The 54,430-nt window shown below is 70.6% G+C and carries 58 protein-coding genes (2 of these 58 only partly in view); 23 read left to right on the plus strand and 35 right to left on the minus strand.

The features are described from left to right. The 6 genes from AC07RM_RS37390 to AC07RM_RS37415 all read left to right on the plus strand — a co-directional run. Window positions 1-958: the 3' portion of a TonB-dependent receptor gene (locus tag AC07RM_RS37390; protein ID WP_495337696.1), read on the plus strand. 1,232 nt of this gene lie to the left of the window's left edge; the window shows 958 of its 2,190 coding nt (coding positions 1,233-2,190); the start codon falls outside the window, past its left edge; its stop codon occupies window positions 956-958. Continuing rightward, window positions 958-1,368, plus strand: coding sequence for a hypothetical protein (locus tag AC07RM_RS37395; protein WP_495337697.1), 411 nt, complete (start codon window positions 958-960; stop codon window positions 1,366-1,368). The genes AC07RM_RS37390 and AC07RM_RS37395 overlap by 1 nt, the downstream gene beginning before the upstream one ends. Window positions 1,369-1,446: 78 nt before the next feature. Then, on the plus strand, window positions 1,447-3,546 hold the full coding sequence (locus AC07RM_RS37400; RefSeq protein ID WP_495337698.1) for a TonB-dependent receptor: 2,100 nt from the start codon (window positions 1,447-1,449) through the stop codon (window positions 3,544-3,546). Between the two features lie 67 nt (window positions 3,547-3,613). Next, window positions 3,614-4,564: an AEC family transporter gene (locus AC07RM_RS37405; RefSeq protein ID WP_093340103.1), complete on the plus strand. Its 951-nt coding sequence runs from the start codon at window positions 3,614-3,616 to the stop codon at window positions 4,562-4,564. 151 nt (window positions 4,565-4,715) lie between these two features. Continuing rightward, window positions 4,716-5,102 carry a hypothetical protein gene (locus AC07RM_RS37410; RefSeq protein WP_495337699.1) on the plus strand — a complete coding sequence of 129 codons (387 nt, stop codon included), beginning with the start codon at window positions 4,716-4,718 and terminating at the stop codon, window positions 5,100-5,102. Next, a complete protein-coding gene (locus tag AC07RM_RS37415) occupies window positions 5,102-6,310 on the plus strand; it encodes an OmpA family protein (protein ID WP_093341213.1) in 1,209 nt (402 codons plus the stop codon). Before AC07RM_RS37410 ends, AC07RM_RS37415 begins: the two co-directional genes overlap by 1 nt. 4 nt (window positions 6,311-6,314) lie before the next feature. Here the strand turns inward: AC07RM_RS37415 and pdxH are convergent, their stop codons facing one another. Next, complete coding sequence (gene pdxH, locus AC07RM_RS37420; protein ID WP_495322481.1) at window positions 6,315-6,968, minus strand: pyridoxamine 5'-phosphate oxidase; 654 nt, start codon at window positions 6,966-6,968, stop codon at window positions 6,315-6,317. 32 nt (window positions 6,969-7,000) lie between these two features. On the opposite strand from pdxH, the gene AC07RM_RS37425 reads away from it, so the two are divergent. After that, on the plus strand, window positions 7,001-7,585 hold the full coding sequence (locus AC07RM_RS37425) for a nucleotidyltransferase family protein (RefSeq protein ID WP_495337700.1): 585 nt from the start codon (window positions 7,001-7,003) through the stop codon (window positions 7,583-7,585). A 9-nt stretch (window positions 7,586-7,594) separates the two neighbouring features. Here the strand turns inward: AC07RM_RS37425 and AC07RM_RS37430 are convergent, their stop codons facing one another. Together AC07RM_RS37430 and AC07RM_RS37435 are read right to left on the minus strand one after the other, a co-directional pair. Next, window positions 7,595-8,137 carry a superoxide dismutase family protein gene (locus AC07RM_RS37430; RefSeq protein ID WP_057597176.1) on the minus strand — a complete coding sequence of 181 codons (543 nt, stop codon included), beginning with the start codon at window positions 8,135-8,137 and terminating at the stop codon, window positions 7,595-7,597. Continuing rightward, complete coding sequence (locus tag AC07RM_RS37435) at window positions 8,134-8,955, minus strand: gamma-glutamylcyclotransferase (protein WP_495337701.1); 822 nt, start codon at window positions 8,953-8,955, stop codon at window positions 8,134-8,136. Before AC07RM_RS37435 ends, AC07RM_RS37430 begins: the two co-directional genes overlap by 4 nt. 69 nt (window positions 8,956-9,024) lie before the next feature. Here AC07RM_RS37435 and AC07RM_RS37440 point away from each other — a divergent pair, with 69 nt between their 5' ends. From AC07RM_RS37440 to AC07RM_RS37455, 4 genes are all read left to right on the plus strand, one after another. After that, complete coding sequence (locus tag AC07RM_RS37440; protein ID WP_495337702.1) at window positions 9,025-9,579, plus strand: OmpA family protein; 555 nt, start codon at window positions 9,025-9,027, stop codon at window positions 9,577-9,579. 222 nt (window positions 9,580-9,801) lie between these two features. Then, a complete protein-coding gene (edd, locus tag AC07RM_RS37445) occupies window positions 9,802-11,640 on the plus strand; it encodes a phosphogluconate dehydratase (RefSeq protein ID WP_495337703.1) in 1,839 nt (612 codons plus the stop codon). Continuing rightward, a complete protein-coding gene (gene eda, locus AC07RM_RS37450; RefSeq protein ID WP_093340093.1) occupies window positions 11,631-12,278 on the plus strand; it encodes a bifunctional 4-hydroxy-2-oxoglutarate aldolase/2-dehydro-3-deoxy-phosphogluconate aldolase in 648 nt (215 codons plus the stop codon). Before edd ends, eda begins: the two co-directional genes overlap by 10 nt. A gap of 7 nt (window positions 12,279-12,285) precedes the next feature. Then, window positions 12,286-13,017 carry a haloacid dehalogenase type II gene (locus AC07RM_RS37455; RefSeq protein ID WP_208512993.1) on the plus strand — a complete coding sequence of 244 codons (732 nt, stop codon included), beginning with the start codon at window positions 12,286-12,288 and terminating at the stop codon, window positions 13,015-13,017. 12 nt (window positions 13,018-13,029) lie between these two features. Here the strand turns inward: AC07RM_RS37455 and AC07RM_RS37460 are convergent, their stop codons facing one another. From AC07RM_RS37460 to AC07RM_RS37490, 7 genes are all read right to left on the minus strand, one after another. After that, window positions 13,030-13,638, minus strand: coding sequence for a DUF1697 domain-containing protein (locus tag AC07RM_RS37460; RefSeq protein WP_495337704.1), 609 nt, complete (start codon window positions 13,636-13,638; stop codon window positions 13,030-13,032). Between the two features lie 6 nt (window positions 13,639-13,644). Then, window positions 13,645-14,058 (minus strand): lactoylglutathione lyase, encoded by a 414-nt coding sequence (gene gloA, locus AC07RM_RS37465; RefSeq protein ID WP_093340085.1) that lies wholly within the window; start codon window positions 14,056-14,058, stop codon window positions 13,645-13,647. Window positions 14,059-14,119: 61 nt separating this feature from the next. Then, complete coding sequence (locus tag AC07RM_RS37470; protein ID WP_495337705.1) at window positions 14,120-14,815, minus strand: glutathione S-transferase family protein; 696 nt, start codon at window positions 14,813-14,815, stop codon at window positions 14,120-14,122. Between the two features lie 101 nt (window positions 14,816-14,916). After that, window positions 14,917-15,603: an ABC transporter ATP-binding protein gene (locus AC07RM_RS37475; RefSeq protein ID WP_495337706.1), complete on the minus strand. Its 687-nt coding sequence runs from the start codon at window positions 15,601-15,603 to the stop codon at window positions 14,917-14,919. Beyond that, window positions 15,600-17,312, minus strand: a complete 1,713-nt coding sequence (locus AC07RM_RS37480; protein WP_495337707.1) for an ABC transporter permease — start codon at window positions 17,310-17,312, stop codon at window positions 15,600-15,602. Before AC07RM_RS37480 ends, AC07RM_RS37475 begins: the two co-directional genes overlap by 4 nt. A 37-nt stretch (window positions 17,313-17,349) precedes the next feature. After that, window positions 17,350-18,396, minus strand: coding sequence for a Fe(3+) ABC transporter substrate-binding protein (locus AC07RM_RS37485; RefSeq protein WP_057595618.1), 1,047 nt, complete (start codon window positions 18,394-18,396; stop codon window positions 17,350-17,352). A 124-nt stretch (window positions 18,397-18,520) separates the two neighbouring features. Next, window positions 18,521-19,420 carry a LysR family transcriptional regulator gene (locus tag AC07RM_RS37490; protein ID WP_495337708.1) on the minus strand — a complete coding sequence of 300 codons (900 nt, stop codon included), beginning with the start codon at window positions 19,418-19,420 and terminating at the stop codon, window positions 18,521-18,523. 82 nt (window positions 19,421-19,502) lie between these two features. Between AC07RM_RS37490 and argC the strand changes: the two genes are divergently transcribed. Then, entirely contained in the window at window positions 19,503-20,432 is a 930-nt protein-coding gene (gene argC / locus AC07RM_RS37495; RefSeq protein ID WP_495337709.1) for an N-acetyl-gamma-glutamyl-phosphate reductase, read from the plus strand. Window positions 20,433-20,459: 27 nt separating this feature from the next. Here the strand turns inward: argC and AC07RM_RS37500 are convergent, their stop codons facing one another. Further along, the gene (locus tag AC07RM_RS37500) at window positions 20,460-21,008 is read right to left on the minus strand and encodes a PaaI family thioesterase (RefSeq protein WP_495337710.1); all 549 of its coding nucleotides are present in this window, start codon (window positions 21,006-21,008) and stop codon (window positions 20,460-20,462) included. Between the two features lie 56 nt (window positions 21,009-21,064). On the opposite strand from AC07RM_RS37500, the gene AC07RM_RS37505 reads away from it, so the two are divergent. The 4 genes from AC07RM_RS37505 (at window position 21,065) to AC07RM_RS37520 (ending at window position 25,159) form a co-directional block, all read left to right on the plus strand. Then, on the plus strand, window positions 21,065-21,520 hold the full coding sequence (locus AC07RM_RS37505) for a MarR family winged helix-turn-helix transcriptional regulator (RefSeq protein WP_431509730.1): 456 nt from the start codon (window positions 21,065-21,067) through the stop codon (window positions 21,518-21,520). Between the two features lie 118 nt (window positions 21,521-21,638). Then, complete coding sequence (locus AC07RM_RS37510) at window positions 21,639-22,973, plus strand: MFS transporter (protein ID WP_495337711.1); 1,335 nt, start codon at window positions 21,639-21,641, stop codon at window positions 22,971-22,973. Between the two features lie 28 nt (window positions 22,974-23,001). Beyond that, window positions 23,002-24,417: an MATE family efflux transporter gene (locus AC07RM_RS37515; RefSeq protein ID WP_208513011.1), complete on the plus strand. Its 1,416-nt coding sequence runs from the start codon at window positions 23,002-23,004 to the stop codon at window positions 24,415-24,417. Between the two features lie 34 nt (window positions 24,418-24,451). Continuing rightward, window positions 24,452-25,159, plus strand: a complete 708-nt coding sequence (locus AC07RM_RS37520) for an SDR family oxidoreductase (protein WP_495337712.1) — start codon at window positions 24,452-24,454, stop codon at window positions 25,157-25,159. A gap of 63 nt (window positions 25,160-25,222) precedes the next feature. On the opposite strand, the gene AC07RM_RS37525 is transcribed toward AC07RM_RS37520, so the two are convergent. From AC07RM_RS37525 to AC07RM_RS37545, 5 genes are all read right to left on the minus strand, one after another. Continuing rightward, window positions 25,223-25,537, minus strand: a complete 315-nt coding sequence (locus AC07RM_RS37525; protein WP_495337713.1) for a hypothetical protein — start codon at window positions 25,535-25,537, stop codon at window positions 25,223-25,225. A gap of 279 nt (window positions 25,538-25,816) precedes the next feature. Next, complete coding sequence (locus AC07RM_RS37530; protein ID WP_495337714.1) at window positions 25,817-26,554, minus strand: aldolase; 738 nt, start codon at window positions 26,552-26,554, stop codon at window positions 25,817-25,819. 35 nt (window positions 26,555-26,589) lie between these two features. Beyond that, window positions 26,590-27,231 (minus strand): 2-dehydro-3-deoxy-6-phosphogalactonate aldolase, encoded by a 642-nt coding sequence (locus AC07RM_RS37535; RefSeq protein ID WP_495337715.1) that lies wholly within the window; start codon window positions 27,229-27,231, stop codon window positions 26,590-26,592. Beyond that, window positions 27,228-28,139 carry a 2-dehydro-3-deoxygalactonokinase gene (locus AC07RM_RS37540; RefSeq protein ID WP_495337716.1) on the minus strand — a complete coding sequence of 304 codons (912 nt, stop codon included), beginning with the start codon at window positions 28,137-28,139 and terminating at the stop codon, window positions 27,228-27,230. The genes AC07RM_RS37535 and AC07RM_RS37540 overlap by 4 nt, the downstream gene beginning before the upstream one ends. Before the next feature lie 8 nt (window positions 28,140-28,147). Continuing rightward, complete coding sequence (locus AC07RM_RS37545; protein WP_093340055.1) at window positions 28,148-29,887, minus strand: IlvD/Edd family dehydratase; 1,740 nt, start codon at window positions 29,885-29,887, stop codon at window positions 28,148-28,150. Between the two features lie 171 nt (window positions 29,888-30,058). Here AC07RM_RS37545 and AC07RM_RS37550 point away from each other — a divergent pair, with 171 nt between their 5' ends. The 5 genes from AC07RM_RS37550 to AC07RM_RS37570 all read left to right on the plus strand — a co-directional run bounded on the left by AC07RM_RS37550 (window position 30,059) and on the right by AC07RM_RS37570 (window position 35,106). After that, window positions 30,059-30,808 (plus strand): FadR/GntR family transcriptional regulator, encoded by a 750-nt coding sequence (locus AC07RM_RS37550; RefSeq protein WP_203202117.1) that lies wholly within the window; start codon window positions 30,059-30,061, stop codon window positions 30,806-30,808. Window positions 30,809-30,902: 94 nt separating this feature from the next. After that, window positions 30,903-31,469 (plus strand): TRAP transporter small permease, encoded by a 567-nt coding sequence (locus AC07RM_RS37555; RefSeq protein WP_495337717.1) that lies wholly within the window; start codon window positions 30,903-30,905, stop codon window positions 31,467-31,469. Further along, entirely contained in the window at window positions 31,466-32,767 is a 1,302-nt protein-coding gene (locus tag AC07RM_RS37560) for a TRAP transporter large permease (RefSeq protein ID WP_208513005.1), read from the plus strand. The genes AC07RM_RS37555 and AC07RM_RS37560 overlap by 4 nt, the downstream gene beginning before the upstream one ends. A 61-nt stretch (window positions 32,768-32,828) precedes the next feature. Continuing rightward, on the plus strand, window positions 32,829-33,836 hold the full coding sequence (locus AC07RM_RS37565; protein WP_495337718.1) for a TRAP transporter substrate-binding protein: 1,008 nt from the start codon (window positions 32,829-32,831) through the stop codon (window positions 33,834-33,836). Window positions 33,837-33,909: 73 nt separating this feature from the next. Next, complete coding sequence (locus tag AC07RM_RS37570) at window positions 33,910-35,106, plus strand: mandelate racemase/muconate lactonizing enzyme family protein (RefSeq protein WP_495337719.1); 1,197 nt, start codon at window positions 33,910-33,912, stop codon at window positions 35,104-35,106. Between the two features lie 12 nt (window positions 35,107-35,118). Here the strand turns inward: AC07RM_RS37570 and AC07RM_RS37575 are convergent, their stop codons facing one another. Both AC07RM_RS37575 and AC07RM_RS37580 read right to left on the minus strand, forming a co-directional pair. Next, complete coding sequence (locus tag AC07RM_RS37575; protein ID WP_495337720.1) at window positions 35,119-36,150, minus strand: endonuclease/exonuclease/phosphatase family protein; 1,032 nt, start codon at window positions 36,148-36,150, stop codon at window positions 35,119-35,121. An 89-nt stretch (window positions 36,151-36,239) separates the two neighbouring features. After that, the gene (locus tag AC07RM_RS37580; protein WP_495322498.1) at window positions 36,240-38,033 is read right to left on the minus strand and encodes a DEAD/DEAH box helicase; all 1,794 of its coding nucleotides are present in this window, start codon (window positions 38,031-38,033) and stop codon (window positions 36,240-36,242) included. Between the two features lie 343 nt (window positions 38,034-38,376). Between AC07RM_RS37580 and ettA the strand changes: the two genes are divergently transcribed. Further along, window positions 38,377-40,038, plus strand: a complete 1,662-nt coding sequence (ettA, locus tag AC07RM_RS37585) for an energy-dependent translational throttle protein EttA (RefSeq protein ID WP_093340042.1) — start codon at window positions 38,377-38,379, stop codon at window positions 40,036-40,038. Between the two features lie 18 nt (window positions 40,039-40,056). Here ettA and AC07RM_RS37590 read toward each other — a convergent pair whose 3' ends face one another. From AC07RM_RS37590 to AC07RM_RS37610, 5 genes are all read right to left on the minus strand, one after another. Further along, complete coding sequence (locus AC07RM_RS37590; RefSeq protein WP_495337721.1) at window positions 40,057-40,518, minus strand: carboxymuconolactone decarboxylase family protein; 462 nt, start codon at window positions 40,516-40,518, stop codon at window positions 40,057-40,059. After that, window positions 40,427-40,933, minus strand: a complete 507-nt coding sequence (locus AC07RM_RS37595) for a MerR family transcriptional regulator (protein WP_495337722.1) — start codon at window positions 40,931-40,933, stop codon at window positions 40,427-40,429. The genes AC07RM_RS37590 and AC07RM_RS37595 overlap by 92 nt, the downstream gene beginning before the upstream one ends. Window positions 40,934-41,002: 69 nt before the next feature. Further along, the gene (pabB, locus tag AC07RM_RS37600; protein WP_495337723.1) at window positions 41,003-42,757 is read right to left on the minus strand and encodes an aminodeoxychorismate synthase component I; all 1,755 of its coding nucleotides are present in this window, start codon (window positions 42,755-42,757) and stop codon (window positions 41,003-41,005) included. Between the two features lie 48 nt (window positions 42,758-42,805). Continuing rightward, window positions 42,806-44,320, minus strand: a complete 1,515-nt coding sequence (locus tag AC07RM_RS37605) for a TAXI family TRAP transporter solute-binding subunit (protein WP_495337724.1) — start codon at window positions 44,318-44,320, stop codon at window positions 42,806-42,808. Between the two features lie 18 nt (window positions 44,321-44,338). Beyond that, the gene (locus AC07RM_RS37610; protein ID WP_495337725.1) at window positions 44,339-45,373 is read right to left on the minus strand and encodes a P1 family peptidase; all 1,035 of its coding nucleotides are present in this window, start codon (window positions 45,371-45,373) and stop codon (window positions 44,339-44,341) included. 47 nt (window positions 45,374-45,420) lie between these two features. On the opposite strand from AC07RM_RS37610, the gene AC07RM_RS37615 reads away from it, so the two are divergent. Further along, window positions 45,421-46,722: an NAD(P)/FAD-dependent oxidoreductase gene (locus AC07RM_RS37615; protein ID WP_495337726.1), complete on the plus strand. Its 1,302-nt coding sequence runs from the start codon at window positions 45,421-45,423 to the stop codon at window positions 46,720-46,722. 12 nt (window positions 46,723-46,734) lie between these two features. Here AC07RM_RS37615 and AC07RM_RS37620 read toward each other — a convergent pair whose 3' ends face one another. The 12 genes from AC07RM_RS37620 to AC07RM_RS37675 all read right to left on the minus strand — a co-directional run. Further along, on the minus strand, window positions 46,735-47,031 hold the full coding sequence (locus AC07RM_RS37620) for a type II toxin-antitoxin system RelE/ParE family toxin (protein WP_495337727.1): 297 nt from the start codon (window positions 47,029-47,031) through the stop codon (window positions 46,735-46,737). Between the two features lie 2 nt (window positions 47,032-47,033). Continuing rightward, window positions 47,034-47,252 carry an addiction module protein gene (locus AC07RM_RS37625; protein WP_412179907.1) on the minus strand — a complete coding sequence of 73 codons (219 nt, stop codon included), beginning with the start codon at window positions 47,250-47,252 and terminating at the stop codon, window positions 47,034-47,036. A 64-nt stretch (window positions 47,253-47,316) separates the two neighbouring features. Continuing rightward, window positions 47,317-47,607 (minus strand): copper-binding protein, encoded by a 291-nt coding sequence (locus AC07RM_RS37630; protein WP_093340032.1) that lies wholly within the window; start codon window positions 47,605-47,607, stop codon window positions 47,317-47,319. A gap of 35 nt (window positions 47,608-47,642) precedes the next feature. After that, window positions 47,643-48,101 (minus strand): DUF411 domain-containing protein, encoded by a 459-nt coding sequence (locus tag AC07RM_RS37635; RefSeq protein WP_495337728.1) that lies wholly within the window; start codon window positions 48,099-48,101, stop codon window positions 47,643-47,645. A 19-nt stretch (window positions 48,102-48,120) separates the two neighbouring features. Continuing rightward, window positions 48,121-48,633 (minus strand): cupredoxin domain-containing protein, encoded by a 513-nt coding sequence (locus tag AC07RM_RS37640; RefSeq protein ID WP_495337729.1) that lies wholly within the window; start codon window positions 48,631-48,633, stop codon window positions 48,121-48,123. Window positions 48,634-48,670: 37 nt separating this feature from the next. After that, window positions 48,671-50,056: a multicopper oxidase family protein gene (locus AC07RM_RS37645; protein ID WP_495337730.1), complete on the minus strand. Its 1,386-nt coding sequence runs from the start codon at window positions 50,054-50,056 to the stop codon at window positions 48,671-48,673. Window position 50,057: 1 nt separating this feature from the next. Beyond that, window positions 50,058-51,539, minus strand: coding sequence for a TolC family protein (locus AC07RM_RS37650; protein WP_495337731.1), 1,482 nt, complete (start codon window positions 51,537-51,539; stop codon window positions 50,058-50,060). A 77-nt stretch (window positions 51,540-51,616) separates the two neighbouring features. Then, entirely contained in the window at window positions 51,617-52,042 is a 426-nt protein-coding gene (locus AC07RM_RS37655; RefSeq protein ID WP_398498254.1) for a hypothetical protein, read from the minus strand. A gap of 26 nt (window positions 52,043-52,068) precedes the next feature. Next, window positions 52,069-52,320, minus strand: a complete 252-nt coding sequence (locus AC07RM_RS37660; protein WP_371268778.1) for a hypothetical protein — start codon at window positions 52,318-52,320, stop codon at window positions 52,069-52,071. Between the two features lie 26 nt (window positions 52,321-52,346). After that, window positions 52,347-53,369: a glycerophosphodiester phosphodiesterase gene (locus AC07RM_RS37665; RefSeq protein ID WP_495337732.1), complete on the minus strand. Its 1,023-nt coding sequence runs from the start codon at window positions 53,367-53,369 to the stop codon at window positions 52,347-52,349. Then, window positions 53,366-53,953: a DUF1439 domain-containing protein gene (locus AC07RM_RS37670; protein WP_093340021.1), complete on the minus strand. Its 588-nt coding sequence runs from the start codon at window positions 53,951-53,953 to the stop codon at window positions 53,366-53,368. The genes AC07RM_RS37665 and AC07RM_RS37670 overlap by 4 nt, the downstream gene beginning before the upstream one ends. Window positions 53,954-54,057: 104 nt before the next feature. Beyond that, a protein-coding gene (locus AC07RM_RS37675) for a GntR family transcriptional regulator (protein ID WP_093340019.1) crosses the window boundary here: on the minus strand, window positions 54,058-54,430 show its 3' portion. 314 nt of this gene lie beyond the right edge of the window; 373 of the gene's 687 nt are visible here — the last part of the coding sequence; its start codon lies beyond the right edge, outside the window; it ends in the stop codon at window positions 54,058-54,060.

The raw sequence follows: 54,430 nt of genomic DNA on the forward strand, positions 1-54,430 counted from the left end.
CAACGACAACTCCGGCAAGGTCGGCCAGCTCGCCAGCCTCTATCTGCAGGACGAGTGGCGCATCGACCCGAAGCTCACGCTCAACTACGGCCTGCGCTACGACAGCGTCGATGCCTTCACCAAGGAGCACCAGTGGAGCCCGCGGCTGAACCTCGCGTACAAGCTGTCGGACGACACGGCGCTGCACGCGGGTTACGCGCGCTACTTCACGCCACCGCCGCAGGAGCTGGCATCGCAGCAGAGCATCAACCTCTACGCGGGCACCACCAACCAGCCGGAGATCGCGGTCTCCGATCCAGTGAAGGCCGAGCGCACCCACTACTTCGACCTGGGCGTGGACCACAAGCTGAGCCCGAACCTGTCGCTGTCGGCCGACGTCTACTACAAGAACATCACGAACCTGGTCGACGAAGGCCAGTTCGGCCAGGCGCTGATCCTGTCGCCGTTCAACTACGCCGACGGCTTCGCGCGCGGCGTGGAGCTGTCGGCGCGCTACAACGACGAGCACTGGTCGGCCTACGCGAACCTGGCCCACCAGAAGGCGATGGGCAGGAACATCGTGTCGAGCCAGTCGCTGTTCGGCGCCGACGAGCTGGGCTACATCGCCAACCACGACGTGTACCTGGACCATGACCAGACCTGGACGGCCTCGGCCGGCGCCAGCTACCGCTTCGGCGACGACCAGATCAGCGGCGACGTGATCTTCGGCAGCGGCCTGCGCCGCACGCCCGACGGCGGCGCGCCCAACAGCGCCGCGCTGCCGAACTACACGGTGGTCAACGCCGCCTACGCCCACACCTGGAAGTACGCCTCGGGCGGCGACGTGGTCGGCCGCATCGCGATCCTGAACCTGTTCGACAAGAGCTACCTGTTGCGCGATGGCACCGGCGTTGGCGTGGGCGCGCCGCAATACGGCACGCGGCGCAGCGTCTACATGAGCATGACCACGCACTTCTGATGAAGCATTCGAGGCTGTCGCGCGCCGTCGTTCTCACGCTGCTGCTCGCGGTGTGGGCGGCGTCGACCCTCGGGCTCGTGCATGCCACGCTGCACGTGCCGGGCGACTGGACCCGCACCGTGGAGGCCCGGCGCACGGCCATGGCCGCCGGCGCGACGCAGGGCGTGCATGAAGCGCGGGCGCATGCTTCCGCCGCACGGCACGGCTGGCTGCATGCGCTGTTCGGCGATCGCACCGACGCCGAGTGCCGGCTGTACGACCGGCTCGCGCACGGCTCCGGCGCCCTGGGCGTGCCGCTGGTGCTGCTGCCGATGCAGCTGCCAGCGGCGAGCTTCGCCTACCTGCAGGGCGAGGCCGTCGTGCGCTGGCTCGCGCCGTTCGAGGCGCGCGGCCCGCCTTCGGCTCGCTGAATTTCCTGTTTCCGATTCGCCGCCACCCGTCGCGCACGGGTGGCTGGCGGTCGCTCATCGATTCAACGAGTTTTCATCATGACCCCCCAATTCCGTCGCAACGCCATCGGCGCTGCCGTCCTCTCGCTCGCCTCGGCCGCAGGCCTGGCCCAGACCGCACCCGCCGATCCCTCGCCGAACCCGCAACCCACCACCAGCCTGCGCGAGATCACCGTCACCGGCAACCCGCTGGGCGCCAGCGACCTGATCGCGCCCACCACCACGCTCTCGGGCGACGAACTGCTGCTGCGCTCGCAGTCCACGCTGGGCCAGACGCTGGACAACATCCCCGGCGTCAGCAGCACCTACTTCGGCCCCAATGCCAGCCGGCCGATCATCCGCGGCCAGGACGGCGACCGCATCCGCATCCTGCAGAACGGCGGCGGCGCGCCCGACGCCTCGGCGCTGAGCTACGACCACGCGGTGCCGGTCGACGCGCTGGTCACCGAGCGCGTCGAGGTGCTGCGCGGCCCGTCGGCGCTGCAGTACGGCGGCAGCGCGGTTGGCGGCGTGGTGAACCTGATCGACAACCGCATCCCGAGCGAGCCGATCGAGGGCTTCGGCGGCCGCGCCGACCTCGGCTATGCCACCGGCAACCGCGAGAAGAACGGCGCCGTGATGCTCGAGGGCGGCAACGGCCGCTTCGCGCTGCATGCCGATGCCTTCAAGCGCGATTCGAGCGACGTCTCGGCGCCGATCGACCTGAACTGCGAGAAGCCCGGCTCGCCCTGGCGCGCGCGCAAGATCTGCAACTCCGCCAACGAGGCGCACGGCGGCGCGATCGGCGGCACGCTGTTCTTCGACCGGGGCTGGATCGGCGCCTCGGCGAGCACCTACCGCAGCAACTACGGCACCGTGGCCGAGGACGACGTGACCATCGCGATGAAGTCCGATCGCTACGCGATCGAGGGCGAATGGCGCCCGGGCGGCATCATCCGCAGCGTCCACGCCAAGCTCAGCCACACCAACTACCGCCACACCGAGTTCGAGGGCGCCGAGGCCGGCACCACCTTCTCGAACATGAGCAACGACCTGCGCGTCGAGGTGCGGCACGAGAAGATCGGGCCGCTGGAAGGCCTGATGGGCTTCAGCGCCGAGACCAACCGCTTCGCCGCCGACGGCGAGGAAGCCTTCGCGCCGCACAGCCGCACGCGTTCGCGCGCGCTGTTCCTCTACGAGGAGATGGGCACTTCGTGGGGCAAGCTGAGCTTCGGCGCGCGCACCGAGCGCGTCACCGTGCGCTCGCTCGGCTATCCCGACGATCCGAGCATCAACCGCTTCGCGATCGGCGAGCGCACCTTCAACCCGAACAGCGCCGCCTTCGGCGCCCTGGTCAACCTCGCGCCGCAGTGGCAGCTGACCTCGAACATCGCCTACACCGAGCGCGCGCCCAAGGACTACGAGCTGCTGGCCAACGGCCCGCACGTGGCCACGGCCGCGTGGGAGGTTGGCAACCCGAACCTCAGCAAGGAGCAGTCGACCGGCTTCGACCTCGGCGCGCAATGGAAGTCGGGACCGAACACGGCGCGCGTCAACGCCTACGTCACGCGCTTTCGCAACTACATCGGCCTGACCGCCTCGGGCCGCACGCTCGACGAGGAAGGCCAGGTCGTGACCGACCCCGAGGTCACCGACACGCTGGCCGAGTACCTCTACAACGGCGTGCGCGCGCGCTTCACCGGCATCGAGGCCAGCGGCAACCTGCGCCTGCTGGGCAGCGACGGCTTCGCGCGCATGGCCGATGCCGGCACGCTCGACCTCGAGTGGCGCGGCGACCTGGTGCGCGCGAAGAACACCGACACCGGCGAGCCGCTGCCGCGCATCGCGCCGGTGCGCGTGGGCGCCACGCTGGTCTACGGCAACGGCCCGTGGAGCGGCCGCGTCGGCTTCGACTACAACGCCGCGCAGCACCGCGTGCCGGGCGTCGGCGCGCGCGAGACCGATGCCTACACGCTGTGGAACGCCTCGATCGCCTACCGCATGAAGGTGCAGCGCGCCAACCTCACCTGGTATGCGCGCGTCGACAACATCGGCAACAAGCTGGCCTACAGCGCGACCTCGATCCTGACGACGACGGTGTACCCGGCCGCGCCGCTGCCGGGGCGGTCGCTGAAGGTGGGCGTGCGCGTGACCTTCTGACCGGACGGGGCCTCCTTCCCCCGGCGGGGGAGGGAGGCGGGCGCGAACGCTCGGCTATCCTCGACCGGTGAATTCGTTCGTCATCTCCTCCCTCCTGCCCGTCGTGCTGCTGATCGCGGCGGGCTACCTGGCCGGGAGGCGCCGCTGGATCGGCGGCCCCGCGGTCAAGGACCTCTCCAACCTGATCTTCCTGCTGCTCGCGCCGGCGCTGCTGTTCCGCGCGATGAGCGGCGTGCACGTCGAGGAACTGCGCTTCAAGCCGGTGGCCGCCTACTTCATCGCCTCGGGGCTGCTGTTCGCGGCCACCTTGGCGCTGCGCGGCTTCAACCGCACGGGCGCGGTGCTCGCGCTCGCCAACACCTACAGCAACACCGTGATGATCGGCATCGTGCTGGTCGGCCTGGCCTATGGCGAGGCCGGCATGGTGGTGCTGCTGACCTTGATCTCGCTGCATTCGCTGGTGCTCATGACCAGCGCCACCGTGGTGCTCGAGCTCGCGGTGGCGCGCGAGCACGCGGTGGTCGGCGGCGCCGAGAAGCGCTCGATGCTGCGCACCGTGCTGCGGGCGCTGCGCAACGCCATCATCCATCCGGTGCCGCTGCCGATCATCGCGGGCCTGCTGTTCGCGCAGAGCGGCTGGGTCATGCCGCAGCCGGTCGACCGCACCATCGAGCTGCTGGGCCAAGCCTTCGGCCCGGTGGCGCTGGTGATGGTGGGCATCACGCTGGCGCTCACGCCGGTGGGGCGCCACTGGCGCAGCGCCATGGTGCAGGCCGGCGTCAAGAACCTGCTGCATCCGCTGCTGGTGGCGATCATCGGCTGGGCGCTCGGCGTGCGCGGCATTCCGCTCACGGTGATGGTGGTCGCGGCCGCGCTGCCGATCGGCGCCAACGTGTTCCTGTTCTCGCAGCGCTACCGCAGCGCCGAGGACCTGGTGACCGCCAGCGTCGCGGTCTCCACGCTGCTGGCGCTGGTCACGCTCACGCTGGTGATGCTCTGGGTGCAGTGGTTGCCCTGACACCGGCCGCGGGCCACGCGAAACCGTAGCCTTTCGATCTCCTCCGCGTCCCACGCCCCCTATGCCGTTCGGCAGGGTGGCCGTTTGGCGAGATGTGGAGCGCCGCCGGCCGCTCTACATTTCCCCGCTGATGATTTGCCAGACGCGATCCATGCCCGTTGCTGCGATGGTGCTGATCGCGACGGCGATCGCGCCATGGCTGCTGCTGGGCGCCGCCACGCCGGCGGCGGCGCAGGCCAAGCCGTGCCGCACGCCCTGTCTGGCCGTGCCCAAGCCGGAAGAAAAACCGGCGCCCGAACCGGCGAAGCCGCCGGCCGCCGTCGACCGGCCGAGCGAGAAGGCGGTCGCGCGGCCGCCGCCCAAGCCGCGCGCGCCGGCCGAGGCGCCGCCGGCCCGCGTGGCGGAGCACGAGGCCGACCGGCCCGCGCCCGCGCGCCGGCCGGCGCCGACGAAGCGCTGCACCGAGATCAACATGCGCGCCGCCGTGGGCGAGCCGCTGTCGGACCAGGACATGACGTACTTGAGGAGCCAATGCTGATGATGAAGATCCCCTCCAGCCTGCGCAGCGCGCTGCGCGCGATGGCGCTCGGCGCCGCCGCCGTGCTGCTCGCGGCCTGCGCGGCACAGCGTCCGCAGCCGGGCAACGCGATGCCCTTCGAACAGGCCGTCGACCAGGCGGTGGACGACTTGATGGTGCAGACCAAGAAGCTGCCGGGCTTCCTCGCCAAGGTCGAGTCCTCGATGAAGCAGAGCCGCATCGTCATCGACCCGCTGCTCGAGAGCGCCAGCGGCCAGCAGACCGAGGTCACGCGCGTGGCCGAGCAGCGCATCGTCCAGCGCATGCAGGCGCAGTTCAAGCAGTTCACCGTGACGCCGTTCAACAGCACCGAGATCGCCACCGCGCAGTACGTGCTCAACGGCACGCTGGTGCGCGACAAGGAAGCGGGCGGCTCGCCCTACCGGCTGAATCTGGCGCTGACCGAGATCAAGAGCGGCGTGGTGATCGCACAATCGGTGGCGCGCATCAGCGATGCCTCGCTCGACACCCGGCCCACCGCCTTCTTCCGCGACAGCCCGGTCAACGGCAAGGACCGCGGCGTCGAGGGCTACATCCGCACCGCCGAGACCCAGCCGGGCCAGGCCGCCGACGCGCTCTACCTCGAGCGCCTGCCGACCGCGACCGTGATGCAGGAAGCCACCGCCGCCTACGAGGCCGGCCGGCTGCAGGAGGCGCTGGCGCGCTACGACGCCGCCTCGCGCCGCCCCGACGGGCAGCAGCTGCGCGTCTACAGCGGCCTGTACCTCACGCAGTCGCAGCTCGGGCGCACCGCCGATGCCGAGAAGACCTTCGGCACGCTCGCGCGGCTGGGGCTCGAAACCAACAACCTCAGCGTGAAGTTCCTGTTCAAGCCGGGCTCGACCGACTTCCTGGCCGACCCGAAGATCAGCGCCGCCTACCCGATGTGGCTGCGCCAGATCGCGCGCCAGGCCGCGCAGATCGATTCCTGCGTGGTCGTGACCGGCCACACCAGCCGCACGGGCTCGGAGGCCGTCAACGAGCGGCTGTCGCTGCAGCGCGCGGTGACCGTCAAGACCCGGCTGGTGGGCGAGGCCCCGCCGCTGGCGAAGAAGCTGCGCGAAGCCGGCGCGGGCTTCCGCGAGAACATCGTGGGCACGGGCGCCGACGATGCGAGCGACGCGCTCGATCGCCGCGTCGAATTCAAGGTGACGGCCTGCGAGGCCTGACCACTTAGGGAGCGAGCCGCTCGCGTACCCACTGACCGGCCTCGAGCCGGTAGCGCAGCCGGTCGTGCAGCCGGCTCTTGCGGCCCTGCCAGAACTCCCAGCGGTCGGGCACCAGCCGGTAGCCGCCCCAGTGCGGCGGGCGCGGCGGCGAGAGCAGGTACTTCGCGGCGGCGACGGCCGCATTCTTCACCAGCACCTCGCGCCCGCCGATCACCTCGCTCTGCGGGCTGGCCCAGGCGCCCAGGCGCGAATCGAGCGGGCGGCTCGCGTAATAGGCGTCGCTCTCGTCGGCGCCGGCCTTCTCGACCCGGCCTTCGATGCGCACCACGCGCTCGAGCTCGACCCAGTGGAACTGCAGCGAGGCGTAGGGGTTGCCCGCGAGTTCGCGGCCCTTGCGGCTCTCGTAGTTGGTGTACCAGACCAGGCCGCGCGCGTCGTAGCCCTTGATCAGCACGATGCGGCTCGAGGGCCGCAGGTCGCTGCCGACGGTGCACAAGGTCATCGCGTTGGGCTCGGGCACCTGGGCGTCGATGGCCTCGTCGAGCCAGCGTTCGAACTGGCGCAGCGGATCGTCGGCGCTGTGCGCCTCGCCGAGTTCGGCGCGCTCGTAGCTCTTGCGCAGCGCGGCCAGCGATTCTTTGGAAGTCGGGGAAGTCATGGCGGCATTGTTGCCCAAGCGATACTCGCGCCGTGACCCCCCTTGCGAATCCCCCGACCGTGATCGTGCTGGCCTCGGGCCGCGGCGAACGCTTCGTGGCCGCCGGCGGCAGCGGCTCGAAGCTGCGCGCGTTGCTGGCCGGCAGGCCGGTGCTCGAGCGCACGCTCGACGCGGTGCGCGCGAGCGGCCTGCCCTGGCATGTGGAGGACGCGGGCCATCCGGGCATGGGCGATTCGATCGCGGCCGCGGTGCGCGCCACGGCGGGCGCGGCCGGCTGGCTGATCCTGCCGGGCGACCTGCCGCTGGTGTTGCCCCAGACGATGCGCGCCGTGGCAGCGGCGCTCGCGGGCGGCGTGCAGGCGGCGCAGCCGAGCTACCAGGGGGAGCGCGGGCATCCGGTCGGTTTTGCCGCGAGTTGCCATGCGGCGCTTGCCGCGCTCGAAGGCAATTTCGGCGCAGCGCCCGTCCTGCGGGCATTGCGTGCTATGGATTCGGTAGCTGACCTGACGCTCGACGATGCCGGCATCGTGACCGACATCGACACCCCCGAGGCCCTGGCGCGCGCCGAGGCGCTGTGGCGCGCGCGCGAGGCAGCCGGCGCACAGCGCGCCGGCTGAACGAAGCCCTTACTTGCCGATCACCGCGCAGGCGATGCGCGGGCCCGAGTTACCGGCCGGCTGGGTCGTGAAGTCGTCCTTGTCGCGGTGCACCACCAGCGCACGGCCGATCACGCTGTTGGCGGCGCCCGGCGTCAGCGAGATCGCATGGTTCTCGACGCTGAAACGTGCCTCGCCCGCGCCGTTGGCCACCAGGCTCGGCAGCTCGCCCGCATGGCTGCCCGGCGCGGCGAACTTGCCGTGCGTGCCGCCGCTGGGGTTGAAGTGGCCGCCCGAGGCATTGCCGTTGTCGCCGCAGTCGCCCTTCTCGTGGATGTGGAAGCCGTGCTCGGTGTTCGGCGGCAGGCCGCGCACGATGCCGGCCACGCGCACGCCATGCTCGAGCGCGGTGAAGGTGACGGTGCCCGTGGTCGGGTTCGGCGTGATCGCGCCGGTGGGCACCAGCTCGACGGTGGTGGCGGGCTTGCCGCCCAGCGTGCCGCAGGCGGCCAGCAGCGAGGCCGCGAGCACGGCGGTGGCGGCGCCGGCGAGGCGGCGGGAGGAGTTCTTCATTGTTGGTCCTTGTCGGGAGATCCGGAGGGTCCGGAAGGTTGAGAGGATTTCTTGTCGGAAGACCCTGCGACGTATACCGGAGGCGGCACCACATCGCAATCGGTCGGGGCCGGCGATGCAGTGTGCGCCGCCGATGTGTCGGACGGGACGGCAGGCGTGACGGCCAGCGCCACCAGCCGCGCGAGCGCCACGTCGTGGATCGCATGGCGGCGCAGCTCCTCGAGCGTCTGCTGCGCATAGTCGAGCGAGCTGCCGTAGCGGCCCACGGCATTCGCGAAGATGTGGCGGTAGCGCTCGTCGCTGAGCTCGCCCGTGAAGTTGGGGCTGCGCCGCGACAGCGTGAAGGCCAGCGCGCTCACCGGCCCCGAGGCGGTGGTGCAGCGCAGCCACTTGGGGTCGTAGACGCCGGTGGGCATCTCGCGCAGCCAGAGCCGGCGCAGGGTGTCCAGGCCCTGCGCGGCCGGCACGCGGAACACCATGCCGCGCACGCTGCCGCCCGAGAGCAGGCCGAACACCAGGCCCGGCGTCTGCACGCTGCCGCGGTTGACGCGGCTCCACATCTTCAGCGCGCGGTGCCAGCCGCGCACCCAGGCCGGGCGGCGCTCGATGAAATCGAACTCGGGCCGCCAGATCAGCGAGCCGTAGCCGAACAGCCAGAGGTCCTCGTGGCCGCCCCATTCGGCGATGGTGCGCTCGAGCATCGGTTGGGGATCGCGCAGCGGCTTGGGCATCGGATCCAGACCCGGCGGCCCGGGATTGGGCGCCGGGTCCGAGCCCGAGGTGGGGCCAGCGCCTACAGTGTCGGGAGAAGGACCCATGCCTACAATTTCCTGATCATGGTTGACCACCCCATTATTTACCGGCCGCTTTCATCCTATGGAGCACGCGTGACGAACAACACCGACGACAGCCAGCAGAATTTCGCCCTCGGACTGATCGCGATCCTGCTGCTGCTGATCGTCGGTGGGGTGATCGCCTTCGCGGCATGGCACAAGACGCCCGCCAGGGCCTCCGCGACGGCACGGACCGCCATCACGGTGCCGGCCGCGGCGCCAGCCACCCAGACCACCGTGGCCGAGGTGACCGAGACGGTCACCGTCACGATCCCCGACGGCGCCAGCATCCGCGTCGCCAACGGCGTGGTGAACTTCTACTTCGCCACCGGCAGTGCCGACCTCGCGCCCGGTGCCGCGGAAGCGCTGGCCGCGGTCATCAAGGGCGTCGAGGCCGGCCGCAAGGCGGTGGTCTCGGGCTTCCACGACACCACCGGCGATGCGGCGGTCAACGAACAGCTCGCGAAGAAGCGTGCCGAGACGGTGCGCGACGTGCTCGTCGGCCTCGGCGTGCCGGCCGACAAGATCGACCTGCTGCGCCCGCCCGTCACGGCCGGCAGCGGCAACGACGCGCAGGCGCGCCGGGTCGAGGTCAAGCTGCTCGACTGAGGCCGGGCAAGCCGCCGCGGCGCGCGGAATGCGCCGCCACGCAGGCTCGCGCGAGCCTGCGTCCGGGTGTTTTGCAAGCATCCGTATCCGGGCGTGGATTCGTATTGGCACGATGCCCGATTTCCATCGAGGCCTGGCGTCGTCCTTGCTACGATGAACCCATCTCGAGGTCGCCCACGCGACAGTGGCGACCCCATCGGCAGAGCCACCGACAACATCCCCATGAGCAGCACACACCCCACCGTCCTCGACGTCACCGATCGCATCCGCGATCGCAGCAAGGCGCAGCGCGGCGCCTACCTCGCGCGCCTCGCCGAACTGCGGCAGCGCGACCGCGGCTCCGACCGCATGGGCTGCGCCAACGTGGCGCATGCCGTGGCCGGCATCCCGGCCAACGACAAGTTCCGCGTGGTCGCCGAGCGCGCGCCCAACATCGGCATCGTCACCGCCTACAACGACATGCTCTCGGCCCATGCGCCGTACCAGGGCTACCCCGACATCATCAAGCACGAGGCGCGCCGCCTCGGCGCCACCGCGCAGGTGGCCGGCGGCGTGCCCGCCATGTGCGACGGCGTGACGCAGGGCACGCCCGGCATGGAACTGAGCCTGTTCAGCCGCGACCTGATCGCGATGAGCACCGCGGTCGCGCTCACGCACGACATGTTCGATGCCGCGCTGATGCTCGGCGTGTGCGACAAGATCGTGCCGGGCCTCTTGATCGGCGCGCTGCACTTCGGCCACCTGCCGACCGTGTTCGTGCCCGCGGGGCCGATGCCCTCGGGCCTGTCGAACAACGCGAAGTCGAAGGTGCGCGAGCAGGCCGCGCAGGGGCTCGTGGGCCGCCAGGGCCTCCTCGAGGCCGAGATGGCGGCCTATCACACGCTCGGCACCTGCACCTTCTACGGCACCGCCAACAGCAACCAGATGCTGCTCGAGGCCATGGGCCTGCACGTGCCCGGCACGGCCTTCGTGCAGCCCGGCGACGCGATGCGCGAGACGCTCACGCGCGAGGCGGTGCGCACGGTGCTGGGCAAGGCGGGTGAAGCCGCCTTCCAGTGCCCACCCATTGGCGAGATGGTCGACGAGCGCTGCATCGTCAACGCCATGGCCGCGCTGCTCGCGACCGGCGGTTCCACCAACCACCTGATCCACTGGGTGGCCGTGGCGCGTGCCGCGGGCATCGTGATCGACTGGGACGATTTCTCGAAGCTGTCGGACGTGGTCCCGCTGCTCACGCGCGTGTACCCCAACGGCAGCGCCGACGTGAACGAGTTCCAGGCCTCGGGCGGCCCCGGCTTCGTGATCGGCGAGCTGGTCGAGGCCGGCCTGATGCATGCCGACGTGCTGACGGTGCGTTCGGGCGGCATCCGCGAATTCGCCGACGTGCCGTCGCTCGAGGGCGAGGCCGATGCCAAGCGCCTGCGCTGGACGCCGGCCGCCGCGCTGCAGAACGACGCCGTCACGCGGCCCGTCGCCGCGCCCTTCAGCGCCACCGGCGGCCTGAAGCTGCTCGGCGGCAACCTGGGCCGCAGCGTCATCAAGGTCTCGTCGGTGCCCGACGACCGCCACGTGGTCGAGGCGCCCGCGCGGGTGTTCGATTCGCAGGCCGCGCTGCAGAAGGCCTTCACGGCCGGCGAACTCGAGCGCGACGTGGTCTGCGTGGTGCGCTGGCAGGGCCCGCAGGCCAACGGCATGCCCGAGCTGCACAAGCTCACGCCGCCGCTGTCGGTGCTGCAGGGCAAGGGATTCCGCGTGGCGCTGGTCACCGACGGCCGCATGAGCGGCGCCTCGGGCAAGATACCGGCCGCCATCCACGTGTCGCCCGAGGCGGCCGCGGGCGGGCCGCTGGCCAAGGTGCGCGACGGCGACGTCATACGCCTGGACGCGGTCGCGGGTACGCTCGAGGTCCTGCTGCCCGCCGATGAGTGGGCCGAGCGCGAGGCCGCCACGCTGTCGGAGGCCCAGCGCATCGCCGACGGCCACGGCCTGGGGCGCGAACTGTTCGCCGGCATGCGGCGCAATGCATTGACTGCTGAAGAAGGAGCCTGCTCATGGCTGTAAACGACAAGAACGCACTGACTTCCCTCGACGTGATGCGCGACGCGCCGGTGATCCCGGTGATCGTGCTCAACGACGTGAAGCACGCCGTGCCGCTCGCGCGCGCGCTGGTCGCCGGCGGCATCCGCATGCTCGAGGTGACGCTGCGCACGCCGCAGGCGCTCGAATGCATCGAGATCATCGCCAAGGAAGTGCCCGAGGCCGTGGCCGGCGCGGGCACCATCCGCAGCGCGGCCGATGCCCAGGCCTCGGCGCTGGCCGGCGCGAAGTTCGGCGTGAGCCCGGGCTACACGCGCGCGGTCGGCAAGGCCTGCCACGACCTCGGCCTGCCGCTGTTGCCCGGCGTGGCCACCGGCAGCGAGATCATGTCGGCGCAGGAGGACGGCTACACCCAGCTCAAGTTCTTCCCCGCGCTGCAGGCCGGCGGCCTGCCGATGCTCAAGGCCTGGCAGGGCCCGTTCGGCGACGTCGTCTTCTGCCCCACGGGCGGCATCCATGCGGGCAACGCGGCCGAGTTCCTCGCGCTGTCGAACGTGGCCTGCGTGGGCGGCTCGTGGATCGTGCCGACCGACGCCATCCGCGACGGCGACTGGGCGCGCATCGAACAGCTGGCGCGCGCCGCGAGCCAGCTCGCGCGCTGAGGCCGCCATGGGCAACGCGGATTTCGACGCCAGCGACCTCAAGGTCGTGGCCTTCGACGTCTTCGGCACCGTGGTCGACTGGCACAGCGGCATCGCCGCCGAGGCCGAGCAGGCCCTGCCGGGTGTGGACGGCGCGACCTTCGCGCTGGCCTGGCGCGCCGGCTACCAGCCCGCGATGAAGCAGGTGATGGAGCGCATCGCCGCGGGCGAGGGCGGCTTCACCCTGCTCGACGAGCTGCACCTGAGCATGCTCGAGCAGGTGCTGCGCGACTTCGGCCTCAGCGACCGTCTCGATGCCGCCGCGCGGCGCGAACTCAGCCGCGCCTGGCACCGGCTGCCGGCGTGGCCTGATGCAGTGGAAGGGCTCACGCGCCTGAAGCGCAAGTTCACCATCTGCTCGCTGTCGAACGGCAACATCGGCCTGCTGACCGAGATGGCCAAGCGCGCGGGCCTGCCCTGGGACTGCGTCCTGTCGGCCGAGGTCTTCAAGGCCTACAAGCCCGACCCGCGCACCTACCTCGGCGTGGCCGGCGTGTTCGACGCCACGCCCGGCCAGGTGATGCTGGCGGCCGCGCACCACGACGACCTCGCGGCCGCGCGTGCCTGCGGCCTCAAGACCGGCTACATCGAGCGTCCCTTCGAGTTCGGCCGTGCGCAGCCGAAGGACGTGACGCCGGTGGCGGCCAACAACCTGCATGCGCGCGACATCCTCGAGCTGGCCGAGTTGCTCGGCTGCTGAGGCCGCGCCGGTTCAACTGGCCAGCAGCTTCTCGACCGTGCGCAGGTTGCGCGTGGTGGTGCTCGACTTGTAGCGCGTCTTCGCGAGCAGCTTCGCCACCGGCGTGTCGGTGCTCTCGCCGCGCGGCAGCTCCCAATAGAGCACGCCGTCGCCGCGCTGCAGCCGGTCGGTGTACGTCTCGAGTTCTTCGGCCTTGGCCATCACCTCATCGAGCATCGCGGGATCGGAGCCGAACACGATGTACGGATGGCGCTCCTCGTCGACGCGCTCGAAGGGATAGCCCGCGGCCATGCGCGCCACCGTGGCCTGCGCGAGCAGCACGATCCAGGCCTCGTAGCCGAAGCGCTCGCGCAGCGCCTGCTCGATGCGCTGGCGCAGCGCGGCGATGTCGGTCTCGTCGGTGTCGAACAGCACGTTGCCGCTCGCGAGCACGGTGCGCACCGCGCCGAAGCCGAGCTCGACGAACAGCGCCTGCAGGTCGGCGCTGCGGATGGTGATGCCGTTGACGTTGACGCCGCGCAGCAGTGCGACATGACGCACGGCCTTGTTGCCGGCCTTCTTGCTGGCCTTGGCACCGGCCTTTTTCGCGGCCGGTTTCTTCTTCGCGGCGCCGGTGGCCATCGCCGATCAGCGCAATCCGCCGCCGGCCGCCTGCTCGGCGCGCTGGATCAATTCGATCTTGTAGCCGTCGGGGTCGGTCACGAACGCGATTACCGTGGTGCCGCCCTTCACGGGGCCGGCTTCGCGCGTGACGTTGCCGCCCGCGGCCTTGATCTTCTCGCAGGCCGCGTAGGCATCGGGCACGCCGAGCGCGATGTGGCCGTAGGCGGTGCCGAGCTCGTAGCTCTCGGTGCCCCAGTTGTAGGTGAGCTCGATCTCGGCCTGGCCGGGGTTGCCCTCGTCGTAGCCGACGAAGGCCAGGCTGTACTTGTACTCGGGGTTCTCGGAGGTGCGCAGCAGGTTCATGCCGAGCACCTTGGTGTAGAAGTCGATCGAGCGCTGCAGGTTGCCGACGCGCAGCATGGTGTGGAGGAGTCTCATCGCGTGGAGTCCGTGGGTGTTGTCGTGGGAGCCCGCTATTGTCGGTCTCCCGCCGCGCCGATCAAGCCGCTCGGACTTCCTCGGCGCGCGTGAGCAGCAGCGACTCGTGCTTGCGCAGGAAGTCCATCAGGTGCTCGGGGTACTCGGGCACCACCGCCGCGCGCACGCTGGGCCGCGCGGCCAGCGCCTGGCGCCAGGCATCGACGCGCGGCAGGGCGTCGAAGAGCTTCGAGTCGACGAGGCGGTCGAACACCTCGAAGTAGCGGAACACCGGCGCGAACACCGCGTCGACCAGGCTGAAGCGTTCGCCCGCGAAGAAGGGGCCGGCGCCGAGCGCGGCTTCGACGCGCGCGAACTTGTCGGCCAGGGCCTGGCGCTTCTGCGCGAACACCTCGGCGTCCTTGGTGGTCTCGTAGCCCCACAGGTCGGCCAGGATCGCCGAGCCGAACTCCATCCAGGCGCGGTGTTCGGCGCGCGCGAGCGGGTCTTCGGGATGCAGCCGCGCGCCGGGCTGGGTCTCCTCGAGGTATTCGCAGATCACGTTGCTCTCGAACAGCACGGTCTCGCCGCCGTCGGGCCGTTGCACGCGCAGCAGCGGCACCTTGCCCAGCGGCGAGATCGCGAGAAACCAGTCGGGCTTGGCCGAGAGGTCGATCACGACGCGCTCGAAGGCGACGCCCTTTTCGTGCAGCGCGATCGCGGCGCGTTGCACGTAGGGGCACAGCAGGTGGCTGACGAGGGTGAGGGGCTGGGACATGGACGGGCGCTCCGGATGAATCGGTGGGGCCGGATTCTTCCGGGGGCGAACAACCTTTTCCCGAAAAGCCCATTCGGCAAAAGAGCGTCTTGTGCTAGGCCTCAGCGGCTCGAGGTCTCGATCCAGCGCGTGATGCGCCCCCCGTGCATCACGCCGATGCGGTCGGCCATGGCCTGCGCCTCGGCCTCGTTGTGGGTCACGAGGATCGCGGTCTGGCCGGCCTGGCGCAGGATCGCGCGCACCTCCACCGTGAGCCGTTCGCGCGTGGCGCCGTCGAGGTTGGAGAAGGGCTCGTCGAGCAGCAGCAGCGCCGGCGCGGGCGCCAGCGCGCGGGCCAGCGCGATGCGCTGCTGCTGGCCGCCCGAGAGCTCGTGCGGATAGCGCTCGCCGGCCTCGGCCAGCCCGACCAGCGCGAGCATCTCGGCCACGCGTGCCTGCTGCCGGGCGCGCGGCAGCCGGCGCAGCCCGAAGGCGATGTTGCGCGCCGCGTCGAGGTGCGGGAACAGCGCGTACTCCTGGAACATCATGCCCACGCGCCGCGCCTCGGGCGGCAGATGCTGCTGCAGCGAGGACAGCGTGCGCTCGCCGAGTCGGATCTCGCCCGCGCGCAGCGGCTCGAAACCCGCGATGGCGCGCAGCACCGTGGTCTTGCCGCAGCCCGAGGGGCCGAACAGGCAGGCGATCTCGCCGGCCGCGAGCGCGAGCGAGAAGCCGTCGACCACGACGTGCGGGCCGCGCGGCGTGTCGTAGGCGAGGCGGAGGGCGTCGATGTGCAGGTTGGCGCTCATGGCGTGGCGGAGGATACGGGCAGGGGATCGGCCGCGTGCGCGGCCGCGAGCTGGCTGCGCGCCAGCAGCATCACGGGCAGGAGTCCGGCCGCCACGATCAGCAGCGCCGCGATCGCGCCTTCCTCGTAGGTGCCGCGCGCGGCCTCGGCATAGAGCCAGGTCGCGAGGGTGTCGAAGTTGGCGGGCCGCAGCAGTAGGGTGGCGGGCAGTTCCTTCATCGCGTCGACGAAGACCAGCAGCGCGCCGGCGGCGATCGAGGGCTGCAGCAGCGGCAGGTGCACGCGCCGCAGCGCGCCGAGGGCGGTCTCGCCGAGCAGCCGCGCGGCCTGCTCGATGGCCGGCGGAATGCGCGCCAGGCCGGCCTCGATGCTGCCGACCGGCATCGCGAGGAAGCGGATGGTGCAGGCCACCACCAGCACCACGCCCGCGCCCATCAGCGGCAGGCCCTGCCAGCCGAACGCGGTGGCGAGCGCGGCATCGAAGGCCAGCGCCGGCGTGAGCAGGCCGATGGCCAGCACCGTGCCCGGCACCGCATAGCCCAGCGTGGCCACGCGCGCGGGCCAGCGGCCACGCCGCGCGGCGCCGCCCTGGCCGCCCGGGTTGCGCGCGGCCCAGGCCACCAGCAGCCCGGCCGCCACCGCGGCCGCCGTGACGCCGGCCGCCAGCGCGATGGTGTTGGCCAGGCTGGCGAGCAGCCCGTGCGAGATGCCGCCGCCCTGGCGCAGCCGCTTGGCGCTTTCCCAGACCAGGTAGAGCGCCGGCGCGACGAAGCCGATCAGCACCGGCAGCGAGGCCGCCGCCGTGGCGGCCCAGGCCATGGCGCCGCGCAGCGGCCGCGGCTGCAGCGCGCGCATGCGCTGCGCCGAGCCGTAGCGCTGGTGGCGCCGGCCGTTGCGTTCGAGCCAGACCAGCGCGATCACCATGGCGAGCATGGCGCAGGCGATCTGCGCCGCGCCCGCGAGGTCGGAGCGCGTGATCCAGGTCGTGTAGACGGCCACGGTGAGCGTCTGCACGCCGAGGAATTCGGACGCGCCGATGTCGTTGAGCGTCTCGAGCAGCGCCAGGCTCAGGCCCACGGCCAGCGCCGGGCGCGCCAGCGGCAGCGCGACGCGGAAGAAGGCGCCGCGCCGGTTCTCGCCGAGCATGCGCGCGGCCTCCATCAGGTGCGCGGGCTGGCTCATGAACATCGCGCGCGCCGTCATGTAGACGTAGGGATAGAGCACGAAGCCGAGCACGAAGACCGCGCCGCCCATCGAGCGCAGGTCGGGCAGGCGGAACTGGCGCGGGCTGTCGTAGCCCAGCAGCCAGCGGATCGCGCCCTGCACCGGGCCGATGGGATGCAGCAGGTCGAGGTAGGCGAAGGCGACGATGTAGGTCGGCATCGCCAGCGGCAGCAGCAGCGCCCAGTGCAGCACGCGCCGGCCGGGAAAGTCGCAGGCCGTGACCAGCCAGGCGCAGCCGGTGCCCACGATCAGCACCAGCAGGCCGACGCCGCCCAGCAGCATGGCCGTGTTGAGCGTGGCCTGCGGCAGCACATGGGCGAACAGCGATTGCCAGTGCGCGAAGCCCTGGGCGCCGGGCCCGAGCGCGAGCCACAGCAGGGCGAGCACCGGCGCGAGCACGCCGGCCGCCACGAGGAAAGCGGCCCCGCGCCACAGCGGGCCCACCGCCTGTAGCGTGCGGGGGCCGCGCGAGGCCCTCATCAGCATGCGGATGCCCTGGAGTCAGGGCACCCGACGGTGCCCCTCACTGGTCGAAGCCGACCTTGTCGACCAGCGCGCTGGCCTGCTTGCGGTACTTCGCGATCTCGGTCAGCGGCAGCGGATCGACCTTCAGCTCGCCGATGGTCTGGCCGATGATCGGGTCGAGCGCGACGCCCTTGCGCACCGGGTATTCGTAGTTGGCGTCGGCATACAGCGACTGGGCCGGCTCGGACACCAGGAACTCGAGCAGCTTGACCGCGTTGGCGCGCTGCGGCGCGTTCTTCGCCACCGCCGCGCCGCTGATGTTGACGTGGGTGCCGCCGCTCTTGGCGAAGGTCGGGCGCACCACCTTGATGGCATCGCCCCACTTGCGCGCGTCGGTGCCTTCCTTGGCGCTCTTCATCTGGCCCACGTAGTAGGAGTTGGCCAGGCCCACGTCGCAGATGCCGCCGAGGATGTCGCGCGCCACGTCGCGGTCGCCGCCGGTGGCCTTGCGCGCCAGGTTGGCCTTCACGCCGCGCAGCCACTGCTCGGCCTTGGCTTCGCCGTCGTGCGCGATCAGCGAGGCCACCAGCGCGGTGTTGTAGGGATGCTGGCCGGCGCGGATGCAGACCTTGCCCTTCCACTTGGGATTGGCCAGGTCCTCGTAGCGGAAATTGGTGAGCGGCTGCGCCTTGTCTGCATAGAGCACGCGCGCGCGCATCGAGAGCGCGAACCACTGGCCGTCGGCGCCGCGCAGGTTGGCGGGAATTGCCGATTCGAGCGCGGCCGACTTCACGGGCTGCGTGACGCCGCCGTCGACCAGGTCGACCAGGTTGCCGATGTCCACCGTCATCAGCACGTCGGCCGGCGAGCGCGCGCCCTCGGCCTTCACGCGCTCGAGCAGGCCGTCCTTCACGAACACCGTGTTGACCTTGATGTTGCTCTGCGCGCTGAAGGCCGCGATCAACGGCTGGATCAGCGCCGGCTCGCGCGTGGTGTAGAGCGTGAGCTCTTCCGCCGCATGCGCGGGCAGGGCGGCGAGGGCGAGCCAGGCGCCGGTGGCGCCGATCAGGGCGTGTGCTGCGCGCGCGCCGATGCGTTGGGTCATGACGGGATCCTCCAGGTCGGTGATGTGTTCTCGGGGCAATGCGGCGGCCGGCCTGCGGCGCCGATGCGAACGATTATCAACAGGGAGAAGAGGCGCGCGTCGTTTGGACTTACAAGCCGCAGGCCTACTCGCCCGGGCCGCCGCGACCCTTCGACGCCTGCAGGACCTCGAGCACGAAGCGCGTCGGGCCGCCGACGTCGCGGTCGCCGACCGCGAGGCCCAGCTGCCGCCACAGCGCCGGGCTCAGCGGCCGGATCGCGATGCGCGGATCGGGCGCGCGCCCGTCCGCTTCCTCCGGCAGCAGGGCCGCGCCGTAGCCCGCGGCCACCAGCGTGCGGATCGCGTCGTTGTAGTTGAGCTCGATGCGCGGCCGGCAATGCACGCCGGCCGCCGAGAACCATTCGGCCGTCTGCCGATAGAGCCGCGTGGAGGCGTCGTTCATGATCAGCGGCCGCTCGGCCAGCCACTGCGGCGTGAGGCGCTTCGGCGCCTTCCAGGCCGCCGGCAGGAAGGCGAGCACGGCCTCGCGTCGCAGCGGCGTGACATGCACGCCGCGCACCGGCGGCTGCGGCAGCGCCACCACCGCGAGGTCCAGGCTGCCCGCGGCGAGCCGCGCCATGCTGTCGTTGGAGGTCAGCACCTGCACGTTGACCTCGATGCCCGGATGGTCGCGCGCCAGCCGTTCGAGCGCGGGCGGCAGCAGGTGCGCGATCGCGCCCGTCGAGGCGCCCACGCGCACGCGGCCCGTCTGCCCCGCGAGCTGGCGCCGGACGTCCTCCACGGCATCGTCGGCATCGGCCAGCAGCCGGCGGGCGCGCGCGATGAAGCGATCGCCCAGGGCCGTCGGCTGCGCGGGCCCGCGCCCGCGAACGAGCAGCTGGCCGCCCAGGCGCGACTCCAGTTCCGCGATCTGCACGGTGACGGTGGGTGCGGCCAGGTGCAGCGCACGCGCCGCATTGGCCAGCGACCCGAGGTCGGCGATGGCGACCAGGGTGCGCAGATGGTCGAGGCTCAGTTCCCGCATCGCGCTAATTTATCTTTTTTGAATCTGGGGTTCCATATATTTAGCTGGAGCCATCGAGGCCTCGTCCCTACGATCTCGCTCCATGGACCTCAACCTCTTCATCGACGGCGATCAGGGCACCACCGGCCTCGATCTGCAGAACCGGCTGCGCGGCGGGGAATTCCGCATCCGCACCCTGCCCACTCCCCTGCGCAAGGACCCGGCCGCGCGTCGCGCCGCGCTCAACGAGGCCGACATCGCGATCCTGTGCCTGCCCGATGCGGCGGCGCGCGACGCGGTGGCGATGATCGAGAACCCGTCGGTGCGCGTCATCGATGCGAGCTCGGCGCATCGCACCAGCCCCGGCTGGGTCTACGGCTTGCCGGAGCTGGCTGCGGGGCAGGGCGAACGCATTGCCGCGGCATCGCGGGTCACGAATCCCGGCTGCTATCCCACGGCCGCGATCGCGCTGCTGCGGCCGCTGACGGACGCGGGTCTGCTGCCCGCCGACTATCCGCTGGTCATCCACGCCGTCTCGGGCTATTCGGGCCAGGGCCGGGCGGGCGCGGAAGCGCACGAGGCCGGCGCTGGCGCGCATTCATTGACGGTCTATGGGCTCGCGCTCGAGCACAAGCATGTGCCGGAGATCGAGGCCTACGCCGGCCTGTCGCAGCGGCCCCTCTTCGTGCCGGCCTACGGCAGCTATCGGCAGGGAATCGTGCTGACGATCGGGTTGCATGCGCGGCTGCTTCCCGCCGGCGTGTCGGGTGCGCGCATCCATGAATGCCTGGCCGAGCGCTATCTGGATGCGGCGCATGTGCGGGTGTTGCCGATGTCTTCCGATACGCCCTTGACCGAGCTGGATCCGCAGATCCACAACGGCACGAACGACATGAGTCTGGCGGTGGCTTTCAACGAGCGCACGGGGCAGGTCGTCTTGAGCGCCGTGCTCGACAACCTGGGCAAGGGGGCCGCGGGGGCGGCGGTGCAGAACCTGCGATTGATGGCTGGGGCCCTGGCGCCCGCGCTGTAGCGCCGGTGACCACCCGGACCCCGAAGCTCAGCGTCCCGCCGGAATCTCGAACACGAAGCAGGTCGTCGTGGCATGCGCATACAGCGTGCCATCGGCGCCCACCAGCCGCGCTTCCGCCGTCGCGAGCTGCCGCCCGCAGTGGATCACCTTGCCTTCGGCGCGCACGCGCTGCACCTTCGGCGTGAGGCCCTTCACGTAGTTCACGCCGAGCTCGGCCGTGGTGTAGCTGCGACCGGGCGGCATCATGGTGTGGACCGAGCAGCCCAGTGCGGAGTCGAGCAGGGTGGCGACCCAGCCGCCGTGGATGGTGCCCAGCGGGTTCAGGTGCTGCGGCAGCGGGGTGCCCTGGAAGATCGCGACGCCGGGGCTGACCGAGATGACGGTGAAGTCCAGCGTCTTGGCGATGGCGGCATAGGGGATGTCGCCGCGCAGCATGGCCTGCATGATCTCGAGGCCGGTCTTGCCGTTCACCTGCTCGGGGCGGGCCACGCCGGGGCCCGGGCCGGCTTCGAGCTTCGCGATGATGTCCCGCTCCTCGGCAAGCCAGGTCTCGAGCAGGTTCTGGGGTTCGGTCATGCGGTCATTCCTCCAATTGGTTGCATATGCAATAGTTGCAGCTACAATAATAGCCCATGGACGCCCCCACCAAGCCCCGCGGCTGCACCAGTTTCAAGGTGCGCCAGCTCTCGCGCCGCCTCTCGCAGCACTATGACGCGGAGGTGTCGCGCAGCGGACTCAAGACCACGCAGTACTCGCTGCTGTCGCATCTGGCGCGGCTCGGTCCCTCGCGCCCGGTCGACCTGGCGGGCGAACTCAAGATGACGCCCTCGACGCTGAGCCGCAACCTGCAGCCGCTGATCGCCGCGGGCTGGATCGCGCAGGGCGCGGGCGCCGATGCGCGCAGCCGCCTGGTGCAGCTCACCGAGGCCGGCGAGGCCAAGCGCCGCGAGGCGCTGGCCCACTGGAAGACGGCGCAGCAGAAGCTCAATGCGCTGCTGGGCGTGGAGCGCGTGCTCGCGCTGCATCTGCTGATCGACGAATCACTCGAGCTGCTCGGCGCGGACGACCAGGCCTGCGAGCTGGACTGACGCCCACCCGCACCGGCTTCCCTTTCCTCGCACACCCCACGCCCCCAACGCCCGCAGGCCCCGCGGTCCAGGCCCCTCTTTTCTCCCATTCCTCCATACCCATTCCTCCAGAGGTCCCATGTTCGCCACCCAAGTCTCCGCATGGCTGCAGCGCCGCGGCATCCACTACGGATGGATCGTCGCCGCCATCACCTTCCTGACCATGCTGACGATGTCGGCCGCGCTGGGCCTGCCCGGCGCGATGCTGCAGCCGCTCGGCAAGGAGTTCGGCTGGAGCACCGAACAGATCTCGTCCTCGCTCGCGCTGCGCTTCGCGCTGTTCGGCCTGATGGGCCCGTTCGCCGCGGTGCTGATGGAGCGCTGGGGCCTGCGCGCGGTGATCTGCACCGGTCTCGCGCTGGTCGGCATGGGCATGGCGCTGGTGACGATGGCCTCGCAGCTGTGGCAACTGTTCGTGCTGTGGAGCCTGATGCTGGGCCTGGGCACCGGCATGACGGCGCTGGTGCTCGGCGCGGTGGTGGCCAACCGCTGGTTCGTGGCGCGCCGCGGGCTGGTGGTGGGCATGCTCACGGCGAGCTCGGCCACCGGCCAGCTCGCGTTCCTGCCGGTCGCGGCCTGGATGATCGAGCACTGGGGCTGGCGCTCGGCCATCGTGCCGATCGTGGTCGGCAGCCTGCTGATCGGCGTGCTGGCGCTCTGCCTGATGCGCAACCGGCCGTCCGACGTCGGCCTGCGCCCCTTCGGTGAAGCCCCCGATGCGCCGCAGGCACCAGCCGCGCCCGCCGCGGCGATCACCTTCGCCACGCCGTTCCGCGTGCTCAAGGAGGTCGCTACCAACCGCACCTTCCTGATCCTCGCCGCCACTTTCTTCATCTGCGGCCTGAGCACCAACGGCCTGGTGCAGACCCACTTCATCTCGCTGTGCGGCGACAACGGCATGGGCGCGGTGCCCGCGGCCTCGGTGCTCGCGATGATGGGCGCCTTCGACTTCGTGGGCACGATCCTCTCGGGCTGGCTGTCCGACCGCTACGACAACCGCAAGCTGCTCTTCTGGTACTACGGCCTGCGCGGGTTGTCGCTGTTCTGGCTGCCGCATTCGGAATTCACCATCTACGGCCTGGGCCTGTTCGCGATGTTCTACGGCCTCGACTGGATCGCGACCGTGCCGCCCACGGTCAAGCTCGCGGGCTCCACCTTCGGCCCGGCCAAGGTCGGCATGGTGTTCGGCTGGGTGTTCGCCGCGCACCAGCTCGGCGCCGCCACCGCGGCCTATGGCGCGGGCTTCGCGCGCACGCTGCTGCTGACCTACACCCCGGCGCTCTACGTCGCCGGCGCGGCCTGCCTGCTGGCGGCGCTGATGGTGATGGCGATCCGCCGTCCGGCAGCGCCCAAGGCCGGCGGCGCACCCGCGACGCCTTCCGCCGCGGGCCAGCCCGCCACGGCCCGCGCCTGATCGTCCCCATGCCACGGAGCCCCCGGCCATGACCGCTTCCGCCGCCGATCTCGATCCGCGCACCCGCCGCCTGCTCGAGGCGCCCATCGTTCCCACGCTGCTGAAGCTGGCCGCGCCCAACGTCCTCGTGATGGTGGCGCAGGCCTCGGTCGGCCTGATCGAGACCTACTTCGTCGGCAAGCTCGGCACCGACGCGCTGGCCGGCATGGCGCTGGTGTTCCCGATCGTGATGCTGATGCAGATGACCTCGAGCGGCGCCATGGGCGGCGGCATCTCCTCGGCCATCGCGCGCGCGCTCGGCGCGCGCCGCCGCGCCGATGCCGACTCGCTGGTGTGGCATGCGATCGTCATCGCGCTGGGCTTCGGCGTGCTGTTCTCGCTCGCGCTGCTGTTCGGCGGCCGCTGGCTCTACGGGATCATGGGCGGCAGCGGCCCGGCGCTCGAGGCGGCCCTGACCTATTCCAACTGGGTGTTCTCGGGCGCGGTGCTGGTGTGGCTGTTCAATTCGCTGTCGGCCATCCTGCGCGGCACCGGCAACATGGCGGTGCCGGCCAACGTCACGGTGGTGGGCGTGGTGTTCCTGATCCCCGCCTCGCCGCTGCTGATCTTCGGCTGGGGCCCGCTGCCGGGCATGGGCATCGCGGGCGGCGCGATGGCGCTGCTGCTGTATTACCTGCTGGGCTCGATCGCGCTGATCGTCTACCTGCGCTCGCCGCGCAGCCTGCTCAAGCCCGCACTGGCTGCGCTCAAGCTGCGCTGGCCTTTCTTCCGCGACATCCTGCGCGTCGGCCTTGTGGGCACGGTGTCGACCGTGGCCACCAACCTCTCGATCGGCATCGCCACCGCGCTCACCGGCCACTTCGGTCCCGAGGCCCTGGCCGGCTACGGCACGGCCTCGCGGCTCGAGTACCTGCTGGTGCCGCTGGTGTTCGGCCTGGGCGCGCCGCTGGTCGCGATGGTCGGCACCTGCATGGGCGCGGGCCAGCGCGAGCGCGCGCTGCGCGCCACCTGGATCGGCGCCGCGCTGGCCTTCACGCTGGCCGAGACCATCGGCCTGCTGGCCGCGCTGTTCCCGCGGCCGTGGCTGATGCTGTTCGGCCACGACACCGCGATGCTCGACACCGGCATCCACTACCTGCGCGTGGTGGGCCCGCTCTATGGTTTCTTCGGCGTCGGCCTGGTGCTGTACTTCGCCTCGCAGGGCGCGGGCCGCTTGCTGTGGCCGGTGATCGGCAACCTCGCGCGGCTGGCCGTGGCGGGCATCGGCGGCTGGCTGGCGCTGCGCTGGGGCGCGGGGCTCACGGGCGTGTTCGCGGCCCAGGGCATCGCGCTCGTGGTCTACGGCCTGGTCATCGGCTCGGCGATCGCGGGCGGCGCCTGGTTCGGCCGCGTCGGCTGGCCGCGCACCACCAGCGGGCTGCTGCGGCGCATGGCGCAGGCCTGAAGCGTTTTTCTCGTCCAACTTCGAAAGGGCTCCCATGAACATCAAGGATTCGGTCGTCTTCATCACCGGCGCCAACCGCGGCCTGGGGCTCGCCTTCGCCAAGGCCGCGCTCGCGGCCGGTGCGCGCAAGGTCTACGGCGCCGCGCGCGACCCCCAGACCATCACCCTGGCCGGCGTGGTGCCGGTGGCGCTCGACGTGACCCAGCCGGCGCAGATCGAGGCCGCGGTGCGCGCCTGCGGCGACGTGTCGGTGCTGGTCAACAACGCCGGCATCTCGCGCGGCTCGAACCTGCTCGGGCCCGACTCGGTGGCGGCCGCGCGCGCCGAGCTCGAGACCAACTTCTTCGGCCCCTGGGCGCTGTCGCGCGCCTTCGCGCCGGTGCTGGCGGCCAACGGCGGCGGTGCCATCGTCAACGTGCTGTCGGCGCTGGCCTGGACCACCTTCCCGAGCGTGGCGACCTACAGCGCCACCAAGTCGGCCGCCTGGTCGCTGAGCAACGGCCTGCGCAACGAACTCGCTGGCCAGGGCACGCAGGTGGTCAGCGTGCACGTGGGCTACATGGACACCGACATGGCCGCGCACGTCGATGCGCCGAAGACCTCGCCCGACGAGGTGGCGCGGCTGGCCTACGAGGGCGTCGAGAAGGGCCTGCCCGAGGTGCTGGCCGACGCGATTTCGCGCGGGCTCAAGCAGGGCTTCTCGAGCGACGCGCCGCCTTACGCGCAAGTGCCCGCGGCCTGAACGCGGCGGCCATGAAAAAGCCGGGCTCGAGGCCCGGCTTCTTCGTTTCTGGAGACGACCGCGTCAATAGCGGTACGGATTGTTCGGCCGGCGGTCGTAGCGGTTCGGCACGCCGTCGCCGTCGTTGTCGCGGCGCCCGTAGCGGCGGCCGTCGTAGCGGTCATGGCGGTAGTAGCGGTCGTCGCGGTGGTAGCCCGGGTGGTAGTGGGGCGGCGGCGGGGGCGCGTAGTAGCGGCGGTCGTAGTGGCGATGCGGCGGTGCCGGGGTCACGTAGACCTGGGCCTGGATGAAGGGGCCGCTCTGCGCCTGGGCCGGAGCGCTGATCGCCGCCAGCGAGAGGAGGGCCGCGGCGCCGAATGCGAAGGTGAGCTTTTTCATGGCAACTCCAGGGGAGTGGTTGTTGATGGGTGTCATCCTCCCGCGTTCATGTCAACGCTGTGTAAGGCGCGGGCGAAATCCGATGAAGCGCTGTAACGCCGGGGCGTAGGACTTCGCTCACGGCGACCGGGCGGATTCTGCCCGCGCGAATGCCGCGTCCAGGGCAAGACGTAACGCGCCGCGGCCACCGCCGCAAGGCAATTGAAAGCACGGGAAACGCCTCGACACAAAGAGGCCGCCGTTGTCGCCGCATGGCGACAGGAAAGGGCGCGAAAAGGCTCAGCCGCGCGGTGCCGGCAGCATGCGCCGCAGCGCCTCGAAGAACAGGTCGGACTGCTCGCGCTCGCCCTGGATCTGCGCCGCCACGCGCGCGGCCAGTTCGCGGTTCACCGGTGCCAGCGGGCGGCCGGTCGACTGCGCGATCACCTGGTGCAGGCAGGCGCGCTCGAGGTAGTAGAGGTCGTCGTAGGCATGGGCGATGGTCGCGCCCGCCACGATCACGCCGTGGTTCGCGAGGAAGGCCACGTCCTTGCCGGCCATCGCGCGCGCGATGCGCTCGCCCTCGGCGTCGTCGAGCGCCAGGCCGTTGTATTCGCGGTCGACGGCGATGCGGTCGATGTAGCGCATCGCGTTCTGGCTCGCGGTCGGATCGAGCGCGCGGTCTACCGTGATGGTGAGCGCGGTGGCATAGGGCATGTGGCAGTGCAGCACCACCGCATGGCCCGCGATGCGGTGCACCGCGCCGTGGATGAAGAGGGCGGTGGGCTCCACGCGGTGGCGCCCCGCGAGCACCTCGCCGCGCACGTCGATCAGCACGATGTCGTCGGCGCCGATCTCGCTCCAGTGCAGGCCGCGCGGGTTGATCAGGTAGCGGTCCTGCCGGCCCGGCAGCATCACGCTGAAGTGGTTGCACACGCCTTCCGACAGCCCGTGATGGGCGGCGGCGCGCAGCGCGAGCGCGAGGTCTTCGCGCAGCTGGCGCACTTCGGGGCTGGCGTAGTCGGCTTCGGCGGACATCGTGATCCTCTGGTGTTCTGCGTGGGGGAATCGAATCAGGCGCGCGTCGTGCCCGTGTACGCGGCGACGAAGCGCTGCGCATCGTCGCGCACGGCCTGCGCGCTCTTGCCGGGCTTGAACAGCGCCGATCCGATGCCGAAGCCGGAAGCACCGGCCTCGCGCCATTCGGTCATGTTCGAGGGCGTGATGCCGCCCACGGGCATCAGCGGCGTGCCGCGCGGCAGCACGGCCAGCAGCGCCTTCACCACCGCGGGCGAGGCCAGCTCGGCCGGGAACAGCTTGAGCCCGGTGGCGCCCGCGGCGAGCGCGCCGAAGGCCTCGGTCGGGGTCATCACGCCGGGCAGGCACACCAGGCCCAGGCGGGCGGCCTCGCGCACCACGGCGGCATCGAAGTTCGGCGACACGATCAGCTCGCCGCCGGCCGCCTGCACCTCGCGCACCTGTTGCGCATCGAGCACCGTGCCGGCACCGACCAGCGCCTGCGGGAAGCGCGCGCGCAGCCGCGCGATGCTGTCGAGCGGCTGCGGCGAATTGAGCGGAACCTCGAGCAGCTGGAAGCCCGGCTCGACGATGGCGTCGCCGACGGCATCGGCTTCATGCGGCGCGAGCCCGCGCAGGATGGCCACCAGCGGCAAGGTGCGCAGGGCGGCGTCGAATTTGTCGAAGGGCGTGGTCATGATGGGGTGGCGGAGGAATCGAGGAAGCCGGACAGCGCATGCAGCCCGGCCCAGGTGGCTTCGGCGCCCAGCGAGCGCGTGGCCGTGCCGCTGGCGCGCAGCGCGAGCGCATAGCGCTGGGTGAGGGCGGGCGAGCCGATCAGCACCACCTCGCCCGCGGCCTGCAGCGACTGGGTGCGCAGCTCCTCGCCGATCAGCAGGCCCGAGAGATAGCTCGCGAGCTCGGCGCGCGGCATGCGATCGAACAGCGCCAGCGTGCGCGCGCCGAAGGCGTTGTGCAGCAGGCCCTGGCCGTTGTCGGCGCGGGTCACGCCCTCGACGAACGCGGCCTCGTCGAGCGGTGCCGACGCATCGAGCGTGCGCGCGAGGATCGAGTGCTGGCTCAGCAGCGCATAGAACTCGCCGGTCATGAAGGTACGGAAACCGGTCACGCGGCCCTTCTTCACCATGGCCCACTTGTTGTGCGTGCCCGGCAGCACGAACAGGCCCTCGTCGCGGCCCAGCAGCGACAGCGCGCCGAAGATCTGCACCTCCTCGCCGCGCATCACGTCGGGCACGCCGTCGTGCTCGTCGCGCAGGCCCGGCACCATCGCGATGCGCTGGCCGGGAATGGCGTCGATGCCGATGATGCTGCGGCCGACCTCGACGCGGCCCGCGGGGCAGGCGCAGTAGGGTGCCTCGACCCAGCCCTGCTTGCTGCCGGCCATGCCCGAGATCAGGCAGCGCGCGCCGCGCTCGCGCATCCAGTCGCCGAACAGCGCCTCGAACACCGCGGGAAAACCGCCCGCGGGCACCGCGAGGATGCCGCGTGCGTCGCTGCGTTCCTCGCGCACCGTGCCGTCGGCCGCGATCAGCGCGCCGCGCAGCGAGCTCGTGCCCCAGTCGACCGCGACCAGCGGACCCGTCATCGCCGCCATCAGTGGTTGTCGCGCGGCACGAAGGCACCGCGGCGACCGCGCAGGAACGAGAGGTCGGCGCCTTCGTCGGCCTGCAGCACGGTGTCGACGTAGAGCTTCCAGTAGCCCGAATCGAGCGGTGCCTTCGGCGCGACCCAGGCGGCGCGCCGGCGCGCCAGTTCCTCGTCGCTCACGTGCAGGTGCAGCTTGCGGTTCGGCACGTCGAGCTCGACGATGTCGCCGTCCTGCACCAGCGCCAGCGGACCGCCGGCCGCGGCCTCGGGCGCGGTGTGCAGCACCACGGTGCCGTAGGCGGTGCCGCTCATGCGCGCGTCGCTGATGCGGACCATGTCGGTGATGCCCTTGCGCAGCACCTTGGGGGGCAGCGGCATGTTGCCGGCCTCGGCCATGCCGGGGTAGCCCTTGGGGCCGCAGTTCTTGAGCACCATCACGCAGTGCTCGTCGATGTCGAGGTTCTCGTCGTCGATGCGGCGGTGCAGGTCGTCGGCGCTCTCGAACACCACCGCGCGGCCCTTGTGCACCAGCAGTTCGGGCGTGGCCGCGCTGGGCTTGATGATCGCGCCGTTGGGCGCGAGGTTGCCGCGCAGCACGCAGATGCCGGCCTTGTCCTTGAAGGGCTCGGCCTGGGTGCGGATCACCTGCGGGTTGTAGTTCTCGGCGTCCTTCACGTTCTCCCACACGCTGCGGCCAGTGACGGTGAGGATGTCCTTGTGCAGGTGGTCGGCGATCTCCTTGATGACCACCGGCAGGCCGCCGGCATAGCAGAAGTCCTCCATCAGGAACTGGCCCGAGGGTTGCAGGTTCAGGATGCAGGGCAGCTCGGAGGCCAGGCGGTCGAAGTCGTCGAGCGTGAGCTCGACGCCGATGCGCCCGGCGATCGCCAGCAGGTGGATCACGAAGTTGGTCGAGCCGCCGATCGCGGCGTTGACCTTGATCGCGTTCTCGATCGCCTGGCGCGTGAGGATCTTCGACATGTTCAGGTCCTCGTGGACCATGCCGACGATGCGCCGGCCCGCCTCGCGCGCGAGCACGTTGCGGCGGCCGTCGACGGCCGGGTAGGCCGCGTTGCCCGGCAGGCCGATGCCCAGCGACTCGACCATGCTGGCCATGGTGCTCGCGGTGCCCATCGTCATGCAGTGGCCGTGGCTGCGGTGCATGCAGCTCTCGGCCTCGAAGAAGTCCTGCAGCTTGAGCGTGCCGGCGCGCACCTGCTCGCTCATCTGCCACACGCCGGTGCCCGAGCCCAGCTCCTGGCCGCGCCACTTGCCCGACAGCATCGGGCCGCCCGACACGCCGATGGTCGGCAGGTCGACGCTGGCCGCGCCCATCATCAGCGCGGGCGTGGTCTTGTCGCAGCCCATGAGCAGCACCACGCCGTCGAGCGGATTGCCGCGGATGCTTTCCTCCACGTCCATGCTCGCGAGGTTGCGATAGAGCATGGCGGTGGGGCGCAGCAGGGTCTCGCCGAGCGACATCACGGGGAACTCGAGCGGGAAGCCGCCGGCTTCGTAGACGCCGATCTTCACCTGCTCCGCGAGCGTGCGGAAGTGCGAGTTGCAGGGCGTGAGTTCGCTGAAGGTGTTGCAGATGCCGATGACCGGGCGGCCGTCGAACTGGTCGTGCGGCACGCCCTTGCCCTTCATCCAGCTTCGGTAGATGAAGCCGTCGCGGTCGTGTCGTCCGAACCACTGCTGGCTGCGCAGCTCTTCGGGATTCTTCTTCTTGGGAGGGGTGCTCATCGAGGGTGTCTCCGGTTGCGGGAAGGTGCCGCGGGGTCAGGGTTTGTCCTGCCGAACCGCATTTTCAATCATCATATGATAAGCGCGCTGTCCTGGCGGGGCGCTCAGGGTTTCCGAGCGAGCGGGGCGCGCCGGGCGGCCTTGGCCGCGTCGCACAACCAACGGCTTCGCATGATCAAGAACGTCCACGGCAACACGGTCGATCGGCTCGGCAGCGACATCGTCGCGGGCCGCTACGCGCCCGGCGCCGCGATCCCGCCCGAGCCGATCCTGTGCGAGGAGCTCGGCGTGAGCCGCACCGTGGTGCGCGAATCCATCAAGTCGCTGATCGCCAAGGGCCTGGTCACCACCGGCCCCAAGGTCGGCACGCGCGTGCAGCCGCCCGACCAGTGGAACTGGTTCGATGCCGACGTCATCGTGTGGCAGACGCAGGCCGGCCTGTCGATCGAGTTCCTGCGCGACCTGCAGGACCTGCGCCGCGTGGTCGAGCCGGCCGCGGTGGCGCTGGCCGCCTCGCGCGCCACGCCCGAGGACATCGCCGACATGGAGGAGGCCTACGCCGGCATGAAGCAGGCCATCGAGTTCGGCGGCGACTACATCACGCCCGACCTGCGCTTCCACCAGGGGCTGATCCGCTCCAGCCACAACCGCATGCTGGTGCAGATGAGCCGCGCGCTCGGCGCGCTGCTGCGCACCAGCTTCGAGATCTCGACCACGCGCAAGAACGGTCCCGCGAGCTCGCTGCCGCTGCACCGCGCGGTGCTCGACGCGGTGATCGCGCGCAACCCGGCACGCGCCGAGAAGGCGGTGCTGGTGCTGATCGACGGCGCGCGCCAGGACATCGAGACGGTGCTGGCCTCGCGCCGCAAGATCCCGCGCATCAGCCGACCCGCGACCCAGCTCAAGGCCTTCGCGCTCTAGCAGGCGAAGGCGACGAGGCGGCAGGAGGCCGCGCGCGCAGCCGCGCAACGACGGAACAAGCGAACAACAACACAAGGGCAACAGGAGACATCGAATGAAGAGGTTGATCGACGGATTCTTCCGGGTGCTGGAATTCCTCGTGGTCGCATGCATGGTGGCGATGGTCGTCATGGTGTTCGGCAACGTGGTGCTGCGCTACGGCTTCAACTCGGGCATCACGGTGTCCGACGAGATGTCGCGCTACTGCTTCATCTGGCTCACCTACATCGGGGCCATGGTCGCGATGCGCGACGGCGCGCACCTCGGCGTCGACACGCTGATCCGCCGCCTGCCGCGGCTGGGCAAGACCCTCTGCTTCGTGCTCAACCAGCTGCTCATGCTGTTCTGCAACGTGCTGTTCTTCATGGGCACCTTCGAGATGCACGAGCTGCAGCGCACCAACGTCTCGCCGGTGGTCGGCATCTCGATGATCTGGGTCTACGGCATCGGCTACGTGGTGTCGGTGGTGATGGGCATCATCAACCTCAACAAGCTGTGGCGCCTGGCCACCGGCCGCGTCTCCGAAGAGGAACTGGTGCAGGTGATGGAGTCGGAGGACGTGGCGCCCGAGCCCGCCGCCGCCACCGCTCCCGCTTCGGGCACCGCGGGAGGTGCGCGATGACGGTCACGGTCTTCATCGTCTCGCTGCTCGCCGCCATGGCGATCGGCATGCCGATCGCCTATGCGCTGCTGGTCTGCGGCGTCTCGCTCATGGGCTGGCTGGCCTACACCGGCGGCCTGCCGGCCTTCGACAGCCAGATCATCGCGCAGCGCTTCGTCGACGGCGCCGACAACTTCCCGCTGCTGGCCGTGCCCTTCTTCCTGCTGGCCGGCGAATTCATGACGGCGGGCGGGCTGAGCCGGCGCATCGTCGACATGGCGATGGCCTGGGTCGGCCATTTCCGCGGCGGCCTGGGCTACGTGGCGGTGGTGGCCGCGATCATCATGGCCTCGATCTCGGGCTCGGCGGTGGCCGACACGGCGGCGCTCGCGGCGCTGCTGATCCCGATGATGAACCGCGCGGGCTACGACACCAACCGCTCGGCCGGCCTGATCGCCGCGGGCGGCATCATCGCGCCGGTGATCCCGCCGTCGATCGGCTTCATCGTCTTCGGCGTGGCGGGCAACGTCTCGATCACCAAGCTCTTTCTCGCCGGCATCGTGCCGGGCATCCTGATGGGCGTGGCGATCGGCATCGCCTGGTGGATCGTGGCGCGCCGCGACAAGGTGCAGGCCGCGCCGCGCGTGCCCTTCGGCGAGCGGCTGGCGATCACCGCGCGCGGCAGCCTCGCGCTCGCGCTGCCGGTGGTGATCATCGGCGGCATGAAGTTCGGCATCTTCACGCCGACCGAGGCGGCCGTGGTGGCGGCGGTGTACTCGTTCGTGGTCGGCATGTTCGTCTACGGCGAGCTCAAGGTCTCGATGCTCTACCGCCTCACGCTGGCGGCCGGCAAGACCACCGCGGTCGTGATGTTCCTGGTGGCCGCGGCCATGGTCAGCGCCTGGCTCATCACGGTGGCCGACATCCCGGGCGAGGTCACGCGGATGCTCGAGCCCTTCATGGGCAACAAGACGCTGCTGATGCTGATGATGATGGTGCTGATCGTCATCGTGGGCACCGCGCTCGACTTCACGCCCACCGTGCTGATTCTCACGCCGGTGCTGATGCCGGTGGTGCTCAAGGCCGGCATCGACCCGGTGTACTTCGGCGTGCTGTTCATCATGAACAACGCCATCGGCCTGATCACGCCCCCGGTGGGCACCGTGCTCAACGTGGTGTGCGGCGTGGCGCGCATCACCATGGACGATGCCTTCAAGGGCGTGATGCCCTTCCTGATCGCGCAGCTCATCGTGCTGTTCGCGCTGGTGTTCTTCCCGCAGATCGTCACCGTGCCGCTGTCGTGGTGGCTGGCGCGCTGAGGGCGTTCCGCAGAGTTTCCCGTCCGTTCGTTCATCACCCAAGAAGTAGGAGACACAGACCATGATCCAGCGCAGAACCCTCGTGGCGGCAGCGACCGCCGCGGCCCTGATGGCGGCCACGCCGGCCTTCGCCCAGTTCGCCGAACGCACCATCAAGTTCACCAACGGCGTGAACGAGGACCACCCCGTGGGCCTGGGCGTGAAGAAGATGCAGGAGGTGCTGGCCGCCAAGACCGGCGGCAAGATGAAGATCGTCGCCTTCTGGGGCGGCGCGGCCGGCGGCGACCTGCCGGCCACGCAGGCGCTGCGCGCGGGCACGCAGGAGATGGTGTGCACCTCGTCCTCGCCGCTGGTGGGCATCGTGAAGGAACTCGGCGTGTTCGACCTGCCGTTCCTGTTCAACAACGAGAAGGAGGCCGACGCGGTGCTCGACGGCCCGGCCGGCGAGTACTTCAACAAGAAGCTCGAGGCCGCGGGGCTGGTGAACCTGGCCTACTGGGAGAACGGCTTCCGCAACCTCACCAACAGCAAGCGGCCGGTGGCCAAGGTCGAGGACCTCGAGGGCATCAAGGTGCGCGTGATGCAGAACAACATCTTCCTCGACTCGTTCAAGACGCTGGGCACCAACGCCGTGCCGATGGCCTTCGGCGAGATCTTCACCGCGCTCGAGACGCGCACCATCGACGGCCAGGAGAATCCCTTCGTGACCATCGAGACCTCGAAGTTCAGCGAGGTGCAGAAGTACCTGAGCGTGACGCGCCATGCCTACACGCCGTTCCTGGTGCTTTACAGCAAGAAGCTCTGGGACCAGCTCAAGCCCGAGGAGCAGGCGGTGCTGCGCGAGGCCGCGGTCGAGGGCCAGAAGGTGGAGCGCGCCGCCAATCGCGCGCTCAACGAGAAGTCGCTCGCCAGCCTCAAGAAGACGATGACGGTCAACGAGGTCTCGCCGGCCGAGCAGAAGCGCATGCTCGACAAGGTGAAGCCGGTGTACGACAAGAACGTGCCGGCCATCGGCCCCGAGGCCGTCAACGTGGTGATGGACGCGCTGAAGAAGGCGCGCGGCGGTTGAGCCTTCCGCGGGCCGGCTGCGCTCGAGAGCGCGCCGGCCGTTCAGTCACCGCATCCCGGACCGCCATGAAGCCATGAAGATCACGCAGCTCGAAACCATCCGCCTCGGCGAATTCCCCAACATCCTCTGGGTGCGCCTGCACACCGACGAAGGCCTGGTCGGCCTCGGCGAGACCTTCATGGGCGCCGAGGCGGTCGAGGCCTACCTGCACGAGTGGGGCGCCCACAAGCTGCTGGGCACCGACCCGCTGGCGATCGAGGCGCGCAACCGCGACCTCACGGGCTACCTGGGCTGGCGCGGGTCGGGCGTGGAGACGCGCGGCAACTCGGCCGTGGACATCGCGCTGTGGGACCTGTTCGGCAAGGCCGCCAACATGCCGGTGCACACCGCGCTCGGCGGCAAGAGCCGCGACGCGATCCGCGTCTACAACACCTGCGCGGGCTACCAGTACATCCGCAGCGCCGCCAACCAGACCAGCTCCAACTGGGGCATCGGCAACGCGGCCGGCCCCTACGAGGACCTGCAGGGCTTCCTGCACCATGCCGACGAGCTGGCCGAGTCGCTGCTGTCGGAGGGCATCACGGCGATGAAGATCTGGCCCTTCGATCCGGCGGCCGAGCGCAGCCACGGCCAGTACATCAGCAACGCCGACCTCGATGCGGCGCTCGAGCCCTTCCGCAAGATCCGCGGCGCGGTCGGCAAGCGCATGGACATCATGGTCGAGTTCCACAGCCTCTGGCGGCTGCCGATGGCGCAGAAGATCGCGCGTGCGCTGCAGGAGTTCGACACCTTCTGGCACGAGGATGCGATCCGCATGGACAGCCTCGACCTGTTGAAGCAGTACGCCGTCGACTGCAAGGCGCTGGTCTGCGCCAGCGAGACGCTGAGCTACAAGTGGGGCTTCAAGGACTACCTGCAGACCGGCGTGGCCGGCGTCGCGATGCTCGACCTGAGCTGGTGCGGCGGCCTCACAGAGGCGCGCAAGATCGCGGCCATGGCCGATGCCTGGCAGCTGCCGGTGGCGCCGCACGACTGCACCGGCCCGGTGGTCTGGGCCGCGTCGACGCACCTGAGCCTGCATGCGCCCAACGCGCTGATCCAGGAGAGCGTGCGCGCCTTCTTCACGGGCTGGTACCAGGGCCTGGTGACCGAGCTGCCGAAGGTCGAGAACGGCATGATCAGCCTCAACGACAAGCCGGGGCTGGGGCTCGAGCTGCTGCCCGACCTGCACAAGCGCGCCGATGCGATGGTGCGGATCTCGAAGGCCTGAGCGGGCGCGTCGTCAGTCCGTGCGCAGCCGCAGCAGCGCGCGCACGAAGCCGTGGTCCGAGCGCGAGCGGTCGCGCCCTTCGTGCAGGTGGTCGTTGAAGTAGTCCACGCGCCGCACGTCGCCCAGGCTGTGGCGGCTGCCCGCGATGAACTCCTCGCTCACCAGGATCTGGTCGAGCACTTCCGGGTAGCCCTGGTGCACGTGCGAATAGGCCACATCCTTCTTGAGCGCGGCCTCGCCCTGCATCTCGTAGGCATTGAACAGCGCCACGTCGCGCGCCGCCTTGTCGTAGGCCACCTCGGAGGTGGCCGCCACGAGCTGGGTGGTCACGCTGTGCGGGTTGTCGTTGAAGTCGCCCATCACCACCAGCGGCACGTTGGTGCCCTGCAGCAGGTCGATCACGATGCAGCGCAGGGCCGCGGCCTCGGCGCCGCGCATCAGCAGCGAGCGCAGCGAGGCCATCGCGCCCACCTTGCGGTCGTCGCGGTCCTCGAGGTGGTTGCCCTGCGCGTCCTGCAGGAACTTGGGCCGCTTCGACTTCAGGTGCACCGTCAGCACGTGCACCGCTTGGCCGTGCTTCATGCGCAGCGTGGCCAGCAGCGGCGGCCGCTCGAAGCGGGTGTGCGGTCCGAGGCCCGGCACCTCGACGCCGAAGCCCGGCGGGAAATCGACGAAGGACTGGATGCGGTCGACCTTGAGCCGCGTGGCAATGCCCACGCGCGGCGTGCCCTGCGCGCCGGGGCGCGGCGGCAGGCCGGGCTGCGCGGGCGCGTTCTCGGCGCCGGGCACGGCCACGAAGTCATAGCGCAGGCCGCTGCGGTGGATGGCGGCCTTCAGCGCCGCCTCGTCCCAGACCTCCTGCACCGCGAGCACGTCGGCATTGAGCGCATGGAAGCGCTCGCCGAGCCAGTCGATCTTGCGTTCGTACTCGCGCTCGTTGTAGGCGTCCTGGTTCTCGTAGTACACGCGGTGCGGGTTCGCGAGATTGAGCAGGTTGCAGGTGGCCACGAAGAGGGTGGCGAAGTTCGGCGGGATGTACTGCATGGCGACGATTGTGTCCGGAAGGTGCTCCGGCGCCATGCAGACATGAAAAAGGGCGCCGAAGCGCCCTGTATGTCTGCGTGCGTCGTGCCTCAGCGGCCGAACGAACGGCCACCGCCGCCGCCCGAGCGGCCACCGCCGCCGCCGTAGCCGCCGCCACCCGAACGGCCACCGCCGCCCGAACGGTTGCCGCCGCCGTAGCCACCGCCACCCGAGCGGCCGCCGCGTCCGCGGCCGCCACCCATGTGGTCGACGCTGGTGCGCAACGGATCGGGCTGGCCGGCCGCGCCGGTGATCGCCTCGGCGCGCAGGTGCGCGACCTGGTTGGCCTGGGTCGGGCTGTGGCTGTTGCCGTGATGGCGCGGCTGGCGCTCGTCGTGCGGCTGATGGTTCTGCTGCGGGTGCGCCGCCGCATGGTGATGCGGACGCGGCTGGCCCTGCGGTGCGCGGCCTTGCGGCGCGCGATTGCCCGGTCCCTGGCCCTGGCCGCGCGGGGCCTGCTGGCCACCGCCGCCATTGGCGCTGCGGCCCTGGCCGGCGCCGTTGCCGCCACCGCCGCGGCGCTGGCCATTGCCACCACCGCCGCCGCCACCCTGGCTGGCCTTGTTGTCGCGGATGCGCTGCATCATCTCGCCGCGCGCCGCCTTGGCGGCCGCCTGCATGACTTCACGGCTCGGCGGACGGCCGGCGCCGCCCCAGATGGTCTGGCGGCCCATGGCGATCGGCTCGGCGCGTTCGCCTTCCTCGGGGCCGAAGCCCTCGATGACCTGCACGGGGATCGTCTGCTTGGTGAAGCGCTCGATCTCCTGCATGAAGCCTTCCTCGTCGAGGCAGACGAAGCTCACGGCCTCGCCGCTCGAACCCGCGCGGCCGGTGCGGCCGATGCGGTGCACGTAGTCTTCGCTGACGTTGGGGATCTCGTAGTTCACGACGTGCGGCAGCTCGTCGATGTCGATGCCGCGGGCCGCGATGTCGGTGGCCACCAGCGCGCGGATGTCGCCGCTCTTGAAGCCGGCCAGTGCCTGGGTGCGCGCGCTCTGGCTCTTGTTGCCGTGCAGCGCCATCGCCTCGATGCCGTTCTTGGTGAGGAACTCGGCCACGCTGTTGGCGCCGAACTTGGTGCGGGTGAACACCAGCACCTGGCTCCACTGGTGCTCGTTGATGATGTGCGCGAGCAGCGCCTTCTTCTTGCCGCGGCCCACGGGGTGGACCACCTGCGTGATGCGCTGCACCGTGGTGTTGCGCGGCGTGACCTGGATGCTCTGCGGGTTGCGCAGCAGGCCGTTGGCCAGTTCGCGGATCTCGTCGCTGAAGGTGGCCGAGAACAGCAGGCTCTGCTTCTGGGCCGGCATCAGCGCCAGCACCTTCTTCACGTCGTGGATGAAGCCCATGTCGAGCATGCGGTCGGCTTCGTCGAGCACCAGGATCTGCACGGTCGACAGGTCGAGCATGCCCTGCTGCTGCAGGTCGAGCAGGCGGCCGGGGGTGGCCACCAGGATGTCGACGCCGCGCTTGAGGCGGTCGATCTGCGGGTTCATGCCCACGCCGCCGAAGATCACGGTCGAGCCGAGCTGCAGGTACTTGCCGTAGTCGCGCACCGATTCCTCGACCTGCGCCGCGAGTTCGCGGGTGGGCGTGAGCACCAGGGCGCGGATGCCGATGCCGCCGAACTTGTTGGTGGCGCTGCGGCTCATGGTGAGCTTGTGCAGCATCGGCAGGGTGAAGGCGGCGGTCTTGCCGGTGCCGGTCTGGGCGCCGCCGAGAAGGTCGTGGCCCTCGAGGACGGCCGGAATGGCCTGGGCCTGGATCGGGGTGGGGGTCTCGTAGCCCTGCTCGTGCACGGCCTTCAAGATGGCCGGAGCCAACTTCAGTTCATCAAAAGTCATTGTGTGAAACAACAAGCGCCATACACGGCGCGGTGACATCGGCCCGCTCGGCGTCTTTCGTTCTTGTGACGCGAGCCAGTCAAGGCTGATGAAGGTCAGGAGTGGGAGCCCGAAAAACCGACTTGCGGAAGGGTTTTCTTCGTCCCCGGCAGAGAGCCGGTGTGCGGGCAACTGGACCCGGCACGGTGGCGATTGTCGCATGAGTCGATAATCACTGCTTTTCGCGCTCCGTTTCCGCGATTCCGCGCGCCGGGCCTGCCGCCGTCTTCCAGGGGCTTCCTCCAGGGGATTTCGGCTTTTTCCGGCTTTCGCCACCTCAGCAATCAGCAGTCCAACACAGAAGATGGCCCAGTACGTCTACACCATGAACAGAGTCTCCAAGACCGTGCCGCCCAAGCGGCAGATCTTGAAAGACATCTCGTTGTCCTTCTTTCCCGGCGCCAAGATCGGCGTGCTCGGCCTGAACGGCTCGGGCAAGTCCTCGCTGCTCAAGATCATGGCCGGCGTCGACAAGGAGATCGAGGGCGAAGCCATTCCGATGGCCGGCCTGTCGATCGGCTACCTCGAGCAGGAGCCCAAGCTCAATCCCGAGCACACGGTGCGCAATGCGATCGACGAGGCCATGGGCGAGGTCAACGCCGCCAAGGCGCGCCTCGAGGAGATCTATGCCGCCTACGCCGAGGAAGGCGCTGACTTCGACGCGCTGGCGGCCGAACAGGGCGAGCTCGAGGCGGTGATTTCCGCCGCCGGCACCGATTCCGAGCACCAGATCGAGATCGCGGCCGACGCGCTGCGCCTGCCGCCATGGGACGCCAAGATCGGCCTGCTGTCGGGCGGCGAGAAGCGCCGCGTGGCGCTGTGCAAGCTGCTCTTGTCCAAGCCCGACATGCTGCTGCTCGACGAACCCACCAACCACCTGGACGCCGAATCGGTGGAGTGGCTCGAAGTGTTCCTGCAGCGCTTCACGGGCACCGTGGTGGCCATCACCCATGACCGCTACTTCCTCGACAACGCCGCCGAGTGGATCCTCGAACTGGACCGCGGCCGCGGCATTCCATGGAAGGGCAACTACAGCACCTGGCTCGAGCAGAAGGGCGAACGCCTGGCGCAGGAGCAGAAGAGCGAGGAAGCCCACGCCAAGGCCCTGAAGAAGGAACTGGAATGGTCGCGCCAGAACCCGAAGGCCCGCCAGGCCAAGAGCAAGTCGCGCCTGGCCCGCTTCGAGGAGCTGAGCGACGTCGAATACCAGAAGCGCAACGAAACGCAGGAAATCTTCATTCCGGTGGCCGAGCGCCTGGGCAGCCAGGTGATCGAGTTCAAGGACGTGAGCAAGAGCTTCGGCGACCGCCTGCTGATCGACAAGCTGAACTTCAACATTCCCGCGGGTGCCATCGTCGGCATCATCGGCCCGAACGGCGCCGGCAAGTCCACGCTGTTCAAGCTGATCGCCGGCAAGGAACAGCCCGACAGCGGCGAAGTGGTGGTGGGCCAGACCGTCAAGATGGCCTTCGTCGACCAGCACCGCGACGAACTGGCCAACAACAAGACCGTGTGGGAAGACATCTCGAACGGCCTGGACATCATCAACGTCGGCAAGTTCCAGATGGCCAGCCGCGCCTACGCGGGCCGCTTCAACTTCAACGGCCAGGACCAGCAGAAGAAGGTCGGCAACCTGTCGGGCGGCGAACGCGGCCGGCTGCACCTGGCCAAGACGCTGATCCAGGGCGGCAACGTGCTGCTGCTGGACGAACCCTCGAACGACCTGGACGTGGAAACGCTGCGCGCGCTCGAGGACGCGCTGCTCGAGTACGCGGGCACCGTGCTGGTGATCAGCCATGACCGCTGGTTCCTCGACCGCATCGCGACCCACATCCTGGCCGCCGAAGGCGACTCGCAGTGGGTGTTCTTCGACGGCAACTACCAGGAGTACGAAGCCGACAAGAAGAAGCGCCTGGGCGAAGAGGGCGCCAAGCCCAAGCGCGTGCGCTTCAAGGCCCTCAAGTAAGGCCTGCTGCGGCCTTCGTCAGGCTGGCTCGACCAGGGCGCGCGGTTCCGCAAGGGGCCGCGCGTTTTTTTCATCGTCGGCCGCGAACACCTCGCGGGCGGCACTCAGGCCGTTGAGCGCGGCGGGGAAGCCCGCGTAGACCGCCATCTGCATGATCACCTCGATCACTTCCTCGCGCGTCACGCCGACGTTGAGCGCGCCCTGGATGTGCACCTTGAGCTGCGGCGCGGCATTGCCCATGGCGGTGAGCGCGGCCACCACCGCGATCTCGCGCGAGCGCAGGTCGAGGCCGGGACGCGAATAGACGTCGCCGAACGGGAACTCGATCAACAGGCGCGCGAAGTCGGGTGCGATGTCGGCCAGGCCCTCGACGACCTTGATGCCGCCCTCACCGTCGATCTGCTGCAGTTTCGCGAGGCCGCGCGCGTAGCGCTCGCCGGTCGGCTGGTTGGTCGTCGTCGGATGGATGGGGTGCTGCATGTTTCTTCCTCTTCGTTGAAGCCGGGGCATTGCCCGATGAAGAGGGACGCCGGGCCTCGATCCCGCGGTAGTGCTCGATCTTGTGCGCCAGCGCCTGCATCGATTGCTGCAGCGCCTCCACCTTCGAGCGAACCTCGGCAAGATGCGATTCGAGCATCGCGCGGCGTTCGCCGATGCTCGCGTCCCCCTGACTGCGAAGCCCGGCGAAGGTCTGCATGCCCTGGATGGGCATGCCGGTCTCGCGCAGGCGCAACAGGAAAGCGAGCCATTCCATGTCGGCTGCGGCATAGCGGCGCTGGCCGCCGGGCGCGCGCGACACGGCGGCGATCAGGCCGATGCGTTCGTAGTAGCGCAGCGTGTGGGCCGTGAGGCCGGTGCGCCGTGCCACTTCCGCGATGCTCAGGTTGCTTTCCATGGGGAGAATTCTCGAAGTTGGAGCGCGCTCTAAGTCAAGCGGTATCTGGAAGAAATCCGCGCCGGTGGTTCAGGTGACGAGTTCCGCCTCGATCCAGCCGCGCAGGCTGTTGACGAAGGCCAGCGCGGTCACGCGCGAGAGCTGCTCGCGCCGCACCGTCTCCTCGACCAGCGAGCCCTCGGCCAGCCGCTGCGCGCGCCCGATGCCGGGCAGCAGGCCGCAGCGCAGCGGCGGCGTGACCCAGCGGCCGTCGTCCAGGCGCAGCGCGATGTTGCCGCGCGTGCATTCGGTGAGTTCGCCCTCGGGGTTCCACAGCAGCGTGTCGAAGGCCTCGGGCAGGGTCGGCGCGAAGGCCTCGTAGTGCGCGCGGCGCGTGGTCTTGAAGCGCGTGAACTCGCTGTGTGCTTCGTCGAAGGGGCGGTCGGCCAGCTGCAGCTTCACGCGGTGGGGCGCAGCGCCCATTTCATGCGCTTCGGCGCGTGGCAGGCCCCGCGCATCGAGCAGCAGGCGCACGCGCCAGGTGCCTTCGGCATGCGCATCGCGCAGCGATTGCAGCGCTGCCTCGACGCGTGCGGCATCCCAGGGGAAGCCGAAGTGCGCCGCCGCGCCGGCCATGCGTTCGATGTGCAGCGGCGCATCGCGCAGCGTGCCGTCGACCAGCGCCAGCGTTTCGAGCAGTTCGAAGCCGGGCGCCTCGGCAACGGCGGCCGCGCCCAGGAAGGCCCGCTTGTGGCCCCACTCGGCCCATTCGGCGTCGGCCGTGGCATCGGCCGTGATGCCGCTGCCGATGCCGCAGCGCGCCTGGCCATCGCGCAGCGTCACGGTGCGGATCGGCACGTTGAAGGTCGCATGCCCACCGGGCCGCAGCACGCCGACCGCGCCGCAGTACACGCCGCGCGGCGCCTGCTCGAGCTCGCGGATCAGCCGCATCGCCGCCACCTTGGGCGCGCCCGTGACCGAGCCGCAGGGGAACAGCGCGTCGAACACGTCGACCAGCGAGGTGCCGGGGCGCACCGCGGCTTCCACGTCCGAGGTCATCTGCCACACGGTGGGCAGCGCCTCGGTGTGGAACAGCCGCGGCACGCGCACCGAGAACGGCTGCGCGATGCGCGACAGGTCGTTGCGCAGCAGGTCCACGATCATCACGTTCTCGGCCCGCTCCTTCGGCACGCTGCGCAGCCGATGCGCCTGGGCCTCGTCCTCGGCCGGCGTGGCGCCGCGCGGCGCGGTGCCCTTCATCGGGCGCGCGAGGATGCGCTCGCCGTGCCAGTCGAAGAACAGCTCGGGCGACAGCGACAGCACCTGTTCCTCGCCGCTGTCGATGAAGGCCGCGTAGCCCGCGGGCTGGTTGCGGCGCAGCGCGGCGAACAGGGCCCGCGGGTCGCCGGCGTATTCGCCGAGCAGCGGCGCCGTGTGGTTGATCTGGTAGAGGCCACCGGCGGCGATCGCCGCGTGGATGACTTGCATCTGCCGGTCGAAGTCGATGCGCGAGAGGCTGTCGCGCCAGGCGATCGGCGGGCTGGAGGGAGAGGGCGGGGCTTCCTCGGGCCAGGGCTGGGCCTGGTCGTGCACGCCGAACCACGCTAGCGCACTGCCATCGCCCGCATGCGTCTCGAACGCGGCATCGAAGGCCGCGGCCGCCTCGTAGCGCAGGTAGCCCACGCACCAGTGGCCAGCGCGCGCCAGCGCCTCGGCCTGCGCGAGCACGGGCCGCACCTCGGCCAGGCTGCGCGCCACGAGCGTGCGGGAAGGGGCGCCGAACGCCAGGCGCAGCCGTTGCGCGCCATCGGTGCGCGGGTCGGCGAAGTCGATCAGGGTGGACACGATGGGTCTTGGGAAAAGGCAGCGGCGCCCGCTGGCGCCGCGTACCGGTCAGCGCGGTGCGGAAGGCGAAGGCGGCGGTGGCATCGCGGGGCCGGCCGGCGCACCGGCGCCGCGCGCCAGCGCCCGCTTGCGCACCGCATAGATGTTGTTGCGCAGCGCATAGAGCTCGTCGGCATACGACAGCGGCACCGCCACGCGATTCACCACGCGGTCGAGCTCGTCGAGCTCCTTCGTGAGTTCGGCCGGATCGCCGCGCTGGCCGTCGACCTTGCCCTCGATGTCGCGCAGCCGCGCATACCAGCGGAACACCCGGCGGCGCACGCGGAACTGGTAGAGCGGCGGCACCACGCGGCTCAGCGGCAGCATCAGCACCAGCAGGCCGCCGAGCACCAGCCACATGCGCTCGATCAGGTTGCTGGCCCAGAACGGCAGGTAGCGCTGCCAGAACGGCGGCGTGCCGTTGATGGCGCGGTCGCCCTCGGGGCTCACGGGCAGTTCGCTGGTGCGCGTGTTCGGGAAGTCGCGCGGCCGGTTGAACCAGCCGGCGCCGCCATGCAGGTGCTGCGCCGCCTGCGCGAACAGCTGGCGCAGCGCGGGATGGGTGTCCTCGCGCGACAGCAGCGAGGTGGTGGCCGCGAGCAGCGACACGTCGCCGGCCGGCAGGTCCTTCGAGAGGTCGACCACGCCGCGCGGCAGGGTCACGGCCGAGAGGAAGGGGAAGCGCCGCGTGTACGCGTCGGCCTGCACGAAGTCCATGAGCCGGATGTCGTTCGCGCGCAGCAACCGCTGCACCTGCGGCGACTGCGGCGCCGACGACAGCACGATCGCATCGAGCAGCCCGGCCTGCAGCGCCTCGGCGGCCGCGGACTGCTCGAGGTTCGACAGCAGCAGCGCATCGGGCGCGAGCCGGTTGGCATCGAGCAGCCGGCCCATGAGTTCGGGCAGGCCGCTGCCGGGCATGTCGACGTTGACGCGCAGGCCGCGCAGTTGCGTCAGCGAGGTGAGCGGGATCGGGGCGGGGGGCACGGCGGGTTGCGGTGCCGCGGCCTTCTTGCGCTCGGCGCCGTGGCGGCCCTTCGCGGCTGCCTTGGCCGCCTTCTTCGCCTTCTCGGCCTCCGCCGCCTGCTGCGCGATCACGCTGTCGGGCGCGCGCGTGATCGCGTCGGGCCTGTAGAACAGCCAGATCGGCTCGAAGAACAGGCTGCCGAGCGAACTGAGCCCGGCCTCCTCGTCGGCCACCGGGTCGGCGCTGCCGCCGCGCACGAAGCCCACGTCGGCCTCGCCCTTGCGCAGCAGCTCGAGGTTCTCCGATGAGCCCGAGGTCGGCTTGAGCGTGACCTCGATGCCGCTGAGCTTCAGCGACTCGGCATAGCGCTTGCCGAACTGCGCATAGGCGCTGCCCGTGGGACCGGTGGCCAGCGTCACCTGCTTGGGCGGCTGCGGCTGCAGCCACCAGTAGGCGGCGATCAACAGGCCGATCACGAGGAACAGGATCGGGCCGGCGGAGGCGATCAGGTCGCGGATCGACAGCAGGATCAGCTTGAGGGTTCTCGGGAAGGCCATGGTGTCTCGCTCGTGAGGTCAGCGCGGCGCGGTGCCGAGCTCGGCGGCCGAGGGGATGTGCAGTTCGCCGACCGTCACCGAGCGCGCCGCCAGCACCGCGCGCAGGGTGGCGCGCGCGGCGACCTCGGCCGCCATGGCGCTGAGCACCGTCATGCCCGGGCCGTCGGCCGCCAGCGGCACGCGGCCGGTGGCGAGCGCGAACAGGGTGTCGCCGTCGCTCATGGTGTGCACGGGATTGATGGCGCGCGCCAGGCCGTCGTGCGCCACGGTCGCGAGCCGGTTGGCCTGCACCTTGGTCAGCACCGCGTCGGTGGCGATCACGCCGATGGTGGTGTTGGTGCCGGCCAGCAGCGGCTTGGGCAGCTCGCCGCGCAGCAGGGCGCGGCGCGTGTCGAGCAGCGCGCGGCCGTCCTCGGTGCGCGCGCCGGCCACGGGCAGCGCGGTGTCGGGATCGATCACGTCGCCGAGCGAATTGACCGCGATCAGCGCGCCGACCGTGACGCCGCCGACCGTGACCGAGGCGGTGCCGATGCCGCCCTTCATCGCGCGCTGCACGCCGAACAGCTTGCCCACCAGCGCGCCGGTGCCGGCGCCCACGTTGCCCTCGGCCGGCGCGTCGCGGCCCGCGGCCTCGCAGGCGGCATAGCCGGCCGCGGCATCGGGCCGGATGCGGGCATCGCCCATCGGCAGGTCGAACAGTACCGCGGCGGGCACGATCGGCAAGGTGCCGAAGCGCACGTCCATGCCCACGCCGCGCTCCTCGAGCCAGCGCATCGCGCCCTCGGCCGCGGCCAGGCCCCAGGCGCTGCCGCCCGCGAGCATCACGGCGTGCACCTGCTGCACCAGGTTGCCGGGCGCGAGCAGGTCGGTCTCGCGCGTGCCGGGCGCGGCGCCGCGCACGTCGACGCCGGCCACCGCGCCTTCGCGCGTGATGATCACGGTGCAGCCGGTGGGCCGGCGAGTGTCGGAGAAGTGGCCGACCTCGATGCCGGCGACGTCGGTGATGGCACCGTCGAAAGAGGAGGGGGAAGCGTGGGAAGGCGTGGCGGACATGGCGGCCGATTATGGAACCATGCCGCATGGCCCCTACGATGGGCGCCATGACAGTTGAAAGAAGTGGTTTCCAGTCCGGCGCGCGGCGCCATGCGGTGGTGATCGGCGCGGGCGCCGTCGGCAGCGCCACCGCCATCGAGGCCTTGCGCGCGGGCCTGCGCGTCACCGTGGTCGAGCCGGGCGAGCCCGGCGCGCCGCAGGCCACCAGCTACGGCAACGCGGGCTGGCTCTCCTCGCACTCGGTGGTGCCGCCCGCGCTGCCCGGTGCGTGGCGCAAGGTGCCGGGCTGGCTGGCCGACCCGCTCGGCCCGCTGGCGGTGCGCTGGCCCTACCTGCCGCGCGCGCTGCCCTGGCTGCTGCGCTACCTGGCCTCGGGCGCCACCGAGGCGCGCGTGCAGCGCATCGCCGACGCGCTGCGCACCTTGCTGGTGGATGCACCTGCTCTGCATGCGCGGCTGGCGGCCGAGGCCGGCGTGCCGCAACTGATCGAGCAGCGCGGCCTGCTGCATGCCTACCGCTCGCGCGCCGAGTTCGAGGGCGATGCGCTGGCCTGGCGCGTGCGCGCGCGCACCGGCGTGCGATGGAGCGAGTGGGATGCCGACGAACTGCGCCGGCAGGAGCCCGACCTCGATGCGCGCTACACGCTGGGCATCCACGTCGGCGAGGCCGGCCACTGCCGCGACCCCGGCGCCTACGTCGCGGCGCTGGCCGCGCATGCGCGTGCGCTCGGCGCCGACCGCGTGGCCGCGCGCGCCACCGGTTTCCGCATCGAGGGTGGCCGGCTGCGCGCCGTGCGCACCGAAGCCGGCGAGATCGCCTGCGACACCGCCGCGGTCTGCGCCGGCGCGCGCTCGGGCGCCCTGGCCGCCGCGGCCGGCTCGCCGGTGCCGCTGGAATCGGAGCGCGGCTATCACGTCGTGCTGCCGAAGGCGGCGGTGGGCCCGCGCACGCCGGTGATGGTGGCCGACGGCAAGCTCATCGCGCACTGGATGAACGGCGGCCTGCGCGCCGCCGGCCAGGTCGAGATCGCGGGGCTCGAGGCCGCGCCCGACTGGCGCCGCGCCGAGATCCTGCACGAGCACCTGCGCTCGATGTTTCCCGCGCTGGCCGACGCGCCGCCCGAAGGGACCGAGGTGCAGCGCTGGCTCGGCCATCGCCCGAGCCTGCCCGACGGCCTGCCCTGCATCGGCCCCGCCGCCGGCAGCGCCGACATCGTGCTGGCCTTCGGCCATGGGCACGTGGGGCTGTGCGGCTCGGCGCGCACCGGGCGGCTGGCGGCGCAGGCGATGGCGGGGCTGGTGCCGGAGATCGCGCTGGCGCCGTTCGATCCGCGGCGCTTCGGGGCGTAGGGTGGCTCGCCGTCAGGCGGCCGAAGAGGGCCAGCCCGCGGGGTCGCGGCGCTGATGCATGCAGCTCAGCACCACCACGCGATCGAACTCGACGAGATAAAAGACGGAATAGGGGAAGCGCCGCAGGTGGGCCCTGTGAACGTCTTCCCAAACCAGCGGCGCGCCTTCGGGCTGTCGCGCGATCCGGTGCACCACGGCCTCGACGCTGCGCGCGAACTCAGCGCCCAGCCCGGCGCGCTGCATTTCGTACCAGCCCTGCGCGTCCTGCAACTGGCGCAGCGCGCTTTCCCGAAAAACGATGTCCAGCAAGGTCAGAGCTTCAGCGATGCCTTGACCTGGTCCCAGGGCACGACCGCCTGCGGGTCGGCACGATGCTCGGCGCGGCGGCGTGCGACCTCTTCCTGTTCGCGCGCGCTCAGCCTTTGCGATTCGGCATCGCGCGCCACGCTGTCCCACAGTTCTTCGGCCAGCTCGATGCGTTCCGCCATGCTCAGCGAAGAAAGAGCCTGCTGCAGATCGGAGCTTCCCAATTCGATCTCCCGAAAGTGGATCAACGCATCATTCTAGGCAGGCGTGTCCAAAGCCCTAAGGCCCTCAGTTCGCAGGTGCGATCGACAGCACCGTGAGCGCCCCATCGACCTTGTCGGCCGTGAACTGCACCTTGTCGCCGGGCTTGACCTGCGTGAGCAGCGCCGGGTCCTTCACGCGGAAGACCATGGTCATGCCGGTCATCTCGAGGTTGGGGATGTCGCCGTGGCGCAAGGTGATCTTGTTCGCCTCGGTGTCGATCTTGCGGACCTCGCCCTCGACGGGCGGCAGGGCCGTCTGTGCGAAGGCGACGGCGGCGAACAGGAGGGCGCCGAGGGCGGCGAGCGATTTCTTCATGGTGATCGGTCTTTCTTGCAGGATGATCGGAGGATTCATCGATAGCTCTGGAACACGCGCGTGCCGCCATCGGCCAGCACCAGCAGCACGTCGTAGGGATCGCGCTGGTCGCCATAGGCCGGACCGTCCATGCCCGGCGAGCCGACCGGCATGCCGGGCACGGCGAGGCCCACGGCCCTGGGCTTCTCCTTGAGCAGGCGCTGGATCTCGCGCGCGGGCACGTGGCCCTCGATGGCGTAGCCGCCGACCTGGCCCGTGTGGCACGAGCCCAGCTTCTCGGGCAGGCCCAGGCGCTTGCGCGCGGCCGCGTTGCCTTCGTCGTGCACGCGCGTGGCGAAGCCGTTCCTGTTGAGGTGCTTGACCCAGTCCTGGCAGCAGCCGCAGTTCGGGTCCTTCCAGATCTCGACCATCGGCGCCGCGGCGCGCGCCGCCCGCGCGATGAAAGGCAGGGCGGCGGTGGACGCCAGGGTCAGCATCAGTCGTCTTCTTTGCATGGGAGTTCCTTTCGGGATTTCAGGATTTGCCGGCGGCGGGCAGCACGCGGACGCGGCCGGCCATGCCGAGTTCGTAGTGGTCCTTCACCAGGCAGGCGAAGTCGAAGTCGCCGGCGCGGTTGAAGGTCCAGACCAGCTCGCCGGTCTGGCCCGGCGGCACGTGCGCCATCCAGGGCTCGTCGTGCTCCATGCCGGGGATTTTCTTCATCATGGCCGCGTGGGCCTCGATCTCGGCCGTGGTGCCGAGCACGAGTTCGTGCAGGTCACGGCCCTTGTTCTTCAAGCGCAGGCGCAGCGTGTCGCCTTCGCGCACTTCGATCACCGAGGGCGTGAACGTCATGTCGTCGGCCATCGCGATGTCGATGGTGCGTTTCACGGCACCGGGCTTGCCGACGATGCCCCAGGGCTTCTGCTCGGGCGCGAGTTCGGCCGCGCCCCTGGGCTTGGCGACGTGGTTCTCGTGCGCCAGCGAGACGGTGGCGAAGGCCGCGAGCGCGAGGCCGGCGGCGGCGAGCTTGAGTGTCTTGTTCATGGATGGAACTCCAAAAGATGAAAGGGGATGAGCGGATTCAGTGCTGGTGCGTGCCATGGCCCGAGGGCTTGCGCACGCTGGCATCGGGCTCGGCGGCCGACGGGGCCGGTGCCTTCGCGCGCGGGGCCGGCGGCACGTTGGCGTTGGGCACTTCGCGCGCGACCGTGCCCGGCGGATGCCTGAACCAGCCCGGGTCGCGGTAGTCGCCGGGCTTCTGGTCGCGGCGCACCTTGAGCAGCGTGAACATGCCGCCCATCTCGGCCGAGCCGAAAGGGCCGGTGCCGGTCATCATCGGCACCGTGTTGTCGGGAATGGGCATCTCCATCTCGCCCATGTCGGCCATGCCCTTGTCGCCCATCACCATGTAGTCGGGCACCAGCTTCCTGATCTTCTCGGCCACGCCCTTGTGGTCCACGCCGATCATGGTCGGCACCTCGTGGCCCATCGGCCCCATGGTGTGGTGCGCCTTGTGGCAGTGCAGCGCCCAGTCGCCTTCCTCGTCGGCGATGAACTCCATCTGCCGCATCTGGCCCACCGCCACGTCGACCGACACCTCGGGCCAGCGCGCGGTGCGCGGCACGGGGCCGCCGTCGGTGCCGGTCACCTCGAACTCGTGGCCATGGATGTGGACCGGGTGGTTGGTCATCGTGAGGTTGCCCACGCGGATGCGCACGCGGTCCCCCTTGCGCACGTTGAGCGTGTCGATGGCCGGGAACACGCGGCTGTTGAAGCTCCAGAGGTTGAAGTCGGTCATGGTGCTGACCTTGGGCGTGGCGCTGCCGGGCTCCACGTCGAAGCTGCCGAGCAGGAAGCAGAAGTCGCGATCGACCTTCTCGATCAGCGGGTGATCGGCCTTCGGGTGCGTGACCCAGAAGCCCATCATCCCCATCGCCATCTGCACCATCTCGTCGGCATGCGGGTGGTACATGAAGGTGCCGGGGCGGCGCGCGGTGAACTCGTAGACGAAGGTCTTGCCCGGCGGGATCTGCGGCTGCGTGATGCCGCCCACGCCGTCCATGCCGTTGGGCAGGCGCTGGCCGTGCCAGTGCACGGTGGTGTGCTCGGGCAGCCGGTTGGTCACGTAGATGCGCAGCCGGTCGCCCTCGACCACCTCGATGGTCGGTCCCGGCGACTGGCCGTTGTAGCCCCACATGTTGACCTTGAAGCCCGGCGCCATCTCGCGCACCACCGGCTCGGCGACGAGGTGGAATTCCTTGACGCCGGCGTTCATGCGCCAGGGCAGGGTCCAGCCGTTGAGCGTGACGACGGGGTTGTAGGGCCGGCCGTTGGGCGGCACCAGCGGTGCGGCCGTGGCGGTGGAGCTTTGCGAGACGGGCTCGGGCAGCGCGGCCATCGAGACGCGGCTGACGGTGGTGGCGGCCACGGCCGTGGCGGCGCCCGCGAAGAAATTGCGGCGGTTCATCTCAGTGTCCTCCCGCCGCGGGGGCGTCGCTGGCGGTCGCGGTCTGCAGCGCCGTCATGCCGCCGGGCGAACTGCCCGTGAGCACCAGTTGCAGGTCGGTATCGGCCAGCCAGAAATCGCGCTGCGCCTCGATGCCGGCGTTCACCGCGAGCATGCTCGCGCGCGTCTCGGCGAGCAGCTCCCACACGCTCGCGAGCATGCCGTTGTAGCGCAGCACCATCTCCTCGTTGACCTTCCTGCGCAGCGGCAGCACCTCGTCGCGGTAGCGCCGGGCCAGGCCATAGGCCGTGTTCCAGCCGCGCCAGGCCTCGCGCGCCTCGCTCGCGGCCAGCACGCCCACGTCGCGCACGCGCGCGGCCGACTGCATGTACTGCGCCTCGGCGCGGCCGGTGCGTGCCTGGCCCCAGTCGAACAGCGGCAGCGGCAGGTCGAGCTCGAAGCCGCGCTGCGTGGCGCGCGAACGGTCGGCGTCGTTCTCGAAGGTGGTGTTGCGCACCACGCCGAGCTCCATCGCATTGATGACGCGCGTGGCATGCACGAGGCCCAGCGAATCGGCCACGGCCGTGTTCTGCGCCTGCGCCGAGCGCACGTCGAGCCGGTCGCGCAGCGCGCGTGCCTGCACGTCGCCGAGCTCGGGCGCGGCCTGGGGCAGCGGCGGCAGGCGGTCGGGCAGGGTGTAGGCGGTGCGTTCGCCCGCCAGGCCCAGCAGCCGCGTGAGCTGCTCGCGCGAGGCCACGGCGGCCTGCTCGGCACGTGCGAGCTGCGCCGCGGCATCGGCCAGCAGCAGCTGTTCGCGCGTGCGCTGCAGCGCGCTCCAGTTGCCGACCTGGGCCATGCGGTGCGCGAGCTCGGCGCCGGCCTCGGCCGCCTCCCTGGCATCGCGCAGGTAGACCACGCTCTGCTGCGCCGCCACCGCGCGCACCCAGGCGCGACGCGTGTCGGCGGCCAGCAGCAGCACGCTCTGCGCGGCCTGCAGCTTGGCGGCCTCGTGGCGCTGGCCGGCCCAGCGCGCCTGCCACGGCAGCGTGACCAGGCCGATCACGTTGAAGCTCAGCATGCGCTCGAGCTCGCGCTCGCGGCCCTGCGCCAGCCGGCTGAACGAGAGCACCGGGTTCGGCAGGCTCGCGGCCTGCACGCGGTCGGCGTCGCTCAGTTGCAGGGTGGCGAAGGCGTCCTGCACGCGCGGGCCGTTGACGAGCGCGATGCGCACGGCGGCCTCGGCGTCGAGCGGCCTGGCGAGCAGCGCGTCGACGCTTTTGCGCGAAGCCTCGTCGGGCATGCGCTGGGCCGGCTGGCCCGCCATCAGGGGATTGCCCGCGACCAGGGCCTGCACGTCGGCCGTGCCGCCGTCGGGCGAGAGGCTGGCGCAGCCGGCCAGGAACAGGGCACTGGCGAATGCGAGGGCGCGCCGGGGCAGCGCGTCAGTTGTTCGACAGCGAAAGGGAAAGGGGCCGGCCAGGTGCCGGCGAACGATAGGGTTCACGCTCGATCTCCATGAGCAATACGATCGACGCCGCGAGCCGGCAAGGGCTCACCGCGGACGGACTACGGGCAGGGAGATCAGGAAATGGGCGGCTTCAAGCCCAGGAAGGGCTCGGTGCTCGCGAAGCGAGCCGCCGGGGCCGCGGGGGCGGCCTGGGGGGCATCGTGCGCGATGCCCCTGAGTTCGGTGCCGCCGAGTGCCACCGAGTGGCAGACCTGGCAGGCGGTGCAGGTGCCGCAGCCCTGGTGGCTGGCGTGGTCGCTGTCGCTGCCGTCGCCGTGGGTGTCGGCCATCGCGTGGTCGGCGTGCGAGGCGTTGTCCATGGCCGTCATGGCCATGTCGCCGGCCTCGTGGCAGTGCGCCTCGGTGGCCGCCTGTGCCACGCCGGCGACGGCCTCGGCCGCGGGCATCGCATGCCGCACCATCTCGATCGCCATCGCGTCGCCGAGCCAGCCGCGAACCGGCAGCAGGGCGATCATGAGGGCGAGGAACAGGGTGCGCATGGAGGGCCGATGATAAACCGCGTGCCTTAGCCGCCGAGCTGCGCGCGGGCCTTGTCCACCCACAACGACAGGTTGTCGAGCAGATCTTTCTGGCTGAACGAGCAGCTTTCCTCACTGAACAGCGCGCTCGATTCGAGCCGGTCGAGCAGGTTCAGCAGCACCTCGCCGTAGCGCGGCGGCAGGGCGGCCAGCAGCGCGGCGCTGCCGCGTGCCTGGTCCGACAGCAGGCCGGCGGGGCCGCCGCCCTGGCGGCGCAGCGCGTCGATGTGCCCGGCGATGGTGTCGAGCTGTTGCAGCGCGGCGCTCACGAGGCGCTCCTTCCCGAGGGCGGCAGCGGCAGCCCGCGTTCGCGCACCAGGTCGCGCAGCACGTCGGGGTAGTCGGTGATGATGCCGTCCACGCCCAGGTCCATCAGCCGGATCATGTCGGCGCGCTGGTTCACGGTCCAGGGCAGCACCTTCATGCCGAGGCCCTGTGCCTCCTTCACCTGCGCCGCGTCGAGGTCGGCGAAGGCCGGCGACCAGACGAGCGGACCGCCACTGGTGCCGGCCGCGGCCTTCACGAGCTGCGGCGTGGAGCCGAAGCCCGCGGCATCGAGCCCGGCAGTCCAGCGCTTGTCCTTCAGCGTGCGCGGCGTGCTCAGGTAGGCGCGCGACATCGCGGGCGCCCATTGGCCCACCAGCGCCAGCGTGCGCCAGTCGAAGCTCTGCACGGTCACGCGCTCGGCCATCTGCGCCTTGTCGATGACCGCGAGCAGCGCGCGCACCATGGGCTCGGGCGCGGCGGTCTCGTCGGGCTTGGTCGGATCGATCTTGGTCTCGATGTTGAAGCGCACGGTGGCCGCAGCCGGGCCGCGCGCGCGCACCAGGTCGAACACCGCCTCGAGCGTCGGGATGCGTTCGCCGTCGCGCGGCAACTGCAGCGCGAACTGGCGGCCATAGCTGCTCGAGGGATTGAGCCGGCCCACGTCGTAGCCCTGCAGCTGCGCCAGCGTGAGCGAGCGGATCGTGGGTCCGCTGCGGCCGTTCGCGGGCGTGAGCCACTGGCCGGCGGCATCGCGCGTGTGGTCGGGGTTGAGGGCCGTGTCGTGCGACACCACCACCACGCCGTCGGCGCTCAGGCCGATGTCGAGCTCGAGCGTGGTCACGCCGAGGTCGATGGCGTTGGAGAACGCCGCCAGCGTGTTCTCGGGCGCGAGGCCGCGGCCGCCGCGGTGGGCCTCGAGGTCGAAGCGCGTGCGCGGCGTGGGCGCGAAGCCGGTGCAGCCCGCGGCGAGCGCGGCGGTGGCGCCCAGGGCGAGCAGGAGCGTGCGTCTGCGATGTGTCATTTGAGTTGCACCTTGATGCCGTCGGCGAGCACCGTGATGTCGCCGATCTCGTAGGTCTTGCGCCCGACGGTGAGTTCCTCGGGCTTGAAGGTGCGCAGCGGCTGGCCTTGCAGCAGTTCCTGCGCCACCAGCGCGCCCACGCGCTGCAGCCGCTCGCCATCGCGCCCGCCCAGGCCCTGCAGCTCGATGCGCTCGGCCTTGGGCTGGTCGAGCCGCAGCGCGCGCGTGGCGGCGTCGTACTTGAGCGCGCTGCTGACTGCCACCGTGCCCTGCACCGGCGCGCCGCCGAGCAGCGGGCTCGCGATGGTCAGCGTGGCGGTGATCGCGGCGCGGTTGGTGCCCGCGTCCAGGCCCAGCTGCGGATCGCGCAGCCCGACCGTGAACAGCTCGGCATAGCGCTCGGCCACCGGGAAGCGGCGCGCGATCTGCGCCTGCAGCTCGTCGCGGCTCGCGGTGTATTCGCTGGTGAAGAAGTTGAAGCCCGCGAAGGCGGCGAACGGCGCCTGGAGCGCGCAGGCGCCGAGCAGGGCGCCCAGCGCGCGGCGGCGGGTCAGACGGGTCGGGCGGATCGGGGAGGAGGGCATGGAGCGGCGGCTTTGCATGGCGGTGGGAGCTTGCCACAGGCGCGCGAGTTCGCGCCCGATTGGTTGCAGGACGTCACCGGCACCGCTGGCCGGACAGGGCCCGTTCAAGCGTGCAACAGGTCTTGCGGCAACCCGCTCACGAACTCCGCGAAATCGCTGCCGCCGATCGAGATGTGGACCAGCATCGCCGCCTGCGCCTCGGCCGGATCGCTGCGCAGCAGCGCCTCGGTGATGGCCGCGTGCTCACGCGCCGAGCGCTGCATGCGGCCCGGCGAATCGAAGCGGTTGGCGGTGTAGGCGGCGCAGCGGGTGCGCAGCGCGCGGATCTGGTCGACCAGCGTCTCGTTGCGGCAGGCCGCGTAGATCAGGTCGTGGAAATGGTCGTTGGCATCGCGGTAGGCCAGCGCGTCGTCGCGCGCCGAGGCCTCGGCGCAGGCGGCCAGCGCCTCTTCCAGCGCCTTCTTCTCGGTCGGGCGC

This window comes from Variovorax sp. GW821-FHT09B05 (assembly GCF_059418265.1).

Coding starts and splice junctions, on each gene's coding strand:
- AC07RM_RS37415 (WP_093341213.1), top strand. CDS start 5,102: ATGATGAAGATCCCCTCCAGCCTGCGCAGCGCGCTGCGCGCGATGGCG.
- AC07RM_RS37515 (WP_208513011.1), top strand. CDS start 23,002: ATGACCGCTTCCGCCGCCGATCTCGATCCGCGCACCCGCCGCCTGCTC.
- gloA (WP_093340085.1), bottom strand. CDS start 14,058: ATGAGACTCCTCCACACCATGCTGCGCGTCGGCAACCTGCAGCGCTCG.
- AC07RM_RS37490 (WP_495337708.1), bottom strand. CDS start 19,420: ATGCGGGAACTGAGCCTCGACCATCTGCGCACCCTGGTCGCCATCGCC.
- ettA (WP_093340042.1), top strand. CDS start 38,377: ATGGCCCAGTACGTCTACACCATGAACAGAGTCTCCAAGACCGTGCCG.
- AC07RM_RS37535 (WP_495337715.1), bottom strand. CDS start 27,231: ATGACCACGCCCTTCGACAAATTCGACGCCGCCCTGCGCACCTTGCCG.
- AC07RM_RS37640 (WP_495337729.1), bottom strand. CDS start 48,633: ATGAACAAGACACTCAAGCTCGCCGCCGCCGGCCTCGCGCTCGCGGCC.
- AC07RM_RS37560 (WP_208513005.1), top strand. CDS start 31,466: ATGACGGTCACGGTCTTCATCGTCTCGCTGCTCGCCGCCATGGCGATC.
- edd (WP_495337703.1), top strand. CDS start 9,802: ATGAGCAGCACACACCCCACCGTCCTCGACGTCACCGATCGCATCCGC.
- AC07RM_RS37525 (WP_495337713.1), bottom strand. CDS start 25,537: ATGAAAAAGCTCACCTTCGCATTCGGCGCCGCGGCCCTCCTCTCGCTG.
- AC07RM_RS37455 (WP_208512993.1), top strand. CDS start 12,286: ATGGGCAACGCGGATTTCGACGCCAGCGACCTCAAGGTCGTGGCCTTC.
- AC07RM_RS37580 (WP_495322498.1), bottom strand. CDS start 38,033: ATGACTTTTGATGAACTGAAGTTGGCTCCGGCCATCTTGAAGGCCGTG.
- AC07RM_RS37435 (WP_495337701.1), bottom strand. CDS start 8,955: ATGGGTCCTTCTCCCGACACTGTAGGCGCTGGCCCCACCTCGGGCTCG.
- AC07RM_RS37410 (WP_495337699.1), top strand. CDS start 4,716: ATGCCCGTTGCTGCGATGGTGCTGATCGCGACGGCGATCGCGCCATGG.
- AC07RM_RS37460 (WP_495337704.1), bottom strand. CDS start 13,638: ATGGCCACCGGCGCCGCGAAGAAGAAACCGGCCGCGAAAAAGGCCGGT.
- AC07RM_RS37510 (WP_495337711.1), top strand. CDS start 21,639: ATGTTCGCCACCCAAGTCTCCGCATGGCTGCAGCGCCGCGGCATCCAC.
- AC07RM_RS37475 (WP_495337706.1), bottom strand. CDS start 15,603: ATGAGCGCCAACCTGCACATCGACGCCCTCCGCCTCGCCTACGACACG.
- AC07RM_RS37470 (WP_495337705.1), bottom strand. CDS start 14,815: ATGTCCCAGCCCCTCACCCTCGTCAGCCACCTGCTGTGCCCCTACGTG.
- AC07RM_RS37630 (WP_093340032.1), bottom strand. CDS start 47,607: ATGAAGAAATCGCTCGCCGCCCTCGGCGCCCTCCTGTTCGCCGCCGTC.
- AC07RM_RS37570 (WP_495337719.1), top strand. CDS start 33,910: ATGAAGATCACGCAGCTCGAAACCATCCGCCTCGGCGAATTCCCCAAC.
- argC (WP_495337709.1), top strand. CDS start 19,503: ATGGACCTCAACCTCTTCATCGACGGCGATCAGGGCACCACCGGCCTC.
- pdxH (WP_495322481.1), bottom strand. CDS start 6,968: ATGACTTCCCCGACTTCCAAAGAATCGCTGGCCGCGCTGCGCAAGAGC.
- AC07RM_RS37520 (WP_495337712.1), top strand. CDS start 24,452: ATGAACATCAAGGATTCGGTCGTCTTCATCACCGGCGCCAACCGCGGC.
- AC07RM_RS37500 (WP_495337710.1), bottom strand. CDS start 21,008: ATGACCGAACCCCAGAACCTGCTCGAGACCTGGCTTGCCGAGGAGCGG.
- AC07RM_RS37595 (WP_495337722.1), bottom strand. CDS start 40,933: ATGGAAAGCAACCTGAGCATCGCGGAAGTGGCACGGCGCACCGGCCTC.
- AC07RM_RS37605 (WP_495337724.1), bottom strand. CDS start 44,320: ATGGCCTTCCCGAGAACCCTCAAGCTGATCCTGCTGTCGATCCGCGAC.
- AC07RM_RS37395 (WP_495337697.1), top strand. CDS start 958: ATGAAGCATTCGAGGCTGTCGCGCGCCGTCGTTCTCACGCTGCTGCTC.
- AC07RM_RS37485 (WP_057595618.1), bottom strand. CDS start 18,396: ATGACCCAACGCATCGGCGCGCGCGCAGCACACGCCCTGATCGGCGCC.
- AC07RM_RS37575 (WP_495337720.1), bottom strand. CDS start 36,150: ATGCAGTACATCCCGCCGAACTTCGCCACCCTCTTCGTGGCCACCTGC.
- AC07RM_RS37655 (WP_398498254.1), bottom strand. CDS start 52,042: ATGCGCACCCTGTTCCTCGCCCTCATGATCGCCCTGCTGCCGGTTCGC.
- AC07RM_RS37645 (WP_495337730.1), bottom strand. CDS start 50,056: ATGAACCGCCGCAATTTCTTCGCGGGCGCCGCCACGGCCGTGGCCGCC.
- eda (WP_093340093.1), top strand. CDS start 11,631: ATGGCTGTAAACGACAAGAACGCACTGACTTCCCTCGACGTGATGCGC.
- AC07RM_RS37480 (WP_495337707.1), bottom strand. CDS start 17,312: ATGCTGATGAGGGCCTCGCGCGGCCCCCGCACGCTACAGGCGGTGGGC.
- AC07RM_RS37665 (WP_495337732.1), bottom strand. CDS start 53,369: ATGACACATCGCAGACGCACGCTCCTGCTCGCCCTGGGCGCCACCGCC.
- AC07RM_RS37505 (WP_431509730.1), top strand. CDS start 21,065: ATGGACGCCCCCACCAAGCCCCGCGGCTGCACCAGTTTCAAGGTGCGC.
- AC07RM_RS37635 (WP_495337728.1), bottom strand. CDS start 48,101: ATGCAAAGAAGACGACTGATGCTGACCCTGGCGTCCACCGCCGCCCTG.
- AC07RM_RS37430 (WP_057597176.1), bottom strand. CDS start 8,137: ATGAAGAACTCCTCCCGCCGCCTCGCCGGCGCCGCCACCGCCGTGCTC.
- AC07RM_RS37530 (WP_495337714.1), bottom strand. CDS start 26,554: ATGTCCGCCGAAGCCGACTACGCCAGCCCCGAAGTGCGCCAGCTGCGC.
- AC07RM_RS37565 (WP_495337718.1), top strand. CDS start 32,829: ATGATCCAGCGCAGAACCCTCGTGGCGGCAGCGACCGCCGCGGCCCTG.
- AC07RM_RS37555 (WP_495337717.1), top strand. CDS start 30,903: ATGAAGAGGTTGATCGACGGATTCTTCCGGGTGCTGGAATTCCTCGTG.
- AC07RM_RS37590 (WP_495337721.1), bottom strand. CDS start 40,518: ATGCAGCACCCCATCCATCCGACGACGACCAACCAGCCGACCGGCGAG.
- AC07RM_RS37610 (WP_495337725.1), bottom strand. CDS start 45,373: ATGTCCGCCACGCCTTCCCACGCTTCCCCCTCCTCTTTCGACGGTGCC.
- AC07RM_RS37550 (WP_203202117.1), top strand. CDS start 30,059: ATGATCAAGAACGTCCACGGCAACACGGTCGATCGGCTCGGCAGCGAC.
- AC07RM_RS37670 (WP_093340021.1), bottom strand. CDS start 53,953: ATGCCCTCCTCCCCGATCCGCCCGACCCGTCTGACCCGCCGCCGCGCG.
- AC07RM_RS37545 (WP_093340055.1), bottom strand. CDS start 29,887: ATGAGCACCCCTCCCAAGAAGAAGAATCCCGAAGAGCTGCGCAGCCAG.
- AC07RM_RS37615 (WP_495337726.1), top strand. CDS start 45,421: ATGACAGTTGAAAGAAGTGGTTTCCAGTCCGGCGCGCGGCGCCATGCG.
- AC07RM_RS37540 (WP_495337716.1), bottom strand. CDS start 28,139: ATGACGGGTCCGCTGGTCGCGGTCGACTGGGGCACGAGCTCGCTGCGC.
- AC07RM_RS37400 (WP_495337698.1), top strand. CDS start 1,447: ATGACCCCCCAATTCCGTCGCAACGCCATCGGCGCTGCCGTCCTCTCG.